This window comes from Polyangium sp. y55x31, assembly GCF_029946505.1.
In the GTDB taxonomy this organism is placed as follows: domain Bacteria; phylum Myxococcota_A; class Polyangia; order Polyangiales; family Polyangiaceae; genus Polyangium.
Map to the genome: position 1 here is coordinate 1 of NZ_JARZHG010000007.1, position 57,671 is coordinate 57,671.

General features: G+C 68.4%; 49 protein-coding genes (1 of these 49 running past the window's edge). 16 read left to right on the forward strand and 33 right to left on the reverse strand.

The window, feature by feature from the left end; translation table 11 throughout:
- The coding region (locus QHF84_RS15175; protein WP_281314007.1) for a M23 family metallopeptidase at positions 1 to 1,767 on the reverse strand (1,767 nt) is incomplete at its 3' end.
- A gap of 101 nt (positions 1,768 to 1,868) precedes the next feature.
- Here QHF84_RS15175 and QHF84_RS15180 point away from each other — a divergent pair.
- The 5 genes from QHF84_RS15180 (at position 1,869) to QHF84_RS15200 (ending at position 7,284) form a co-directional block, all read left to right on the forward strand.
- Positions 1,869 to 2,624: a tetratricopeptide repeat protein gene (locus tag QHF84_RS15180; protein ID WP_281314008.1), complete on the forward strand. Its 756-nt coding sequence runs from the start codon at positions 1,869 to 1,871 to the stop codon at positions 2,622 to 2,624.
- 3 nt (positions 2,625 to 2,627) lie between these two features.
- Positions 2,628 to 3,893, forward strand: coding sequence for a DUF2062 domain-containing protein (locus QHF84_RS15185; protein ID WP_281314009.1), 1,266 nt, complete (start codon positions 2,628 to 2,630; stop codon positions 3,891 to 3,893).
- Positions 3,894 to 3,959: 66 nt separating this feature from the next.
- Positions 3,960 to 5,588: an amidohydrolase gene (locus QHF84_RS15190; protein WP_281314010.1), complete on the forward strand. Its 1,629-nt coding sequence runs from the start codon at positions 3,960 to 3,962 to the stop codon at positions 5,586 to 5,588.
- A complete protein-coding gene (locus QHF84_RS15195; RefSeq protein ID WP_281314011.1) occupies positions 5,585 to 6,919 on the forward strand; it encodes an amidohydrolase family protein in 1,335 nt (444 codons plus the stop codon). The genes QHF84_RS15190 and QHF84_RS15195 overlap by 4 nt, the downstream gene beginning before the upstream one ends.
- A complete protein-coding gene (locus QHF84_RS15200) occupies positions 6,916 to 7,284 on the forward strand; it encodes a hypothetical protein (protein ID WP_281314012.1) in 369 nt (122 codons plus the stop codon). Before QHF84_RS15195 ends, QHF84_RS15200 begins: the two co-directional genes overlap by 4 nt.
- A gap of 4 nt (positions 7,285 to 7,288) precedes the next feature.
- Here the strand turns inward: QHF84_RS15200 and QHF84_RS15205 are convergent, their stop codons facing one another.
- Both QHF84_RS15205 and QHF84_RS15210 read right to left on the reverse strand, forming a co-directional pair.
- Positions 7,289 to 8,614 carry a hypothetical protein gene (locus QHF84_RS15205; protein ID WP_281314013.1) on the reverse strand — a complete coding sequence of 442 codons (1,326 nt, stop codon included), beginning with the start codon at positions 8,612 to 8,614 and terminating at the stop codon, positions 7,289 to 7,291.
- Between the two features lie 26 nt (positions 8,615 to 8,640).
- Positions 8,641 to 9,855, reverse strand: a complete 1,215-nt coding sequence (locus QHF84_RS15210; RefSeq protein ID WP_281314014.1) for a hypothetical protein — start codon at positions 9,853 to 9,855, stop codon at positions 8,641 to 8,643.
- A gap of 31 nt (positions 9,856 to 9,886) precedes the next feature.
- On the opposite strand from QHF84_RS15210, the gene QHF84_RS15215 reads away from it, so the two are divergent.
- Positions 9,887 to 10,483: a DUF938 domain-containing protein gene (locus QHF84_RS15215; protein WP_281314015.1), complete on the forward strand. Its 597-nt coding sequence runs from the start codon at positions 9,887 to 9,889 to the stop codon at positions 10,481 to 10,483.
- A 4-nt stretch (positions 10,484 to 10,487) separates the two neighbouring features.
- On the opposite strand, the gene QHF84_RS15220 is transcribed toward QHF84_RS15215, so the two are convergent.
- From QHF84_RS15220 to QHF84_RS15250, 7 genes are all read right to left on the reverse strand, one after another.
- Positions 10,488 to 12,176, reverse strand: coding sequence for an amidohydrolase family protein (locus tag QHF84_RS15220; RefSeq protein ID WP_281314016.1), 1,689 nt, complete (start codon positions 12,174 to 12,176; stop codon positions 10,488 to 10,490).
- 122 nt (positions 12,177 to 12,298) lie between these two features.
- Positions 12,299 to 13,357: a hypothetical protein gene (locus tag QHF84_RS15225; protein WP_281314017.1), complete on the reverse strand. Its 1,059-nt coding sequence runs from the start codon at positions 13,355 to 13,357 to the stop codon at positions 12,299 to 12,301.
- Positions 13,358 to 13,410: 53 nt separating this feature from the next.
- Positions 13,411 to 14,202: a hypothetical protein gene (locus QHF84_RS15230; protein WP_281314018.1), complete on the reverse strand. Its 792-nt coding sequence runs from the start codon at positions 14,200 to 14,202 to the stop codon at positions 13,411 to 13,413.
- A gap of 6 nt (positions 14,203 to 14,208) precedes the next feature.
- Positions 14,209 to 14,532 carry a type II toxin-antitoxin system RelE/ParE family toxin gene (locus QHF84_RS15235; protein ID WP_281314019.1) on the reverse strand — a complete coding sequence of 108 codons (324 nt, stop codon included), beginning with the start codon at positions 14,530 to 14,532 and terminating at the stop codon, positions 14,209 to 14,211.
- Positions 14,510 to 14,761 (reverse strand): addiction module protein, encoded by a 252-nt coding sequence (locus QHF84_RS15240; protein ID WP_281314020.1) that lies wholly within the window; start codon positions 14,759 to 14,761, stop codon positions 14,510 to 14,512. Before QHF84_RS15240 ends, QHF84_RS15235 begins: the two co-directional genes overlap by 23 nt.
- A gap of 39 nt (positions 14,762 to 14,800) precedes the next feature.
- Positions 14,801 to 16,606, reverse strand: a complete 1,806-nt coding sequence (locus tag QHF84_RS15245) for an ABC transporter transmembrane domain-containing protein (protein WP_281314021.1) — start codon at positions 16,604 to 16,606, stop codon at positions 14,801 to 14,803.
- Positions 16,607 to 16,661: 55 nt separating this feature from the next.
- Positions 16,662 to 17,579 (reverse strand): Ku protein, encoded by a 918-nt coding sequence (locus tag QHF84_RS15250; RefSeq protein ID WP_281314022.1) that lies wholly within the window; start codon positions 17,577 to 17,579, stop codon positions 16,662 to 16,664.
- Positions 17,580 to 17,624: 45 nt separating this feature from the next.
- On the opposite strand from QHF84_RS15250, the gene ligD reads away from it, so the two are divergent.
- Positions 17,625 to 20,189 (forward strand): DNA ligase D, encoded by a 2,565-nt coding sequence (ligD, locus tag QHF84_RS15255; protein WP_281314023.1) that lies wholly within the window; start codon positions 17,625 to 17,627, stop codon positions 20,187 to 20,189.
- 8 nt (positions 20,190 to 20,197) lie between these two features.
- Here the strand turns inward: ligD and QHF84_RS15260 are convergent, their stop codons facing one another.
- The 3 genes from QHF84_RS15260 to QHF84_RS15270 are packed head-to-tail and all read right to left on the reverse strand — an operon-like array spanning position 20,198 to position 21,716.
- A complete protein-coding gene (locus QHF84_RS15260) occupies positions 20,198 to 20,626 on the reverse strand; it encodes an STAS/SEC14 domain-containing protein (RefSeq protein WP_281314024.1) in 429 nt (142 codons plus the stop codon).
- 16 nt (positions 20,627 to 20,642) lie between these two features.
- Entirely contained in the window at positions 20,643 to 21,257 is a 615-nt protein-coding gene (locus tag QHF84_RS15265; protein WP_281314025.1) for a hypothetical protein, read from the reverse strand.
- A gap of 12 nt (positions 21,258 to 21,269) precedes the next feature.
- On the reverse strand, positions 21,270 to 21,716 hold the full coding sequence (locus QHF84_RS15270) for a hypothetical protein (protein WP_281314026.1): 447 nt from the start codon (positions 21,714 to 21,716) through the stop codon (positions 21,270 to 21,272).
- Positions 21,717 to 21,858: 142 nt separating this feature from the next.
- Between QHF84_RS15270 and QHF84_RS15275 the strand changes: the two genes are divergently transcribed.
- Entirely contained in the window at positions 21,859 to 22,092 is a 234-nt protein-coding gene (locus QHF84_RS15275; RefSeq protein WP_281314027.1) for a hypothetical protein, read from the forward strand.
- Between the two features lie 215 nt (positions 22,093 to 22,307).
- Positions 22,308 to 23,252 carry a hypothetical protein gene (locus QHF84_RS15280; protein WP_281314028.1) on the forward strand — a complete coding sequence of 315 codons (945 nt, stop codon included), beginning with the start codon at positions 22,308 to 22,310 and terminating at the stop codon, positions 23,250 to 23,252.
- Positions 23,253 to 23,304: 52 nt separating this feature from the next.
- On the opposite strand, the gene QHF84_RS15285 is transcribed toward QHF84_RS15280, so the two are convergent.
- The 5 genes from QHF84_RS15285 to QHF84_RS15305 all read right to left on the reverse strand — a co-directional run bounded on the left by QHF84_RS15285 (position 23,305) and on the right by QHF84_RS15305 (position 29,037).
- On the reverse strand, positions 23,305 to 23,904 hold the full coding sequence (locus QHF84_RS15285; RefSeq protein WP_281314029.1) for an SRPBCC family protein: 600 nt from the start codon (positions 23,902 to 23,904) through the stop codon (positions 23,305 to 23,307).
- A gap of 139 nt (positions 23,905 to 24,043) precedes the next feature.
- Positions 24,044 to 24,937: a ferrochelatase gene (gene hemH, locus QHF84_RS15290; RefSeq protein ID WP_281314030.1), complete on the reverse strand. Its 894-nt coding sequence runs from the start codon at positions 24,935 to 24,937 to the stop codon at positions 24,044 to 24,046.
- A 50-nt stretch (positions 24,938 to 24,987) separates the two neighbouring features.
- On the reverse strand, positions 24,988 to 26,907 hold the full coding sequence (cysN, locus tag QHF84_RS15295) for a sulfate adenylyltransferase subunit CysN (protein ID WP_281314031.1): 1,920 nt from the start codon (positions 26,905 to 26,907) through the stop codon (positions 24,988 to 24,990).
- Between the two features lies 1 nt (position 26,908).
- Complete coding sequence (gene cysD / locus QHF84_RS15300; protein ID WP_348652860.1) at positions 26,909 to 27,820, reverse strand: sulfate adenylyltransferase subunit CysD; 912 nt, start codon at positions 27,818 to 27,820, stop codon at positions 26,909 to 26,911.
- A 98-nt stretch (positions 27,821 to 27,918) separates the two neighbouring features.
- Positions 27,919 to 29,037 carry a hypothetical protein gene (locus tag QHF84_RS15305; protein WP_281314033.1) on the reverse strand — a complete coding sequence of 373 codons (1,119 nt, stop codon included), beginning with the start codon at positions 29,035 to 29,037 and terminating at the stop codon, positions 27,919 to 27,921.
- A 293-nt stretch (positions 29,038 to 29,330) separates the two neighbouring features.
- Between QHF84_RS15305 and QHF84_RS15310 the strand changes: the two genes are divergently transcribed.
- Positions 29,331 to 29,813, forward strand: a complete 483-nt coding sequence (locus QHF84_RS15310; protein ID WP_281314034.1) for a cytochrome c oxidase assembly factor Coa1 family protein — start codon at positions 29,331 to 29,333, stop codon at positions 29,811 to 29,813.
- A gap of 9 nt (positions 29,814 to 29,822) precedes the next feature.
- On the opposite strand, the gene QHF84_RS15315 is transcribed toward QHF84_RS15310, so the two are convergent.
- From QHF84_RS15315 to QHF84_RS15365, 11 genes are all read right to left on the reverse strand, one after another.
- Positions 29,823 to 30,215 carry a DUF4150 domain-containing protein gene (locus QHF84_RS15315; RefSeq protein ID WP_281314035.1) on the reverse strand — a complete coding sequence of 131 codons (393 nt, stop codon included), beginning with the start codon at positions 30,213 to 30,215 and terminating at the stop codon, positions 29,823 to 29,825.
- A gap of 5 nt (positions 30,216 to 30,220) precedes the next feature.
- On the reverse strand, positions 30,221 to 30,883 hold the full coding sequence (locus tag QHF84_RS15320) for a DUF3540 domain-containing protein (protein WP_281314036.1): 663 nt from the start codon (positions 30,881 to 30,883) through the stop codon (positions 30,221 to 30,223).
- Between the two features lie 14 nt (positions 30,884 to 30,897).
- Positions 30,898 to 31,944 carry a pentapeptide repeat-containing protein gene (locus QHF84_RS15325; protein WP_281314037.1) on the reverse strand — a complete coding sequence of 349 codons (1,047 nt, stop codon included), beginning with the start codon at positions 31,942 to 31,944 and terminating at the stop codon, positions 30,898 to 30,900.
- Complete coding sequence (locus QHF84_RS15330; RefSeq protein WP_281314038.1) at positions 31,941 to 34,580, reverse strand: DUF2169 domain-containing protein; 2,640 nt, start codon at positions 34,578 to 34,580, stop codon at positions 31,941 to 31,943. Before QHF84_RS15330 ends, QHF84_RS15325 begins: the two co-directional genes overlap by 4 nt.
- Positions 34,577 to 36,985 (reverse strand): type VI secretion system tip protein TssI/VgrG, encoded by a 2,409-nt coding sequence (tssI, locus tag QHF84_RS15335; protein ID WP_281314039.1) that lies wholly within the window; start codon positions 36,983 to 36,985, stop codon positions 34,577 to 34,579. Before tssI ends, QHF84_RS15330 begins: the two co-directional genes overlap by 4 nt.
- Positions 36,986 to 37,055: 70 nt before the next feature.
- The gene (locus QHF84_RS15340; protein WP_281314040.1) at positions 37,056 to 39,644 is read right to left on the reverse strand and encodes a hypothetical protein; all 2,589 of its coding nucleotides are present in this window, start codon (positions 39,642 to 39,644) and stop codon (positions 37,056 to 37,058) included.
- Positions 39,641 to 42,292 carry an AAA family ATPase gene (locus QHF84_RS15345; RefSeq protein ID WP_281314041.1) on the reverse strand — a complete coding sequence of 884 codons (2,652 nt, stop codon included), beginning with the start codon at positions 42,290 to 42,292 and terminating at the stop codon, positions 39,641 to 39,643. Before QHF84_RS15345 ends, QHF84_RS15340 begins: the two co-directional genes overlap by 4 nt.
- 42 nt (positions 42,293 to 42,334) lie before the next feature.
- A complete protein-coding gene (locus tag QHF84_RS15350) occupies positions 42,335 to 43,093 on the reverse strand; it encodes a hypothetical protein (protein WP_281314042.1) in 759 nt (252 codons plus the stop codon).
- Positions 43,090 to 45,831, reverse strand: a complete 2,742-nt coding sequence (locus QHF84_RS15355) for an OmpA family protein (RefSeq protein WP_281314043.1) — start codon at positions 45,829 to 45,831, stop codon at positions 43,090 to 43,092. Before QHF84_RS15355 ends, QHF84_RS15350 begins: the two co-directional genes overlap by 4 nt.
- Before the next feature lie 4 nt (positions 45,832 to 45,835).
- Positions 45,836 to 46,243 carry a hypothetical protein gene (locus tag QHF84_RS15360; RefSeq protein ID WP_281314044.1) on the reverse strand — a complete coding sequence of 136 codons (408 nt, stop codon included), beginning with the start codon at positions 46,241 to 46,243 and terminating at the stop codon, positions 45,836 to 45,838.
- Positions 46,244 to 46,263: 20 nt separating this feature from the next.
- Positions 46,264 to 47,886, reverse strand: coding sequence for a hypothetical protein (locus QHF84_RS15365; RefSeq protein WP_281314045.1), 1,623 nt, complete (start codon positions 47,884 to 47,886; stop codon positions 46,264 to 46,266).
- Between the two features lie 198 nt (positions 47,887 to 48,084).
- Between QHF84_RS15365 and QHF84_RS15370 the strand changes: the two genes are divergently transcribed.
- From QHF84_RS15370 to QHF84_RS15385, 4 genes are all read left to right on the forward strand, one after another.
- Complete coding sequence (locus QHF84_RS15370) at positions 48,085 to 49,284, forward strand: choice-of-anchor L domain-containing protein (protein ID WP_281314046.1); 1,200 nt, start codon at positions 48,085 to 48,087, stop codon at positions 49,282 to 49,284.
- 64 nt (positions 49,285 to 49,348) lie between these two features.
- Positions 49,349 to 50,407, forward strand: coding sequence for a 3-keto-5-aminohexanoate cleavage protein (locus QHF84_RS15375; protein WP_281314047.1), 1,059 nt, complete (start codon positions 49,349 to 49,351; stop codon positions 50,405 to 50,407).
- 23 nt (positions 50,408 to 50,430) lie between these two features.
- Positions 50,431 to 51,411, forward strand: a complete 981-nt coding sequence (locus QHF84_RS15380; protein ID WP_281314048.1) for a quinone oxidoreductase — start codon at positions 50,431 to 50,433, stop codon at positions 51,409 to 51,411.
- Between the two features lie 19 nt (positions 51,412 to 51,430).
- Entirely contained in the window at positions 51,431 to 52,336 is a 906-nt protein-coding gene (locus tag QHF84_RS15385) for a TauD/TfdA family dioxygenase (RefSeq protein WP_281314049.1), read from the forward strand.
- Positions 52,337 to 52,352: 16 nt separating this feature from the next.
- Here the strand turns inward: QHF84_RS15385 and QHF84_RS15390 are convergent, their stop codons facing one another.
- The 3 genes from QHF84_RS15390 to tesB form a co-directional block, all read right to left on the reverse strand.
- Positions 52,353 to 52,928: a Uma2 family endonuclease gene (locus QHF84_RS15390; RefSeq protein ID WP_281314050.1), complete on the reverse strand. Its 576-nt coding sequence runs from the start codon at positions 52,926 to 52,928 to the stop codon at positions 52,353 to 52,355.
- Positions 52,929 to 53,082: 154 nt separating this feature from the next.
- Positions 53,083 to 53,796, reverse strand: coding sequence for a hypothetical protein (locus QHF84_RS15395; protein WP_281314051.1), 714 nt, complete (start codon positions 53,794 to 53,796; stop codon positions 53,083 to 53,085).
- A 465-nt stretch (positions 53,797 to 54,261) separates the two neighbouring features.
- Positions 54,262 to 55,128 carry an acyl-CoA thioesterase II gene (gene tesB / locus QHF84_RS15400; protein ID WP_281314052.1) on the reverse strand — a complete coding sequence of 289 codons (867 nt, stop codon included), beginning with the start codon at positions 55,126 to 55,128 and terminating at the stop codon, positions 54,262 to 54,264.
- Between the two features lie 163 nt (positions 55,129 to 55,291).
- Between tesB and QHF84_RS15405 the strand changes: the two genes are divergently transcribed.
- Entirely contained in the window at positions 55,292 to 56,263 is a 972-nt protein-coding gene (locus tag QHF84_RS15405; protein WP_281314053.1) for an Rpn family recombination-promoting nuclease/putative transposase, read from the forward strand.
- Here QHF84_RS15405 and QHF84_RS15410 read toward each other — a convergent pair.
- Positions 56,260 to 57,126, reverse strand: a complete 867-nt coding sequence (locus QHF84_RS15410; protein ID WP_281314054.1) for a hypothetical protein — start codon at positions 57,124 to 57,126, stop codon at positions 56,260 to 56,262. The genes QHF84_RS15405 and QHF84_RS15410 overlap by 4 nt on opposite strands.
- Before the next feature lie 65 nt (positions 57,127 to 57,191).
- Between QHF84_RS15410 and QHF84_RS15415 the strand changes: the two genes are divergently transcribed.
- Positions 57,192 to 57,671 carry the beginning of an IPT/TIG domain-containing protein gene (locus QHF84_RS15415; protein WP_281314055.1) on the forward strand. The gene runs 1,788 nt beyond the window's last position, so the window shows 480 of its 2,268 coding nt (coding positions 1-480); it begins with the start codon at positions 57,192 to 57,194; its stop codon lies beyond the right edge, outside the window.

Consider the following 57,671-nt stretch of genomic DNA (forward strand, 5'->3'; position numbering starts at 1 on the left):
TGGCGTGGCAGGCGCGGCGGCGCTCCCCGCGGGCGACGGCGGCGCGCCCGGCGCGGCGGCCGCGGGCGCGGGCTTCTCGGGCGGGGGCTCGGGCAGCGGGATCGCGTCGAGGCGCCGATCGAGCTCTGCCTTCACCTCCAGGAACGCGGCGCGATCGCCCGGCGGCAGCACGCGCTCGCCGTCCATCTGCAGCGTCAAGGCGTCGAAGAACTTGCCGTCCTTCTTCGCGCTGAAGTGCAGGTGCGGGCCCGTCGATCGGCCCGTCGATCCGACATACCCCACGAGCTGGTGCACGCCGATCTTCATCCCGACCTTGATGCCAGGCGCGAAGCGCGAGAGGTGCGCGTAGCCCGTCTGCACGCCGTTCGGGTGCATGATCGTCACCAGGTTCCCGCTCGGACCCGCGGGCCCCACCCAGTCGACCGTGCCCTTGTACGCCGAGTACACCGGCGTCCCCGTCGGCGCGCCGAGATCCGTGCCGTTGTGCGGCATCAGCTTCTTCAGCACGGGATGCATGCGCTTCGGGTTGAAGTGCGACGTCACCGGCGCGCCCGGGACCGGCGATCGCCAGCCGCCCGAGTAGGGCTGTTTGCCGTGATCGTCCCAGTAGCCGCGCGCCTCCTGCCCGTTGAACGTGTACACGCGGATCGGCTTCTCCGCGGGATCGGCCGGCCTGTACTCGAGCGCGACGATCCTCTTGTATCGCGCGAACATCCCGAGCGCCGTCTCCTCCACCGCGATCACGCGCACCGTGGAGCCTTCCTCGAAGGCCTCCGACGAGATCTTTCCGCCGAGCGCCTCGTCGATCGTCGCGAGGATCCCGTCCTCCAGACCGCCGGCCTGATACGACGCCACGAGGTCCTTGCTCACGTAGAACGAGCCCACGACCTCGGACTCGGCGACCTTCATGTCGAGCCGCGTGCCGGCGAGGATGCCGTTCTGATCCTCGCGCGCTTGGTAGACCTCGAGCGACGAGACCTCGTACTCGAACGCGCGCACGCGCTTCGTCGCGCGATCGATCGCCGCGAAGAACTTGTCCTTGCGGCCGCACTTGTCGAACTTCCGCGTCCCCTCGAAGGCCTTCATGATCCGGTAGGTCTGGGCCTTCGGGACGTCCTTCTCCGCGAGAGCTTCGACGAAGCTCTTGCGATCGATCGTCCCCGACACGATCTGCACCGACGGATCCTTCGCGAGCTCCGACAGCCGCCACGGCCCCGGCACCGGCTCGCGCTTCTTCTTCGTCGCCTGCGCCTTCGCCCCGCCTTGTGTGTTCTCCGGCGTCGAGGCCTGGTGCGTGAGCCCGGCGCCCGCGATGAGCGCGCGCTCGTTGCGCGGCGGCACCACCTGGATCAAGAGCGCGATGATCGACGTCACCGTCGCGAGCCCGAAGAGCCCGCCGAAGATCGCCGTCATCCGCGGCGTGAGGTGCACGCCTCCGTGCGCGCGCGGCAACGGCCTCGCCGATGGGCCTTCGAGCCCCGACGAGGGCGTACCTGCGCCGCCGCCCGCGAGCCCCGAGAACGGGCCTCGTGGCGCGGCGGGCGGGCCCTCGGCTTCGCGCCTTCGCAGGGGCACGACGAGGCGCGGACGTTTGGATCTCGAAGCGTCCGCGACGCTCCCGCCCGGCTCGGGCGACGGATCGTTCATGTCGTCGAGCTCGGGCGCTTGGGGACCCGCGCGCTCTTCGACGGGGATGCTCGGCTCCGGGACGTCCGCCACGGGATGCACGTACCCCGAGCAGACGGAGGCGGCAAGGGCGGCGTGCATGCGGGCATCCGAGCGTACGCCTCGGTCGAAGTATTGGAAACCGTAGGCTTTTTTGCTGGCCCGCATCGCCGAGCCGGGTTGGCCGACGTAGACTTCGTGGCATGGATGAGCGCCTCAAGGACCTGCTCCGCGTCGCGCGAGAGCACTACCAACGACGGGATTACGAGCGCGCCGAGCCCGCCCTCCGAGAAGCGCTCGCGCTCCACGGCGAGCTCGCCGACGTGCACGACATGCTGGGCGTGATCCTCCATGATCGCGGGGATCTCGTGGGCGCCCGGTTCCACTTCGCGAACGCCGCGCGCATCAACCCCGCCTACACCGAGGCGCTCATGAACCTCGCGGTCACGCACGCCGACCTCGGCGACTACGAGGCCGCGCGCGAGGTCTACCGGCGCATCCAGTCCGAGCACACGGGCACCACCTCCGATCCCTTCGTCCGCGGCAAAATCGCCAACATGCACGCGGACCTCGCGCAGGCCTACCTCGACGCCGGCAGCCCGCGCGACGCCATCGGGGAGCTGCGCCGCGCGGTCGACCTCTGCCCACGTTTCCCCGATTTGCAGGCTCGCCTCGGCAACCTCTACCGCGACCAGGGCAACCACGCCCTCGCGCGCGAGCACTACACCGCGGCGATCGAGGCGAACCCACGATACGCCCCGGCGCACGTCCTGCTCGGCCTCACGATGCTCGCCCTCGGCAGCGCCGATCAGGCCGTCGCGTGCTTCCGCTCGGCGCTCGCGGTCGATCCGGACAACAAGAGCGCGAAGATGTACCTTCGCCTGGTCGAGGCCCAGCGCAACGCGCGCGCGGCCCGAAAGACCAGCCGCTCCCGCGAGGGCGCATCAACTCCGACGTAAAGCTTGGCCACCTTCTCCCTCTGGCGCGAAGAGCTCCGGCGCGCCTTCCGTGACCTCCAAGGCGAGGACCTCTCTCCCGCGCGGCTCGGCGCCGCCGTCGCCCTTGGCCTGTTCATCGGCTCGCTGCCCGTCTTCGGGTTCCACCTCCTCCTCGTCCTCGTCGTCTGCCTGAAGCTCCGCCTGCACGCCGTGCTCGCGTACGCCGCGGCGAACGTCTCGAACCCCTTCTTCGCGCCCTTCCTCATCACCGCCGAGATCCAGGTCGGCGCCCGCCTCCGCACCGGCGCCTGGCTCCGCCTCGATCATTCGGTCGACGCTTGGGGGCTACGCTCGGACGAGCCGAGCTACGCCCCCAAACCCCCGATCGAAGCCGGCTACCGCACCGTGGTCGACTTCGCCGCCTACCTGCTCGTCGGCGCGCCCCTCGTCGGACTCGCCCTCGCCGCGGCCGGCTTCGTCCTCACCGTCGCGTTCGTCCTCGCCAAACGCGCCATCCGCCCTGCCTCCGGCGCGCTCCCGCCCTACCGACTCCCGGACGACGCGCCTCCCTGGATCGTCGCCGCCGAGCGCGTCGCCTCGCGCTTCGCCTCGCCCGAGAGCCCTTCCGCCGCCGACAAGAGCCTCTTCCACTACGTCCGCATCAAGCTTTCGCTCGACCCGGTTGCGCGCCTCATCGCCGACATCGAGGGCAGCCGTGACGGCGCGCTCGGCGACGTGCTCGACATCGGCACGGGCCGCGGCCAGCTCCCGATCCTTCTCCTCGAACTCGGCCGCGCCACGCGCGCGCACGGCCTCGACTGGGACGAGACCAAGATCGAGGCCGCGCGTCGCGCCGCTGCCACGCGCCCGCAAGGCTCTCTGCCCGCGGCGGCCACGTTTGCCCGCGAGGACGCGCGTCGCTTCGAGGCCACGCCTGCCGACACCGTCCTGCTCATCGACCTCCTCCACTACTTCACGATCGAAGAGCAGGACGCGATCCTCCACTGCGCCGCCGACCACGTAAAACCCGGCGGCCGCTTGCTCGTGCGCGAGGCCGACACCGAGCGCGGCTTGCGCAGCTTCGCCACCCTGCTCGAAGAAAAAATCTTCACGGCCGTACGTTTCAACCGCGGCGAGCGTGTTCGTTTCCGGCCTGCGCGAAGCATCACCGCGCTCCTCGAAGCGCGTGGATTCCATTGCGAAATCCTGCCCGCGTGGGGCTCCACGCCCTTCTCCAACGTCCTCGTCGTCGCGCGCCTGCCTGCGCTGGAGAATGCCCCCGCAGCGTGATCTCCCAGCAAGCGGCGATACGCGTATGCCCCGCGCGTTCGTCCGGGTGTGATACCGTCCCGCCCGATGTTTTCCCGCCGCGCGTTCCGGCTCCTATCGCCGCTCCTCCTCAGCCTGCCCGCCTGCGCTTCTTCCTCGGCCTCCACGCCTCCGAACTCGCCTGCGCAGGCCGAGGCGCCTCCGCCCGACGTCCCCTTCCCCTGGGAAGCGCGCTCTTCCACGGCCGCGGGCATCGAAACGCCCGCCGCGGCGTCGCCCCCGGTCCTCATCCGCAATGCGACGCTCTGGCTCGCCACGGGCAAAACGATCCCGCGCGGAAGCATTCTCCTTCGCGACGGCAAGATCGCCCAGGTCGCCGAGGGCGACATCTCGCCGCCCGAAGGCGCGCGGATCGTCGACGCGGCCGGCAAATTCGTCACGCCCGGCATCATCGACACGCACTCGCACCTTGGCGTCTATCCGATGCCGGGCACGATTGCGCACCTCGACGGCAACGAGGCGAGCTCGCCCGTCACGCCCGACGTACAGACCGTCGACGGCTTCTGGCCCCAGGATCCGGCCGTCGAGCGTGCCGTCGCCGGCGGCGTCACCACGCTCCAGATCTTGCCCGGCTCGGCGAACCTGATCGGCGGCCGCGCCGTCACCTTGAAGCTCCGCCCGGCCCTCTCGCCGCGACAAATGCATTTCCCCGGCGCGCCGGACGGCCTCAAAATGGCTTGCGGCGAAAATCCCAAGCGCACCTACGGCAACGCCCGCCACGCGGCGCCCGGCACGCGCATGGGCAACCTCGCCATGCAACGCAAAGCCTTCCTCGACGCGAAAAAACACGAGGACGACTGGCAGCGCTATCGCACCACCGAGGCGAACCGCCTCCGCGAGGACCAGAAAAAACGCGCCGCCTACGAGGCCGAGGTCGAATCCCGCAAAAAGCAGCAGGCGCAATGCCACGACGACCCGTACCTCTCTTCCTGCGCCGAATGGCAAAAGAGCTGGGAAAAACCCCTCGAACCCCCGAAGCCGAGCGACCCGGGCGCCGCGCCCGCGCGTGACCCTGCCAAGGAGACGCTCATCGGCGCCATGCGCGGCAGCGTCCTCGTCCACGTCCATTGTTATCGCGCGGACGACATGCTCGCGATGCTCGCGCTCGCCGACGAGGTCGGCTTCCGGGTGCGGAGCTTCCACCACGCGCTCGAGGCGTACAAGATTCGCGACATCCTCGTGCAAAAGAACGTCTCCGTCTCCACCTGGGCCGATTGGTGGGGCTTCAAGATGGAGGCGTACGACGGCATCCCCGAGAACATCGCGCTCCTGCAGGAATCGGGGGCGCTGCCGATCGTGCACACCGACTCGCCGGAGGGCATCCAGCGCATGAACCAGGAGGCGAGCAAGGCGCTCGCCAGCGGCCGGCGCGCCGGAATGCCCCTCACGGACGAGGAGGCCATTCGCTGGCTCACGTACAACCCCGCCTGGGCCCTCGGCATCGAAAAACGCGTCGGCACGCTCGAATTCGGCAAGGACGCGGACGTCGTCCTCTGGGACCGCCATCCCTTTTCGGTCTACGCCTCGGCCGAGGAGGTCTGGATCGACGGCGCCACCGTGTATCAAAAAGGCAAAAAACGCCCACCGTGGAGCGATTTCGAGCTCGGCCAGGACACCGGCCGACCCACGACCCTTCTGCCCGGAGGTGCGCCGTGACGAACCCCCGATCCGTGCGAAATACGTTTGTCTCGTCCCTGTTCGTCCTGACCACCGTCCTCGCGGCGACCGAGGCCTTCGCGCAGCCGCGCCCCACGCCAGCGCCTGCGCCCGCGAAGGCCGCCGAGCCTGCCGCCGCCGCGCCGCTGGCGATCGTCGGCGGGCGTGTCCATACGGGCACGGGCGAGGTCCTCGAGGATGCCACGATCCTCCTGGAAAAAGGCCTCGTCCAGAAAATCGGAAAAGGCCTCGCCGTCCCGGCCGGTGTCACCACGATCGACGCCAAGGGCGCCATCGTCACGCCCGGCTTCGTCGACGCATTCACGTCCATCGGCCTCGTCGAGGTCTCGCTCGAAGACTCCACGCACGACGATGATCGCGGCGGCAAAGACCCCATTCGCGCCGCCTTCCGCGCCTCCGACGGCTACAACCCTGCCTCCACCGTCGTCGGCATCACGCGCGCCGAGGGCGTCACCTCCGCGGGCGTCGTCCCTCTAGGCGGCCTTTTTTCCGGACAATCCGCCTGGGCCGACCTCGACGGCGACACCCGCGAATCGGCGCTCGCCCAAGGCCCCCTCGCGCTCCACGTCCACCTCGACGGCAGCCTCGACGGCGATCGCGGCGGCCCCGCGGCGGCCCTGCTCCTCGCGCGTGAGGTCTTCGACGACGCCCGTACGTTCCAGAAAAACCGCGCCGCCTGGGAGCGCAATCAAAGCCGCCCGTTCGCGGCGAGCCGGCTCGACCTCGAAGCCATCGGCGACGCGCTCGCCGGCCGCGTCCCGGTCGTTTTCCACGTCGATCGCGCCTCCGACATCCTCGCCGCCGTCGCGCTCGCCAAGGAATTCGGCCTCCGCCCCGTCATCGCGGGCGGCGCCGAGGCCTGGAAAATCGCGCCGCGCCTCGCCGAATCGAAAATCCCGGTGATCGTCAATCCCCTCGAACCCGGCCCTACGACCTTCGACACCCTCGGCACCCGCGACGACAACGCCGCGCTCCTCCACGCGGCCGGCGTCCCCGTCGTCATCACCACGGCCGACACGCACAATGCCCGCAAGCTCCGCCAGGTCGCCGGCAATGCCGTCCGCGCGGGGTTGCCGCACGCGGCGGCCATTGCGGCGATCACGAGCGCCCCGGCCCAGGCGCTCGGGCTCGGCGCGAAATACGGCACGCTCGCCCCGGGCAAGGTGGCGAACCTCGTCGTCTGGTCCGGCGATCCCCTCGAAATCGCCTCGCGCCCGCTCGCGGTCGTCATTCGTGGCAAAAAGGTCGACCTCGCGAACCGCCAGTCCGCCCTCTTCACGCGGTACCGGAAACTGCCCATCACCCGTTGAACACGCCCGCCCCGCCTCGGTTTCGGATCCGCCTCTTCCTCGAGCGCCTCGCCGTCGGCCATTTCTTCGGCTACCCCCTCGCTTTCGTGTGGGCCGTCGCCTCGATGCCGCTCACGATCCACCTGCATTTCGAGCGCCTCTCCTTGATCGAGCACGACACCGAGGCGATGGGCCAGCTCGTCGTCCGCCTCGTCGCCTGGCCTGCGGGCGTGGTGTTCGTCCTCTCGCACCTCTTCGCGATCGCGTGGGGGCTCGCGCAGGAGAAAAAACGCGGACAATGGGTCTTTTTCGGCGGATTCGGCGTGATCCTCGGGGCGGGCGTCCTCTTCGGCGCGGGGAGCTGGCTCTGGCTCTACCTGCGCTGACGGATCAGTTTGGCGGGAAGAACCCGATGTACCGCAGATCGGCGCATTCGTCCGCGCCCTTGTCGCTTCCGAGGACGTACAGCGGCCCGACCGTGGGCACCGGGACGTTCTTCACGTCCTCGACCACGAAGTTCCCCGTGGTCGCGCCCGAAACCGAGAGAAGACGACCCATGGGCGTGACCTTCGCCTCGATGGTGAGCTCTTGCTCCCGGCTCCAGGTCAAAGCGCTCGGCCCCGCGAGGCTCTCGGCTCCGGTCGTCAGAACCACCTTGTTCGATTGTGTGTCGAGGTAGAGCCGATTCGACGTGTTGAGATAGAGCAAATTCGGACGAGGCTCCTCCGTCTCTCCCGGAGCGTAGTTCGGCGCGAATTTGATCACCACGTGGAAATACCCGCCGGGCAGGAGCGTCTCCGTCAGGTTCGAAAACAAAACGTCCGCCTCGCGCGTCCGGTCCTGGTCCCCCGTGGGGATGTAGCTCGACGGGTACTTCGCATTCGGCTCGTGCTGGGCTGCATACGCGATGACCGACGTCGAGCCCGCGATCGGCGGAGGATCGGAATCCGCGTCGCCGTCGGTCCGGAGCATGAAGTATCCGTTCCCATTGCCGATCTCGTATCGTCTCCAGCTCGTATCGTCGACCGCGACGTGCGCCCAGTTCAACGTGCTCCCGAGCGTGAAATAGGCGTAGGGCGCCGTCCCCGCGTCGCCCTTGAGCCACGCCGACGACGTTCCGCCCACGAGCCCGCCCAGGTAATTCGATTGCTGGCTCCCCGACGAGCTGAACTTCGTCGCGCCCGTGCCGCCGGCGGGATCCGGCTGCAACTGCATGGCGGACATGGCAACCGGCCCCGCCGGACTCGACCACGACTGGCCCATCCAGGACTCGCTCCCACGAATGCGGTTCGTCCGCCGCCGCTCCACGCTGAGCCCCCAGCCCTTGCCCACGTTGCGCGGGCGCGCCGCGTTCGGCCCATACAGACGCATCAGCGTGCTCGCGCTGAACTGCGACGTCCGATCCCCTGTCGGACAGGTGATCTGCAGCCATCCATCCGGAAACGAATACACGGGCGCGCTCCCGAAGGCCGGCTGGGTCGCGGTCCATTCTCGAATGGCCACGGCCCCCCCGCCGCCCGCTCCACCACCGCCCATTCCCCCGGCGCCGCCCATTCCCCCAGCGCCGCCGCTCCCACCGATACCGCCTGCGCCTCCGCTCCCGCTCGTGCTCGACGACGCCCCGCCGCCCGATCCCTGGGCCGTATCGAGCTCCAGACAGCCCACCGTGCCCATGCAGAATGCGCCCAGCGCCCCGAAAACCATCGCTCGGTACATGACCCGCTCCTCTCGCCCACGCTCGCCTATCGGACCTCGATGTACCGGAGATCCACGCTCTCCTGCGGGCCGTCGTTGTCCCCGAGCAGCCAGACGGTCTTGTCCTTCCCCACGGGCTCGACCGGCCCGAGCTTCGATACCGTCGCGTCCCCCTTCGTCGCGCCCTTGATCGAGATGAGCCGCCGATTCGGCAGATATTGCACCCGCACCTCGAGCTCCTGATCCCGCGACCAGTCGAGCCCCTCGATCCGCAGGTTATCCGGCGAGCCCACCTTGAGCAGCGTCAGCGTCCCTCCCGCCTTCATCCGGAAAAACGTGCTGTCGTCCTCCAGCGCGACGAGGTCGTGATCGACGGTCTGCTCGCTCTGCGCATAATGCGGCGCATACCGGATCGTCACGTCGAAATATCCCGACGGGGCCACGGTCTCCATTTCGGCGTTCAAGAGATCCGCCTCCCGGAGCACCGGCGCCCCCGTCGTCGGAATGAAGCTCGACGGATATGTCCCGACCTCCACCTGCGCCCCGTACGCGTTCACCGACGTCTCCTGCAGGATGGCCGGCGAAGCCCCGATCGCCCCCGTCGTCAATCGAAGGGTCGGCCCCTCCTCGGACGTCCCCACTTCGTACCGTTTCCACACGGTATCGCTCACGGGCACGAACGCATTGCCGTACGCGAAATATGCGAACGTCCCGTCCCCCTGCGCGCCCATGAACCACGCCGACGCGATCTTCCCCTGCACGAGAGCCCATGAGGAGGACTGATTGCCGAAGGAGATCAGGGCCACGCCTTCCTGCCCGCCCGCAGGATCGAGGGCACCCGGCACGGCCGCCATGGACTTGTCGTCCCCCATCCAGCCCGCGCCTCCCCACGTGCTGTTCGGGATCAAATTCGTCCGCTCCGTCTCCATCGCGAGCCCCCAGCCCGTCCCCACGTTGCGCGGCCGCGCCTCGTGCTTCTGGTATCCGATTCGCAGCGTATTCGGTCCGATCTGCGACGTGCGCGGCGTATCCGTCCGGTTGATGTAGTCGAGCCAATCGGGCATCGTGTAGACCATCTCCGGCCCGGGCTCGGTCGCCTCCCATACCAGCGGATCCCGCGGCGGCAGGCTGCCGGGGTCATCGTCGAGCGTGAGCTCGGAAGGGAGCCCGCCCACGATCTGGCAGCCAAAGGACGACGTCCCGACGGCCGCGACCCACAAAGCTCGTTTTGCCTTCCACGCGCGCATCTTGCTAAGCTCCACGCGCCCGAGGATACACCACCCGGAAGGACCCATGAAGCGACGCGCCCCCGCCGCCGAGAGAAATCGCGATCCCATCCTGGACGTCCTCCGTCGCGTCCTGCCGGACGGCGCCTTTACGCTCGAAATCGCGAGCGGCTCCGGTCAGCACGCGGCTCACTTCGCGGCCCACCTGCCTGGCCTCACGTTCCAGCCTTCCGACCCCGATCCCGACGCGCTCGCCAGCATCGAAGCATACCGCGCGGAGCTCGATCTGCCGAACTTCCTCCGCCCGCTCCGGCTCGACGCCTCCGAGGACGCCTGGCCCGTCTCCCGCGCCGACGCCGTCGTCTGCATCAACATGATCCACATCGCCCCCTTCCGCGCGTGCGAGGGCCTCTTCCGTGGCGCCGCGCGAATCCTCCCCGCGGGCGGCGTGCTCGTCACGTACGGCCCTTATCGATTCTCGGGCGCGTTCACGGCCCCGAGCAACGAGGCCTTCGACGCCTCGTTACGGGAAAGGGACCCCTCCTGGGGCGTGCGCGACCTCGACGACCTGAAGCACCTCGCGCGACAAACCGGCTTCGTGCACGAGGAGACCGTCCCCATGCCTGCCAACAATCACTCGCTCGTCTTCCGCAAGACGGCCTGAGCGCTCACTCGCATTTCACGAGCGGCGCGAGCGGCGCGAAATCCCACGCGGACAGGTTCATCTCGTCGTACGTCTTGAGCTCCGACGAAAGAATCTGCGTGATGTCGGCCCAGGTCTGCCCGAACTTGTTCGTCGTCGTCCCGCCCGTCTCGGCCACGCACGCGAACTTCGCATTCCCGCAGATATCGAGCGCCTCGCAGCCCGGCGTCGTGGGCCCGAGCGCCGCGAGCACCGCGTCTCCATAAAGCGGCACGCCATTCACCACGACGAGCGATACATCCTTCGGCGCCGCCGCCAGCACCGCGTGGAACGGCTTGCTCGCGTCCCCCGCGATCACCGTCACGTCCGCCTTTTTCCCGACCTCCAGCGACCCGAGCACGTCCGAGAGCCCCAGCGCCTTCGCCGCATTCACCGTCACCATGCGGACCAGCATGGCTGGCGAGATCACGTCCCCGTACGCCTCGTTGTCCACCTTGTTCGCGAAACGTAGCTCGTCGAGCAGGTTCTGGCTGCCCCCGAGCGACCAATCCGGCGCCAGCGCCACGTTGATGCCCAGCGACAATGCCAGCGGCACGTTCGTCGTCTTCGTCAGATCCGTCCCGCCGCCGTACAAGAACACGTTCGAGCGCGGCGACCACACGAGGCTCATGCCGCTGTCCGCCATCACCGCGAACTGTTCGGGCCCGAAGGCCGTCCCGTGGACGATCGTCGTCTCCGACGCATACAGACAGCCCTCCGGGTTCGTCGCCGTCCCGAGCGTCGTGAACTCCTTTTTCGCCGTCTCGTCCACGCCCTCGCCGCAATGAATGACGTAGGCGTCGGTCTTGTCGACGACGAAGTTGTTGCAGACCGCGTCCCCGCTCGACGGCGGGAACAACGTCGAGACCTGCACCTTGTCCGCGCCGAGGTCGTTCGCCTTTTGATCGATCGTCCGCGCGAGCGACCCATAACACGTCTTGTCGATCGGGTTCGCCGCGCCGGCGATGCTCGTCGTCCCGGCGACGAGACCTTTCATCTCGCCGTACTTGTTCATCTCGCAGCCGAAGCCCGGGTCGAGGTTCGGCGTCCCCTCGCCGTTCATGTATTGCTTCGCGTCGACCATCGCCTGGTAACGCGGCTCGTTCGGCCACTGGTTGTGGTTGCCGTACGGCTTCGAGGGGCTCCAGTCCGACTCGTCGAAGATGTCGAACAGGATGTGATTGTGCGTATCGATCATCCCGGGCAGGATGACCCCGTGCGTCTTGACGACCGTCGCGTCCGCGGCGCCCGGCGCGTCCTCGCATGACGGGCCCACGCACGTCAGCGTATCGCTCTCGATGAGCACCTCGCCCGCGAATGCCTTGTCCGGCGTGACCACACACCCGATGAGGCGCAGCTTTCCGGGCATCCCCACCGCGGACACCTCGGGCGGACCCATCTCGGTCACGCAATCGGTGTCGACCGGGATGGCGTCGCTGCCGCCGCCTCCACCGGCGCCACCGGCGCCACCCGCGCCGCCCGCGCCGCCTGCGCCCCCGGTTCCGCCCGCGCCGCCCATTCCACCGGCGCCGCCCATTCCGCCGGCGCCGCCCGCGCCTCCGACGCCCCCGACGCCGCCCGACCCGGCGTCGCCGCCGCTCCCCCCATTCCCCTCGTCGACGTCCACCGGCAGTGGGTCGCTCGGCGTGAGCACCCGCTCTTCCGAGCAACCCACGACCGAGACCAACCCAAGAGCCCAAAGGACGAAGGTTCGGGGAGAGGCCACAGCTCGAATGTACAGGTTTTCCTTCCGAACCGCACTCCGTTTTTCGTGACATCTCCGTGGCACGCAGCGCGTCAATTCACGGCGCGCACCACCAAAAGCGGACCTCGGAGATGGCTGCCATCGAACGAATCCTCGACGAAGACAGACCCGTCATCCTTTTCCACCACGATGGCGCGGACGCCCTGGTCGGTCGCGACGAGCGCCCGGTCGCCGGCCGTGACCAGGTCGCGCGAGAAAAACGTACCGGCGCGACGAACCTCCCCCCCGAGCGCGACCGAGGTCACACCGAGGCCCCCGTTTTTCGCCCCGAGCTCCACGACCCACAACGTATTCGTCGAGAGCACGAGCGCCGCCCCGCCGATCACCTCCGCCGCCTCGATCCGCTCGATCCCCGGCCCGACCCCGAGCATCACGGCCGCCCCCACGCCCTCCGCATCTACCTTTCGTAGGGCGACATCGCCCCCCACCACGTCCCAGAGCAGCCCGGATTCGGAAGGCAGCGGAACGAATCGCGCCGTCGGCGGCAGGAGCGCCGGCGCACCGAGGTCGAGGCCCGTCGTCACGAAGAGCCCGTTTTCCGTCATCGTCCCCGACAGCCGCGTCAATCGGTCATCGCTCACGCCGTACGAAAGCACCTCGACCCGGTCCCCTTCCCTCCACACCGAAGCGGGCCGCGGCGCGTGCACACCTTTTGCGATCGTACCTTCCCGCAGCACCTTCCACCGCGGCCCGTACGTCGCCTGCTCGAACACCCAGAGCCCCTCGTCCGTCGCGAAGAGCGCCGCGCCGCCATCGACCCACGCCGCGTGCGCGCACGGCCCCACCACGCCCGCGTCGAGCGGACACACCCGGCTCTCTCCGCCCGACGCATCCTCATTTTCTTCGAGCACCCACAATCGCGCGCCGTCCGGATCCACCGTCACGTCGCGCGGCGTCCCTCCGCCGCCTTCCGCCGAGCTCGTCACGGCCCCGGTTTTCCCATCGAAGACCACGACCTCCCCGCTCAGGCCAAATCCCACACCATACCACACTTCATCGGCGGAAGAAATCTGTTTTACCTCCAACGGATCCGGCTCCCGACATGCCGACACCCCGAACACCCCGAGCATGAACACCGACCATCGCGTCATGCCCCTTCATCGACGCGACCCCCTCGGCAGTTGCGCGAAATTTTCTTGGAAGGCTACGGACAGCGGATCCGCGTGGGCAATGGTTCGCACCGCGCCACGCCCTTGTGCAGCACGCAACAGGACTCGTGCGCGCCGTGGCATGGACAATCTTTCGGCTTCGTACCGTCGCCGCAGAGCACGCCGCGTGTCTTCTCGAACTCGGCCTGCTCGGCCCGCAAAACCGGCAGCTCCTTCGACGAGAGCTGCGCGAGGGCGCGCGCCACCTCGGGTTTTCGTTTCTCCGCCGCGGGCAGCGTCTCGAGCAGCGCCCGCGCCTTGCAAACCGCCGCGCGCCCGTCCATCCGCGCATCCGCGAGCGCTGCGCTCGCCAATCGTGTCCGCTCGCTCGTGGAGAGCTGTGCGGCGTTCGCCGCCTCGATCGCCTCGCCGACCGCGCCCGACTCCACGGACGCCGCGGGATGCGCCGCCGCCGCGGACGGGCTCTCGGCGCTGCTCTCACGCAAACGATCCTCGATCTCGCGCACCAGCCCGTCTTTGTTCTCCGCGACGTGCCCATACGCCACCACGGCCACGACGACCGACGCGAGCGCCACGGCCACGCGCACGAGCTCCATCCGCGTATACGCGAGCCAGCGTATACGCCGCGGCGCCCGGCCCTCGCGCGTGCTCCGTGCCACGAGCTCATCCGCGAACACCGGATGATCATCCAGCGTGATCCACGCCTCCTGCCCCTCGGGCCGCACCCGCGTGGACGAAGGCAAACCGCGCTTGATGGCCCAGAGCACGGCCTCCTCGCTCATCGGACCGATCTTCCTGTCGCCGTCGTGGAGCTCCCATCCGGGCATGATGATTCAGAGTGAGAGTACCACGAATTCAGCGGCCGCGACGCCAATATCCGGGCTTCGTCGGGTGTGCGCGACCGCCACTACGATGACGCGTGAGGGTTCTTCGCGATACACGACGCAGAAAGGAAATCGACGAAGAAGCACGCGCCGTGTCCCGTGCAGGTACGACGGCCATCGCCCCGGGGCATCCTCGATACGGCGCAGCGCGCGCTCCAGCTCCTCGGAAAACGCGACGGCCACGCGCGGATCCTTCTCGGCATACCAACCGGCGGCTTCCTCGGCTTCCGTTACGGCTGCAGGCAGGAACTCAACCGGCTTCGCCACGACCACGCGCCGCTGCGAGAATGCGCCCTCGTGCCTCCGACCAAGGGATAGGCTTCACGGCCCCGGCGTCGACCTCGTCGAGGCGGCGTCGGATTTCGTCGGACCAGGCGGCCTCGACGTCCTCCTCGGGCTCCTCGTCCTCCAGGCTCCCGATCAACGCAGCGGCCAGCGCAGCTCGCCCCTCGGGCGGCAAACGCAGCGCCGCCGCCACGACGTCATCGTTGTCCCTCGCCATGAGCGCATCCTACCACACCACCAGACCTCCGAAAAAACCTCACGCCTGGGAAAGCGCCTGAGCCATCACAGCCCGCGCCCCCTCCCGCCCCCCTTCGAGCTGCCGCTCCACGAGCTTCCGATAAAGCCCGCCTTGCTGCATCAGCGTCGCGTGGTCGCCGCTCTGGACGATCTTTCCATCCTCGATCACCACCACCCGGTTCGCGCCCATCACCGTCGACAATCGGTGCGCGATGATCAGCGTCGTTCGTCCCTTCATCAATCGGTCGAGCGCTTCTTTCACGAGGTGCTCGCTCTCCGCGTCGAGCGCGCTCGTCGCCTCGTCGAGCACCAGGATCCGCGGATCCTTCAGCACCGCGCGCGCGATCGCGACGCGCTGCTTCTGCCCGCCGGACAGCTTCACGCCCCGCTCGCCCACGAGCGTCGCATACCCCTCCGGGAACCTCGACACGAACTCGTGCGCGTTCGCCGCCCGCGCCGCCGCCTCCACCTCCGCCTCCGTCGCGGTTGTCCGGCCATACCGGATGTTGTCCGCCACGCTGCACGAAAATAGCATCGGCTCCTGCGAAACGACCCCGACGTTGCGCCGCAGCCATTCCGGCGAAAGCTCCCGCAGATCCTTTCCGTCGAGCGCGATGCGCCCCTCGGTCGGATCGTACAGACGCAAAAGCAGCGCCGCGATCGTCGATTTCCCCGACCCCGACGGGCCCACGAGCGCCACCACCTCGCCCGGCGCGATCGCGAGGTCGAGGTCCTGCAGCACCGGCACGTCCTTGCGCGAGGGATACGCGAAGCTCACGCGCGAAAGCTCGATACGACCTTCCACCGCGCCGGGCCGCGCGCCCTCCGCGAGCGGGATCGTCGGGGGGCGATCGATCAATTCGAATACCCGCTCGGCCGCGCCCGACGCGCGCATCAGGTCCGCCCAGAGCTCGCTGATCCCGCCGAGCGAAAACGCCACCATGAGCGTGTAAATCAAGAACGACGTCAATCCGCCGGGCGTCATCGCGCCCTGCGACACGAGCCGCCCGCCATACCACAGCACGAGCGCGAGCGCCGCGAATGCCGCGAACGACGAGACGCTCATGAACACGGAGCTCGTCACGATGCGCCGCCATACCACGGCGAATGCGTCCCATACCGCCTTCGAGTATCGCCCCGCCTCCGTCTTCTCCGCGGCGAACGCCCGTACCGTCCGGATGCCTGCGATCGTCTCCTCGGCGACCTCGTTCGCCCGGGCGAGCGCGTCCTGCGCCTCGCGCGACAGCTTGCGCACGCGGCGCCCATACGCCACGGCGCCCAGCGCCACCGGCGGTACCACCCCGAGCATCACCGCCGTGAGAATGGGTGACGTGTAGACGAGGAACCCGACGCCGCCGAGCACCTGCGCCGCGAAGCGCAGCCCCATCGAGATGTTCACGCTCACCGCGTTTTGCACGAGCGTCGTGTCCGCCGCGAGCCGGCTCGTCAGCTCGCCCGTCTTCCGCTCGTCGAAGAACGCGATCTCCTGCGCGAGCAGGTGCTCGAACAGATCCCGCCGAAGGCGCGTCACGACCCGCTCGCCTGCGCTCGTGAAGCACACGAAACGCAGCGCCGTCGCGCCCGCCTGCACGGCTGCCACCACGATGAGCGCCAGCGCCGCGCGGTCGATCGTCCAGAAGCCGTCCGCCTGGCCCACGGCGCGATCCAGGATCACCCGGAATGCCTGGGGGACGAGCAGCCCCATCAATGTCCCGATGACGAGGAACACGGTCCCGGCCGCGAGCCGCCCGATCTCCGGGCGGGCGAGCCCGAGCAGGCGGCCGAGAGACGCATTCTTGGAGGCAGGTTTGTCCGGATCTCCCATGATCCGGCTTTATGTACCACGGAGCGCGCCCGCGGACGACGCTGCTCGCTCTACATCATCCTGCTTTCCTCACGCGCTCGCGCGGCGGGCGCCGCGGCGCAGCCTTCTTCACCGACGGGCGCGGGGGCGCCTCCTCGGCGGGCGCCTCCTCGGCTGCGGGCGCCTCTGCTTCCTTCGGCGCGGACGGCGCGGCCGCGGCGGGGGCCCTTTGCTTCAAGCTCTGCTTCAGCGCCTCGAACAGATCGATGATCTGCGCCTGCGGCTCGGCCGGCGGCAGCGAGATCTCCTGCCCCGCGACCTTCTTCTCGATGAGCCCCGTCAGCCGCTCCTGATATTGGTCGTGGAAGTTCTCCGGGTGGAATGCGTCCGCCGAGAGCTCGCCGATGAGCCGGTCGGCGAGGTCCTCTTCTTGCGGCCGGAAGTCCACCTTGGCCGGCGGCGCGATCTCCTCGAACGGCCGCACCTCGTCCGCGTAATAGACCTGGTGCATGATGAGCCCGCCCTTGTACGGCCGTAAAAGGACGAGCTGATCCTTGCCGCGGACGCCATACCGGCCGACCGCGATCTTCTTCGTCCGCTCCATCGCGTCCGCGAGCAGCTTGTATGCCCGCGCGCCGCCCTTGTCCGGGCCGAGGTAATTCGTCTTGTCCACGTAGAGCAGGTCCACGGTCTCGGCCGGGACGAACTCGACGATGTCGATCCGGTCCGTTCGCTCGGCGCGCACCGCGTCGAGGTCCTGGTCCGTCACCTCGACGTATTGCTCCCGCGCGTACTCGAACCCCCGCATCGTGTCCGATCGCTCGACGACCTCCCGGTCGTACGGGCAGAACAATTGCTGTTTGACGCGGGTCCCGCATTTCTTGTGAAGCATGTGAAAGCCGACGCCGTGGGAAGACGTGGCCGTGTACAACTTGACCGGAATGGAAACCAGGCCAAACGAGATGGTCCCCGTGCCCGTGGATCGCGCAGCCATGCGCATCGATCCTTGCAAAGGTCGTGGACGATCCCGGAGGACCCTGTGGACGGATCGGCGAAGCTCGACGCATATCGGAAAAAGCGTGATCCCGGTCAAACCCCCGAGCCCTTTGGAGGCCCGGCCGGCTCGCCCGGCGCGACGACGGAAGGCGCGTATGTCGTGCATCTGCACGACGCTCGCCGCCGCCATTACGACCTGCGCCTCGAGGTGGGCGGCGCGCTCGAGAGCTTCTCCGTGCCCAAGGGGCCCACGCTGAATCCGGGCGAGCGCCGCCTTGCCGTCCGCACCGAGCCGCACCCCCTCGAATATCTCCATTTCGAGGACGTCATCCCCGAGGGCAATTACGGTGCCGGACCCATGATCGCCTGGGACACCGGCCGGGTTCGGTACCTGGACGAACCCGCAGAAGACCAGTTACGCAAGGGCAAACTCGAGTTCGAGCTTTCGGGCCACAAGCTCCACGGCCGCTTCCTCCTGGTCCGGCTGAAGGACTCCGAGAAGGACTGGCTCCTCTTCAAGAAGCACGACGCCTTCGCGGCGCCCGGACACGACATCGTCCAGGAAAAACCTCGCTCCGTCCTCTCCGGCCTCGACATCGGCGAGCTCGGCCACGCCTCGGACATCGCAACCGAACTCGAAGCCCGCGCCGCGGCCCTCGGCGCGCCCAAGGGTTCCATCGAGCCAAACATGGTCCCCATGCGCGCCTGCCCCGCGCCGAAGGGCTCGCTCGGCTCGAACTACATCTTCGAGCTCAAGATGGACGGCGTCCGCTGCATTGCCCGGAAAAACGGCTCGGACGTCCTCCTCCAGTCGAGAAGCCTGCGCGACGTCTCGCGTGTTTATCCCGAGGTCGCGCGCGCCGTCGACAAGCTCGCCGCCGCCCGCCTCGTGCTCGACGGCGAGATCATCGCCCTCGACCAGGCCGGACAGCCGAGCTTCCAGCGCCTCGCCCAGCGCATCCACCTCGCCAGCAGCGCCGATATTCGCCGCGCCGAGACCCGGATCCCCGTCCTCTACGTGGTCTTCGACCTGCTCGCGATCGGCGACCGCGACCTGCGCCGCCTCCCGCTCCACGCGCGCAAGGAGCTCCTGCAAAGCCTCGTCCGTGCGCCCGGCGAGATTCGCACCCTCGACACGATCGAGGGCGACCCCACCATGCTCTTCGATTTCTGCCGCGAGCGCCGGATGGAGGGCCTCGTCGCCAAGCGCCGCGACGCCCCCTATCGCCCCGGCCCCGCGCGTTCGTACGATTGGATCAAGCTCAAGTGCGAGCGCGACGACGATTTCGTGGTCGTCGGCTATACCCTCGGCGAGGGCGGCCGCGCCCGGCTCGGCGCGCTCGACGTCGCGGCCTACGAGGCCGGCGAGCTGCGCTACCGCGGCAAGGTCGGCAGCGGCCTCGACGCGGCGTCCATCGAAGCGCTGCTCGCGCGCCTCACCCCCTTGCGTACGGACAAACCCACCGCGCGTGGCCCGTACAACGCCGCGCCGCGCGGCCGCGTCCACGTTCGCCCCGAGCTCGTCGTGTCCGTGCGTTTTTCCGGGTATACCGACGACGGCAACCTACGCTTCCCGGTTTTTCGCGGGATCCGCGACGACGTCGCGCCCGAGGAATGCGTCGCCTCGCCGCACGGCGATAAAGAGGAGACCGAGATCGAGCGCCTCGCGGCCGAGTCTGTCCGCACGGGGGGCGCCGCGAAGGGGCAGGCAGAGGTCCCCATCAACAACGCCGACAAGGTCCTCTTCCCCGCGGACGGCATCACGAAGCGGGACATCGCCGCGTATTACGCCGCCGTCGCGCCCGTCCTCCTGCCGCACCTCCGCGACCGACCGGTGATGCTCGTGCGGTATCCCGACGGCATCACCGGCAAGTTTTTCTATCAATGGAACGTCCCTGCGGGCCTGCCCGATTGGGTGCCCACGCTCCGCGTCCGCCTGCCGGGGCGCGAGGACGAAATGGAGGTCTTTCACATCCGCGACGAGGCCACGCTCCTCTACGTCGCGAACCTCGGCGCGATTCCGATTCACGTGATCGCCTCGCGCGTCCCGCACCTCGAAGAGGCCGATTTCTTCAACATCGACCTCGACGTCAGCGGCGGGACGTTCGCCGACGTCATCACCCTCGCGCGCTCGCTCGAGGGTCTGCTCGATCAAATCGGCCTCACGGGGTTTCCGAAGACGTCCGGCCAGTCGGGCCTGCACGTCTTCGTCCCGCTCGGCCCCGCGATCTCCTATGAAACGGCGCGCGCCCTCGCCGACCTCGTCGGCCACATGCTCGTCCGGAAACACCCCGACATCGCCACCATGGAGCGCTCGAAGCAGCGCCGCGGCCCGCGTGTTTATGTCGATACCGGACAAACCGGCGCGTCCCGCACCATCGTCGCGCCTTACGCCGTACGCGCCGTGCCGGGCGCGCGTGTCTCCACGCCGCTCACCTGGGACGAGGTCGACGATTCGCTCGATCCTCGTGCCTTCGACATCCACACGGTTCCCCGCCGCGTCGCGCGTATCTTCGATCCCATGGCGCCGCTGCTCACGGAGACCCCCTCCGTGCTCGCGGCCATCGAGCGGCTCGAAAAGCTCGCCCTCGGCCGCCACGTCGCCTGACCCGCCCTTTACGACGCGCTCGCCTCGCGGCCTCGCAGCTCCGCGACGAACGCCCGCGCGTCCGCCTCCGTGGCGCAAAACAGCATCGGCTTCTGGGGGCGGTTCGGGCGCAGGAGCGGAATGGCCTTGATCAAGAGATTCGCGTAAAGCCGCTGATGATAGCTGCCCCCGTAGACGGCCAGGCCCCGCAGCGAGGTCGTGAGGTCCCGCCCGAGGGCCGACGTGCGCGCGTCCGGGCGCACCTGCCCGAGCTTCGAGACATCCACGAGGAGGAGGAGCTGCCGCCCCACCTGCGCGGCCAGCGCCTCGATTCGATCGAACAGCGCCGTCGTATCGGAAAGCAAGACGTCGCCCTGGATTCGAAGCACGAAAAGATCCGGCGCCTCGAATCGCGCTTCGTGCGACGATCCGAGCCGCGACCACCCCTCTCCGTTCACCCTGCCTCCATGCGCTTCATGCGCGCTTCCAGACGAACGCCTCCGTCGGCACGAGCGTCACGTTCGTGAGGCCGTATTTGTCGCGCATCGCGAGCACCCGCTCGGTCGCCACGAGGCAGCCGCCGAAGCCCCAGGGGACGAACACGTCCTCGCCGCTCCACGTCGGCTCGTCGATCGTGTATCCCTCGACGAGCGTCACCTCGGCGCCGCCCATGCATTGCAGGCAATCCGATTCGCCCTCGCGCGCCACGCGGCTCCGCTTCGGGTCGATCTGCGTCATTCCGTATCCGGCGAGCGCGAGGTGATACCGCGCATGCGGCGCGGCCGATTCCGGGTGCACCTTCCGGATCTCGACCTCTTTCAGCCCATGCAGCCCCGAGAGCTTCTCGGCGCGCCATGCTTCGAGGAATCGCTCGGACACCAGCAAATCGAGGCCCGGCCCGAACGCCACGTCTCCGAGGCCCTCGCCGCGCGCAAACAGCTCGGCCCGGAGCGGCGGGATCCATTCTTTCTCGGTGAGCGCGCGCCCGCACGCCGGGCACGTGAGCCCCTCTTTGAACTGCGGTTCGAGCGGGACGAACGTGGTCTCGTGGCTCGACCCGACGCTGCTCTGCAAGACGAAGAACTTCATGCGGCCTCGAGTCTACGACGAGCCCCCCTCCTTGCGCCGCATCTCCTCGACGAGCGCCCGCGCTTCGGCCTCCGTGGCGCAAAAATAGAGGGGGCGCTTCGACCGGTTCGGCTTCAGGAGAAGCAACGCCTTGGCCACCATGTTGGCCAGGAGACGCTGGCGAAAGCTCCCCCCGTAAAGGATCGTCGCGTGCAGCAGCGACTTGACGTCCCGCTCGACGGACAGCTTGCCCGCCTCCTCGGTCACCCGCCCGAGCCGGGAGATGTCCGAGATCCAGAAGAGCCGCCGCCCCGTGCGCGCCGCGAGCTCCTCCACCATGTCGAACATGCACGCCATGTCGGCGCCGGTGACGTCGCCCACGTCGCCGACGAAGAAGATATCCGGCTCCTCGAAGCGATAACGGTGCGGACTTCCCTCCCGGAGCGGCAACCACTCCTCACGAACCTCCGGCTTGACCATGCCCCGACGTACCCTCCGACCTGCCGTGAAACCTTCCCCGGATGGGGAAAGATACCGACTTGCGCGAAGCCCGTGCGAGCAAAGTCGTGGCCCCTCGGATGCCGTGGTAGGAGGAGGTGAACACACCAACGAGGAGTTCATCATGCGACACGCCCTCCAGACCTTCATGCTCACGTCCTTCTTTGGCCTCGCCCTCGCCGCCTGCGGCGGTTACTCGCCGGAGGAGGCCCAGACGAAGTGCGACCTCGAACGCACGGCCAAGGCCTCCTGCGTGAACGACGCCGCCTACCAGCAGTGTCTGAGCTGCTTCGAGCAGTGCGGCGATACCTGCGCCATCGCCGAGTCCTGCCCCATCCAGTACATCTGCTCCGAGTAATCCTCCCCACGCGGTTGCACCTCGCACCACCACCGTGTGGTTTGGAGCACGAAACCCGCGCAACCTTTCCAAATTCGCCCTGGTCACGATCCACGCGGCGCTGTGCACCTGGCCAAACCAAAAAGTGCATAGGCCGGAAAGAGTCTCGTTGCCTCGGCCTTTGGGACAGTGAAACCTTCTTGAGGTTTGCCCCGTCCAACTCGCGGTAAAACGCCATGACCTTCGACCCCTTCCTCCACGACGAGCCGCCCGACACCCGCCACGACGCGCCGACGAAGCGCGCGATGGAAGGGCTCTTCGCCGACGAAGTCGCGTCGAGCGACGGGCCCGCGACACGCGCCATGAGCCCGGACGAACGGGAGATGGCGCTGCTCGGGCACGAGGAAGGTCGATACGAAGGCAACGCGGAAGCCTGGGACGACGACGAACCCGCCGAGCCCGTCTTCCCCCCGGCATTCGCCGACTCCGATGACGAAGATACGGCCCTCGCCGAGCTCGCCGGGTTGTCAATACGGTCTGATCGGAAGACGTTACCCTCGGCCCGCTTCACACACCTCGGCGAACCCCTCCCCCCGCCCCGCTACGCCGACCTTGGCTGGGAAAACTCGGTCTGCACGGACGAACCCGTGACGTCCTGGGACGAAACCCCCATCCCAGGCTCCGACGAGCCGCCGAGCTCCTCGCCTTCGATCTGGGGACGCGTGCAGCAATTCGTCGCGCGCCTCGCCCTGAAACGCCCGGCGCCGAATCCGGCGGCCTCGCACGCGCGGAGCACGGCGCGCGCGGTCGCGGACCTCGTCTGGACGATGGAGGACGCGGACCTCGAGGTGCTCGCGGCGCACATCGAGCGCGTGGTCTCGCTCCGCCAGCTCGGCCCCGAGGCGTATGCGGAGGCGAGGATCCTCGACGCGCTCGGCACGCTGGAGTCGGAGGACCGCGCCGCGGGCGGCATCTCGCTCTCGGCGCTGCGAGCGCACATGCCCGAGGTGTCACGCTGCGCGCTCGACGGGGCGCTCCTGCGCCTCGAAGAACGCCGCTTCCTCGCGCTCGCGCCCGCGGAGGACGTGCCGGAGCGGGACGCGCTGTGCGACCCGAAGCGAGGTTGGCTGGGTCGCTGCGCGCTGCTCGCTCCTTCGACGATGGGGGGCTCGCGCAGCTAACGCTGCGCTCTGCCCCCCAAACCCCCCGGTTTGCCCGCCGTACCCTCGCTCGTCACTTCATCTTCGCCGCTTCCTCGCCGACGCGTTCGAAGAGCTCCGGGATCGCCTTCTTCTGGGCGGCTTCGCGGATCCAGCCGGGCAGCGAGGTGTTCGGCTCGGCGTGCACCGTGTACACGACGAGGCTCTTCTTGCCGCCGTCGTGCGGCTTCACCTCCCAGCTCCCCTGGTTGAACTTGTAGTCGCCGCGCACGAGCTTCCAGCGCCGCGACATGCCCTGGTCGCTCACCTCGTGCACGGCCTCGGTCACGGCCGTCAGGTTCGACAGCGGGAAGGGCATCGCGATCGTCACCTCGCAGGTGTGCTTGTTTCCTTCCTGCTTGACGAGCCGCGAGGCCTCGATGCGCGGCATGCGCTTCTTGTAACTCGCGCACTCGGAGACGACCTGCCAGACCTTCTCGGGCGGCTGATCGATCACGCCCTTCGCCACGACCTTCGGCGTGTCGCTGCCCTTCACGTCGATCATGCGGATGTCGGGCGGCGCCGAGCCTCCGGCAAGGGCGTCGGGTCCGAGCAAGGTCGTGCCGACGAGGGCTGCGCCTGCCAGAACGGCGAGTGCGCCGCGCGGGAAGAGAATCGATCGTTCGCGTTCCATCTGTGCGGGCCTCCGGTCGTGACAGATCGAGAACTATCAGCGGAGCCGCACGCGGTACAAGTCCCCGCAGCATGGCGGCATGCAAAGATCCCGGTCGTTCGTCATGTACGTTTTCCGGTGTGGCTGTCGCCGCCAAACCCTACCGGTCGAGCTCCCGCCGGACGACGGCCTCGAGCGCATCGATGAAGCGGGGCCGGTCACACACCGCCCTCGCCCGGTAGAACCGCCCGAGCCCCGCCTTCGCGGCGATCTTCGGCGCCTCGATGTCGAGGTCGTAGAGCGTCTCGACGTGCTCGGCGAGAAACCCGATCGGGGCGACGAGCACGGCCCCTGCGCCCGTCTGTGCGAGATCGGCGAACGTCTCGGCGAGATCCGGCCCGAGCCACGGCTCGGCGCTCGCGCCCTGGCTCTGGAAGGCGATTCGCGTGGAAAAACCTCGCGCTTCGAACCGCGCGGCCACGGCGCCGGCCATTTCGCGGAATTGCGCCTCGTATTTGTCGCCCATGGCGATCACGCGGCGCGGCAAGCTGTGCGCCGAGAGGACGATCGGCACCGCCATTTGCTCCTCCGCGGGCACGGCGGCGAGCGCCTCGTCGATCGTCTCGACGAACGCGTCGATCAACGCGGGCTCCATGCCCCAGGCCGGCACGGCGCGGATCGAGAGCTCCGGGTGGCTCGCGGCGGCCTCGCGGACGGGCCCGTGATACGCGTCGACCGATTGCGGCGCGAGCGGCAGCGAGACGATCGTCCGCACGCCCTTCGCGACGAGCCCGGGCAGGACCTCGCTCGGATACGGATGCCAGAGCCGGCCCGAGACGGCCACCGGAATGCCGAGCCGGGCTTCGAGCGCGCGCGCCTGCGCCTCGGTGATGGCCATGAGCGGCGAGCCGCCGATCACCTCGAACCGGTGCGTGACCTCCGCGACGAGCTCGGGCGGCGACGGGCGGCCCCGGCGGATGTTGTTCAGGAACGCGGGGATGTCGGCGGTGCGGGAGACGGTCCCGTGGCAGGAGACGAGGACGGCGATCGACATGGGCAGCTTTTATAGGACAGCGAGGCTACCTCGACCAGCCAGGCCCGCGCCTACACGATCCGCCCCCGCCGCTCGAGCTCCCGCACGATTCGCTCCGCGCATTCGGCCACGCTCAGCTCGTGGCTCGGCAAAACGAGGTCCGCGTCCTCGGGCGGCTCGTACCGGAAATCGAGCCCCGGCACGTTCGACACCTTGCCCGCCTCGGCGTCGCGGTAAATCCCGCTCCGATCGACCTCCCGGCACCATTCGAGCGGCGCGGCGAGGTGTACCAGGAAAAACCGCTCCGGGCCCACGAGCTCCCGCGCGCGCTTTCGAACCGCATCCTCGGGCGCGACCAGCGAGGCCACGCAGATGAGGCCCGCGTCGTTCAAAAGCTTCGCGACCTCCATCGAGCGGCGCAGGTTCTCCGAGCGGTCCGAGGCGGAGAAGCCGAGGTCGCGGTTCATCCCGTGCCGCATCGACTGCCCGTCGATCGCCACGACCGCGCGGCCCAAATCGAACAGTCTGCGCTCGACCTCCCGCGCCACGCTGGTTTTTCCCGACCCCGCGAGCCCCGTGATCAGGATCGTCGTGGGCCGCTGCCCATAACGTTTCTCCCGCTCCTCGCCCGTGACCGCGCTCTCCGCGCGCGTGAGCCGTCCTTGCGCCGGCTCGTCCCAGCGCCCCTCCCCGCTCTCGACGATCATCCCGGCGCCGACGGTTCCATTCGTCACGCGGTCGACCACGATGAACGCGCCCGTCGCGCGGTTCTTCGTGTACGCGTCGAACAAAAGCGGCCGGCTCGTGCGCAGCTCCACGCGGCCGATCTCGTTCAGCGCGAGCGCCGGCGCGTCGCTCTTTTCGAGCGTGTTCACGTCCACGCGGTGCACGATCCGCGTCACGCTGCCCGGCGTGCGCAAGGGCCCGTGCTTGATCCAGTATTCGCGCCCCGGCACCATCGGCCGCTCGTCCATCCACACGAGCATCGCGAGCACGCGGCTCGAAATCTCGGGCCGGTTGTCCGAGTGACACAATACATCCCCGCGGCTCGCGTCGATCTCGTCCTCGAGCGTCAACGTCACCGACATCGGCGCCGCAGCCTCGGCAAGATCGCCCTCCCACGTCACGATCCGCGAGACCCGGCTCGTGCGCCCGGACGGCAGGGACACCACCTCGTCGCCGACCCGCACCGCGCCCGAGGCGATCGTCCCGGCAAACCCGCGGAAATCCTGGCTCGGCCGGTTCACGTATTGCACGGGGAAACGCAGGTCCACCGTGTTCGACGCCTCGTCGAGCGGCACCGTGTCGAGGAGCTCGAGCAGCGGCTCGCCCTCGAACCAGGGCATGGCCGCGCTCTTCTCGACCACGTTGTCGCCCGCGAGCGCGCTCAGCGGGATGAACCAGTGGTGCCGATCCGGCAAACGCCCTGCGAAATCGAGGAATGCGCGCCGGATCTCCTCGAAGACCTCCCGCGAATACGCGACGAGGTCCATCTTGTTCACGGCCACCACGACCTTGCGGATCCCGAGCAGGCTCGTGATGAACGCGTGCCGCTTCGTCTGCGTCGTCACGCCCTTGCGCGCGTCGATCAGGATCACCGCGAGCTCGGCCGTGCTCGCGCCCGTGGCCATGTTGCGCGTGTATTGCTCGTGCCCCGGCGTGTCCGCGATGATGTACTTGCGCCGCGCCGTCGAAAAATACCGATACGCGACGTCGATCGTGATCCCCTGCTCGCGCTCGCTCTTCAGGCCGTCGACGAGCAGGGCGAGGTCGATCGCGCCGCCCTGCGTGCCGAAGACCTTGCTGTCCTTGGCGACCGCGGCGAGCTGGTCCTCGTAAATGCCCTTCGTGTCGTGCAGGAGCCTGCCGATCAGCGTGCTCTTGCCGTCGTCGACGTTCCCGCACGTGAGGAAGCGCAAGAGCTCCTTCCGCTCGTTCCGCGCGAGGTAGGCCTCGATGTCGGTCCTGGCGAGGTCTTCTTCGTGGCTCATCTCAGAAGTACCCTTCGCGCTTCTTCTCTTCCATGCTCCCCGACTGATCGAAATCGATGAGCCGGCCCTGACGCTCGCTCTGCCGCGCGAGGAGCATCTCCTGGATGATCTCGGGCAGCGTCGTCGCATGGCTCTCGATCGCGCCCGAGAGCGGATAACAACCGAGCGTCCGGAACCGGACGTTCTTGATCATCGGCACCTCGCCCGGTCGGAGCGGCAGCCGCTCGTCGTCCACCATGAGGAGCACGCCGTCGCGCTCCACCACCGGCCGCGGCGCCGCGAAATACAGCGGCACGATCGGCAGTTTTTCCTGGTGAATGTATTGCCAGACGTCGAGCTCGGTCCAGTTCGAGAGCGGAAACACCCGGATGCTCTCGCCCTTGTGAACCTCGGTATTGTAGAGGTTCCAGAGCTCCGGGCGCTGGTTCTTCGGGTCCCAGCGGTGACTCTTGTCGCGGAACGAAAAGACGCGCTCCTTCGCGCGCGATTTCTCCTCGTCGCGCCGCGCGCCGCCGAACGCCGCGTCGAAGCCGTATTTGTCGAGCGCTTGCTTCAGCGCCTGCGTCTTCATCACGTCGGTGTGCACCTTGCTCCCGTGCGTGATCGGACCGACGCCGGCGCGCAGGCCCTCCTCGTTCGTGTAGACGATGAGGTCCACCCCGAGCTCGCTCTTCACGTAGCCGTCACGATAGGCGTACATGTCCCGAAACTTCCACGTCGTGTCCACGTGGAGCAGCGGGAACGGGAGCTTCGCGGGGTGGAACGCCTTCCGCGCGAGGTGCAAAAGGACCGTGCTGTCCTTGCCGATCGAGTAGAGCATCACGGGTCGCTCGAAGCACGCGACGACCTCGCGAAGAATGTGGATGCTCTCGGCCTCGAGCATCTTGAGGTGCGTGAGCTTTCCCTGGGACATGCAGGCCTCGACGCGCCGGGTCATGCCCGAGCGTCGGAGCAGAACATCCCCCGAACGCGGCGTCTGTCAAGGGCGTCCGGGCCGCGCCGGAAGCTCGCTCACGCCGCGATCGAGACCAATCGATCGCGGAGCGCGGCAAACGAAGGCGCATGGTGCCCGGCGAGGGAGACGGCCACGTTCGCCGCGCGCTCCCGCTTGGCGCGAGGCGCGTCGCTCGCGACGACCCGGAGCGCGAGCTCCGCTTCGAGCGGCACGTCGCCGACGAGGCCCGCGAGCTCGAACGCGCGCACGGAAAACGCGGCGGGGACCTGGCCGAGCATCGCGAGCAGGCGCAAGGCGCGGGCCGCGAGCGCGAGATCGTCGAGCGACGGGGGCGAGGCCAGGAAGCGCTCTTCGAGGGCCTCCACGACGAACGAGGAGCGCGCCCGCGCCGCGTCGAGTTGCCCCGAGGCCGCGAGCGTCTCGGCCCGCTTCTGCTCGAAGATCGGGCGCGTGGGCAGTGGCTCACGCGCGATGGCGGACGCAAGAAACACGAGCGCCTCGCCGAAGAGGCCCATGCGACACAGCGCGGTCGCCGTGGCCTCGCGACGGAAGGCGTCGAGCGCGGGGGGATCGTTCGGATCGCGGACGCGGGCGACGGCGAGGGCGACGTCATAACGCGCCCCCGCGATCAACGTCTCGAGCGCACCGGTGATCGCCTCGGCCGCGAGCTTCGGCCCGAGCAGCGGCGCGAATGCCGATATTTCGGCCCATCGCGCCGGCGTCACCACGAGCGGCCCCGCCTCGAGCGAGCCGCCGAGCGGCAAGGCCGCGAGCTTCTCGAAAAGGTAAAGCGCCTCGTCGTCGTGGCCGAGCGCGCATTCGATACGACCGAGCCCGAGCGCGGCGCGGAGCGCGAGGGCGAGCGCCGCGAGGTCCCCATTTCGATCGAATGACGAAGCGAGCGCCGCGATCGACGCGAGGTAGAGGCCCCGCGCGTCGATCGGGCGGCCGAGGAGCGACGCGATCCGGGCAGCCTCGTCGAAGCAGAGGGCGAGATCCGGGAGGCGGCTCTCACCGTCTTCGAGGGCCCGATCGAGGCGCGCCGTGATCTCCACGCACGCGGGCTCGATCGGCCCGCGCGGCGACCTATCGCGCGGGGCCAGAAATTCGTCGCAAAGAAAAGCGCTCGGCCCGCCGCCCGGGGCGGCTGGCCATGCAAGGGCAATGGCGCTCATGAGGGCCGCCTTTCAAGGTGCGTCCGAAAACCGGGCAATGCCCGGCGAGGGCCTCCGAAGAGGCGTGCGCCCCCGGAGAGGCGCTATCGGGGCAAGGTCTCCCAGCCCCGCGGGTGCTGCATTCGATTGTGGCCGGGCGCTGCGGACGTCAACGCTCGGTGCAATCGATCATTACGGGATCCACCCTGGAATGGCAACGAAATTGACCCCCTGGATGGGACAGGAAATGTCCGATACCGGGGCGCACGTCGAGGGCGCTTGACGCCGCGTCGGCTGCGGGCCTTCATGGAGCCATGCAGCCTGTCATCCAGCCTGCGAAGAAGCCTGCCGGAAAAGCCATGTCCCTCCTCGGCGTGCTCGTCCTCTTCGCGCTCGTCGCATCGTCGTGCGTGGGCAAATACATGTACACGATTTCGGCCCCACCGATCGCACGCACGGTCGAGCTCGTGGAGAAGGACGCCGCCGTGGCCGCGGCGCTCGGCAGCCCGGTCTCGGTTTCGCTGGCCGTGGGGACGTCGCTCCGCCGCGACCTGCTCCGCAAGCTCCGGGGCACGGACAACGTGGACGTCGACACGAAGGTCAAGGGCCCGAAGGGCGAGGCTCGGCTCGAGCTTCGCGCGCTCAACATGGAGAACCAGGGCTGGGACGGAAGGTTCTCCGTCAAGATGGAGGGGCGCCCCGTGCTGCGTGAACAGGGGTACGTGCACGAAGGCGCGAGCACGCTGCTCGAAGGCAACTTCGCCCCCGACGGCGCCCCGCGCGTGAAGAAGCCCTGATCGGGCGCCTCACGGCGCGAGCAAGAGCACCTTCGGCTGGCTCGGCACGATCCGCATGCCGGGGCAATTTGTCGAATTCTGCAGGGCCATGCTGGTCATGCGTGTCGCCGGGATTCCGCCGACGAGGACACGGAACGCGGCCGTCAGGTGCCGCGATGGCCCCATCACCGTCCCCGACGCCACGCCCATCGCGACGCCCGCGTTATCGCCGTTCGTCATGGGGACGGTCGTCGTCATGTTGTGCGAGGGTGTGCACGTGAAGAGGACCTTGTAACAGGCCGAGACGGCCATCACCCCGACCGCGATGTTCGGATAAGGAACCGGCGTGGGCGCGGGCATGGGCGTGAGGCACACGTCCGGAAACCCGAGATCCATTCCCATCATCTGCGTATTCGCGAACATGGCCGTCACCCCAGGTGGATCTGCTCGCCGTCGACCTTCACGAGCTCCTTCGCCATCACGATCGCGTGCTCGGCGCGCATGCTCAGCGTGCGCTTGGCCGCGTGATCGATGCTCTCGGCGCGGAGATTGTCCTGCTCGGTCACGACGCGATAGACGCGCTTCGCCTTCTGGAAGATGCGATCCGCGATCGAATCGAGCGCCTCGGCCACGACCTTCACGACGCCGACCTCGGCATTCACCGCATTCGTGAAAATGCCGAGGCGCTCGGCGGACACGGCGGCGTCGGCCGCTTGAATGGTGGCGCGCCCGGCGATCATGCTGATCTCCTGCTCGGTCACGACCTCCACGCCCTCGCGCGAGAGCACGCGGACCTTGCCGGAAGGCGCTTCGATCGAGGCGTCCCCTTCGAGGACGATCCGCGAGCTCGCCTCGGCGTCCCGCTCCAGCACCGCGAGCACGTACGCCGCGCCGCTCTCGAGGAGCACGACGAGCACGGCGTCGCCTGCGGTCGGCGCGAGCAGGCAGCTCGCCGCGCGCCGCGCGACGAGCATGTCGCCTTCGACCTCGACCCGGATGAGCTCTCCCTCGATGCCGTGCACCGTCCCGACCTCCTGGACGGCGCGGCCTCGGGGGGATGTCGTTCGCTTTCGTTGCGGCTCGAAATTCATGACAAACCACTCCTTCAGCTTGGAACGAAGCTCTCCGCCTTTGCGAGCTCGCGATCGTCGCCCAGCGCGAGCGCACGATCCGTGAAAATGGCCTGGGCCTCCACGGTGCGGTGGAACTTGGCCCGGAACAAGGTCGCGCCAGAGAAATCGGCCTTCGACACGTCGGCGTTCGAAAAATCGGCGTACGTGAGGTCCGCGGCGGGCAGGAGCGCCCCCACGCAGTGGGCGCGGTGGAAGATGCACTGGACGAGCTTGGCTTTCGCGAAATTCGCCCCCGAGAGGTCCGCGTCGACGAAGATCGCCTGATGAAAATCGCCGCGGCGCGCCCGCGCGGAGACGAGCTTCGCCTCCACGAAGAGCGAATTCTTCGCGTTCACGTCGTCGAGGTTCGCACCCGAGAGATCGGCGCCCTTGAAATTGGCCTGCACGAGGTGCGCGCCCGAAAGATCGGCCCCGCGGAGATCACAGTCCATGAGCTGCGTCAGACCAAAATCCACACCCGGCAGCGACATCCCCGCGAGGTTCGATCCCACGAGCACGGCCGTCTCGAAGCGCGCCTTTTCGAGGACGACCTTGCGCAGATCCGTCTTCAGCACGGCCGTTTGTCGGAGCACGCTGCGCGTGAGCCTGAGGCCCGCGAGATCACACGCGACCAGGCTCGACCGATCGAGCACGACGTCCACGAAGCTCGCGCCTTCGAGCTTTCCGTCGAGGATGTTCGTATTGTGCACCTTCGTGCGCTCGAACGTCGCGCCCGCCAGGTTGCATTTGTTGAAATTGGCGAACGAGAGGTTCGTGTCCTCGAACGAAACGCCTTCGAGATTGCACTCCACGAACGACGCGTGGCGCGCATCCACGCCCGCGAGGTTCACGCCTCGGAGATCGGTCCGATGCACGATCACCTCGCGCAGGTTCGCCCCCGCGAGGTTCGCCCCGGCAAACTTGCTCTCCTCGGCGATGAGCCCCCCGATGGACGCGCCCCGGAGGTCGAGCCCCGAGAAATCCAGCCGATTCAGCACCTCTCCGCGCCCGACGAGGCGCTCGAGCTCTTCCTTGTTCACGCGCCGCCCTCCCGCACGAAGCGCACCTGCGTCACGTTCGCCGCGTCGAAGCTCGTCTTGTCGTCGCCCTTCATCCGCGCAAGATCGGCCCGGAACAGGCTCGCGCCGCGGAAATCGGCCCCGGCGACCTTCGCCTTTTGCATGACCGCGAGCATGAGGTCCGCCCCGCGTAGCGTCGCCTTGTCGAGGTTCGTCCGCACCCAGCGCGACTCGCGTGCGCGAATGCGATCGAGCTTCGCGCCCCGTAGATCACATTCGCTGAGGTCGCCGCGGTCGATCTTCGCCTCCGTCAGATCCGCCTCGACGAGCGCCGTCCCGCGCAGGTTTGCCTCGACGAACGTGGCGCCCCGGAACGAGGCGCCCGAAAAATCGCTCTCCTCGACGAACCGTGCATTGTCGAGCGTCGCCTTGTCGAGGTTCGCGCCCTTCGCCTTGCACCGCAAGAACACGGCCGAGACGAGCTTCGCCCCCGTCATTCGCGCGCCCGAGAGGTCACATTCGAGGAACGTCACGCCCGAGAGCTCCGCCTCGGAGAAGTCCACGTCGGCGAGGCGCGCTTCGAGCAGCCGCGCCCCCGCGAGCGTGACTCGACGGAGCACGACGTCGCCGAACGTCGCCTCGAGGAGCGACGCGCCCGCGAGATCGGCGCCCGAAAAATCGGCGCCCGCGAGGTTTGCCTTGTCCAGCGTGGCCTGCGCGAGCGCGGCCTTCGCGAGCTTCGCGCCCGTGAGCGTGGCCGCGCCGAGGTTCGTCTCGACAAGCTGCGCTTCTTCGAGATCGGCCCCGGTGAGGTCCGCCCGCGCGAGCACCGCGCCCCCGAGCCGCGCTTTCCGAAGCACGGTCCCCCGCAGATTCGCGTTTTCGAGCATGGCGCCTTCGAGGTCCATGCCCGAGAGATCCATTCCTTCGAGCGAAGCGCCCGTCAAATCCCGCCCGGCGAGCGATTGCCCCGTCGCCCGTGCTTCGACCACCATCGCCCGCGCCCGCTCCATCGGCTCGCCGGAGAGCGACCCCGCCCGCGGATAATGATGGGCGAACCGCTGGTACATCTCCCGCAACTTCTTCTCGGTGAATCGGAGCTTCTGCTCGAACTCGGGGTCCGCGAGGTGGGCTTCGAGCGTCTCGCTGGGCGTCCCCTCGTCGCGGTATCGCTTCGCGAGGGCCCGGAACTCGGCGAGCTGGGCGTCGGCGGAGAACTTCGGCGGCCCGGCCGCCTCCGCCTGGGCCTTTCGCATCTGCTCGTCGTAATCGAGCCCGGCCGCCTCGCACCGCGCGCGGGCGTTCGCGATCGCCTCGTCCCGCTGCTTCTTCACCTGCTCGCGGGCCTTGTCCATTTCCTTTTCCATCTGCTCGACGTGCTCGGCCATGTCGTCGACGTCGGGCAGCGGGGCCTCGGGCGGCAATGCCTGCGGCACCTTCGCGTTTTTCTTGCTGTCGGGGAAATCGTCGAGGTTCTTGTCCACCTCGGCGAGCCGCGCCTCCATCCCCGCGCGCAGGTTCTTCGATACGAGCCGCTCGGTCGTGGTCCCTGGCAGCCCCACCTCGTCCGCGCGGAATGCCGCATACGACGCGCCGATGGGCAAAAGCTCGCGATCGCGCAGGGCGTGCAGATGCCCCTTCTCCTTGTCCATGCGACGCGCGAAGACCTCCTGGTAATACGCGGAGCTTCGCTTCTGATCCTTCGCGTCGAGCGCGCCGAGGAAATGGAGCACGTCCTTCGCGTCATCCTCGGCGATCTTCACGACGCCGCGGAAGATCAGGATCCCGAGCAGCGCGCCGGGCAAGAGGTGCACCGTCTCCATGCGCAAGGCCACCTCCACCCATTCCTCGCCGCGGGGCGTCTTCTGGGTGATGAACGCGCGGCCCACGACCTCGGGGACGCGCGAGACGATCCGCGCCCGCTCGGGGTGCACATTTTCGAGCTCGATCGGCTCGCCCCCCGAGAAAAACCCTTCGATGCGCTGATCGGGCGGGGCGACGTTGAAGAAGCTCCAGTCGAAATCGCTGGGCATCCCGGGCGCCTCGTTGTCGAGCCATTTCTTGTCGTACGTGCCCGCGTTCGCCCACCGCTCCGGCAGGGTGAGGTCCGCGGGACCAAACGTCGCCGGCTCGGGTCGATCCCCCGGCGCTTTCACGAGCCGCTTCGGATTCTCCACGTTCGGCAGGAAATGCACCTCGCCGCCGCTCTCGGTCTTCTCCGGCGCATATCCCCGGCCGATGGGGTTTTTCGAAAACCCCTTGCCGCCGAACGCCCGCGACCACGTGAGAGGCATCTCGGTGAACGGCGCGGGCTCCGAGGGTACGCCGAGCTTCCAGGCGCGATCGCCGAAGACGGCCAGCCGTTTGTCGATGGCGCCGACCTTCAAACGCACCGGACAAACCGGCGCGGGGCCTCCGGGCGGATACGCTTTGCCGCTCAAGAGCACCTCGCCGTTCGGCTTCGGGCGGCACACGTCGAGCGGCACGTTCGGCCCGAGCTCCTTCGTGATGGAGAGCCAGAGCGCGGCCTCGGGGATGAGCGAGGGCTCCTCGTCGAGCGTGAAGCCCGCGAGAAGCGAAACGACGAAATGGGGCTCGCGGCGCGCCTCGAAGACGCCGGTCATGACGCCGAGGCGGAGGGGCTTGATGGTCTTCATGCGAGCATGAAAATGCCGACCTGGGTGATGGTCACGCTCTGCTGGATGAGCGTGATGCTCACCGAACCGAGCTCGGCCTCTTTCTTTACGATCTTGCCCTTCTTGAGCTCGAACTCGGCGACCTTGTCGATGAGCGACAAGGTCGCGGCGAACCCGACCTCCAGGGCGAGGACCGCCTCGACCTTCCCGCCCAGGAGCCCCTCCATTTTGAGCCCGATGATGTTCTCGTTCTTGATGCCGAGGAACGTCTCGAACTGGGAGCCCTTCACCGTCATTTCCTGACCGAGGATCTCGTGGATCTCGGACGTACTCTTCGTCTCGACCTTCGGGGCCTTGATCAGGATCTCCGACTTCGCCGTGACGTCCATGCGCCCGGCCGTCGCGTCGATCGTGACGTTGCCGCCGGACGATTTCATCGTCATGTTCCCCTTGCTCAGGAGGTCCATCGTCTCGCCGCTCGACTCGACCTTGACCAATCCCTTGCTCAGGACCTCGGTCTTGCCATTCGTGTCGAACTTCGTGTTGTTCGACGTGACCGTGACCGTGTAATCGCCCTTCGTCGTCGTGGACATCGAACCCGCGGGCACACGCGTGGTCCAGTTGCCCGCGGTCACCGTGAGCGTGTAATTCCCGGTGTTCGACGTCATGCTTATGTGCTGGTTCGCCACGATCGTCATGCACCCGTCGGCCGGGTCGCCGCCGAGCGCCACGCCCACGCCGAGGAACATGCCGCCGCCGATCGTCGACTTCCAATGGTCGCAGACCTCGACGGTCCAGTTGCCGCCGCCGTTCATGCCCACGGTCTGGTCGTAATCCTTGCCGGCGTGGAGCAACGTATTGTCGTCCGTCTTCACGATGAGCTCGTGCTCCTCGTTCGGCGAGCCCATCCGGAGGTACGTATTCGAATACGGCGTCGACAAGGTCACGCGCTGCTGCCCGGCGAGATCCTCGAGTTCGAACCGGTTTCTGCCGCCCGTCTGAATGACGTTTTTCGTGTGGTTGCCGCTCGTGACCGGGCTCGGCGTGAGCGCGTTCGGCACGACGCCGCTGATCACCGGGCGATCCGGATCGCCGCCGAGGAACGTGAACACCACCTCGGTCCCCTTGCGCAGCGGGAAGTGAAAACCCTCGATGCCGCCGCCGTGCGGCTGCATCATGCGCACGAACGTCGAGGCATTGCCCTGCTTCAGGTTGCTCTCGTCGTACTTGAACTTGACGAGGTAACGGCCCTGATCGTCGATCTGCGCGTACTCGCTGTCGGCCGCGCCGTCGACGATGCCGTTCTCCACGCCGAAGATGCGCGGCCACGGCGTGCGGCATTCGGGCCGGAACTGGACGTTGGCGGGGATCGCGTCGACCTCGACGAAATACACCTCCTCGTGCTCGAGCTCCATCAGCTCTTTCCACTGGGTGTGCCCGGCGGCCTGGTTGCCGTAATGGTGCACTTCGACGGCCAGGTACTTCTTGTTGAACGAGGGCTTCGGGTGCTCGTCGAGCTCGAAGGTATGGCCGCTCCGCAGGTGGGAGCGCGTGCCCGTCGCCCGGAAGACGACCTGGCGGGCGAGCATCTCCTCGGCGCGGATCTGCGCGAGCCGCTTTCCGTCGCTCGGCGAGAAGAACCGCGCGCCGTGCACCGTCACCTCCGCCGTGCCGTGCTGCGAGACCGAAGCCTGCCCCGACACGTCGAGGTTCGGCTTCGCGTAATCGTAATCCTTCAGCTTGACCACGGCCGGCAGCGAGGCGTGGCGCGCCCGGAACGTGCGGAACGACGGGCCCGCGCTGCGATCCATGCCCGTCTGCGGGAAATACCGCACCGGCGCGCCGAGCGGCTCCTCGGGGTAACCCTCGGCGTCGCAGATGATGAGCTTCTCGCCGTTCTCCGAGTGCTCGAAATAATAATAAATGCCCTCGCGCTCCATCCACCGCGAGATGAACGCGAGGTCGCTCTCCTGATACTGGCAGACGTGCTCTTCCTTGCCGTACCCCGTCAGTCGAATCTCGAAGTCGTCCGACGTGAAGCCATTGTCCTCGAGGATCGCCTGGATGATCTCGGGCACGCTCTTCTTCGTGAAGTTGCGCGAGTGACGCGAGAGCCCGAGGGTCCAGAGGCGCGGCACGATCACGGCGCGGACGAGCGATCGACCGCCGTAGCTGTGCAGGTGTTCGAGGCCGCCGAGGATCCCCGCGAGGATGAAGGGCGGGAGCTTGTCGTCGGCGCGATCGAGCACGAGCCGTGCCTTGCCGCCGATGCCGTCCGCGAGGTCGATTTCCTCGCCGTCGGCCTCCTCGACCACGACCATGACCTCGAACTCGTAGGGCCGCGAGATGCCCTCCACGCCTCGAAACGTGGCGACGCGGCTGTTCTCGGGGAGTGCGCTCGATTCCAGGGTGATGAGGTCCGCCATAAGCTCGCACGGGAGGATAGATCACGGCCGTGCCGCATGAGAAGGGAAAACCCTCGGCCCACCCGCCCCGCTAGACGACGCTGCGCGGCCCCGTCACGGCCGCATGCACCGTCCGCATCGCATTTGCGACCGCGCTCGCTTCGTCGCGCATCACCGCGAACCACCGCGCCGGCGTGAGCATGGCGTCCGGCAGGAGCCGCTCCAAGAGATCGATCGCCTCGGCCCGCCGCGAGAGATCCGAACCGCCGAAATCGGCCACCACCTCGGCGATCGTCGAGAGGACGACGATCACGGCCTCGCAATCGGACGAGCGGGCTGTTGCATTCTCGTCGCCTTCCGCGGCCGGCGCCGGAAACCACCGCAAAAATCGTCCTTCGAGCGCCCGCCGATCCTTCTCGATCGCCTCGCGCAGCGCCTTCGATCCCTCCCCCTTCGCCGCCGTATCCGCCGGGACCCCGAGCGCCGCCTCCGCGCGGGACGCCTCCGCGCTCGCATCCGCCTCGGCCGCGAGCGCTTCGATCGCCGCGACGCTTCGTTTCTCGGCGAGCGCGCCGAGCTCGTCCACGAGCCCGCCGAGCTCGGCGCGCAGCCGCGCGGCCCGCGCCTCGACCGAAAGGTTCTTTTCGTCCGGCGGGCCTTCCACGTGGATCTTCGGCCCCGTGAAGAGCTTGCCCTCGCAGATCTCGACGAGCGCGTCGTCGTCGAGGAAATGATAAAATGCCCGCTCCCCGCGCGCCCGCTGCCGCGCCACGAGCGCCCGCAGCGCCACGTTTTCCTCCCCTAGCGCGACCACGCTCACGGCGATCGGCACGTCCCCGACCTTCTCCCGCGCGGCCTGGATCACGTCTTCGCGCACCACGGCGTCGCCGTCGGTCACGAGCACGATCTGCGCCCGCGCGAGATCCGGATCCTCGTCCTTCGCCGCGCGGATCTGCTCGAAGCTCGACAAGAGCGCATTCTCGATGTCCGTGCCGCCCTTGCGCACCCTCCCGACGACGTCGGCCATCGCCGCAATCGCTTCCTTGCCATTGCCGACCCGCGCGATCGGACCGATCTTCTTGGTGAAATATCGATAATGCAGGGTGAGGCGCGTCGATCGATCCCCCTCGGCGAACCGCTTCACCAGCATGCCGAGCTCCGCGAGCAAAATCGCGTCCCGCACCCGCGCCCGCGCGCCCTTCTTTCCGTCTTCGAGCATCGAGCTCGACCCATCGAGCACGTAGATGCGCGCCTCGCCCACGAGGCGCGTCCGCGTCCGCTTCTTGACCTCCTGCTCGACGTAACGCCGCGCGAGCAGCCGCCCCTCGGCGAGCGCGAGCAGGACCGTGCGCGGATCTTCGATGACCGCGTGCGGGATGTCCAGCACGTCGCGCGCAGGCATGAGCAAGAGATCCGGCGTTGGATGGCGGACGAGGCGCACGCGCGTCTCGACCTCGGTCACGCGCACGGGCGCGAGCGGGACGCCGACGTCGACCGTGCCGTCGATCGCGCAGAGCGCCGCGTGCGTCTCGGCCTCGTTCTCGGGCGCGAGCCATTGGAGCGCGAGCATGCGGTACTTCTTGTCCTCGTCGCTCTCGCCTTTTGGCGACTTCGCCTGCGATTTACGCGCCGTGACGTACCCTTCCGCGATCGCGGCCATCGCCGCGCTGCCGAACATCTCCTCACTCGATTGGCGCAAGCTGCGGAGTTTGTCGACCTCGGGATCCTCGCCTTCGCCTTCGCCGAGCTTTTGACGCGCGCGTGACGTCGCGACGGAAAGCGCCTCGTCCCCGGCCGCGAGCGAGACGCCGTCGAGCGCGACGAGCGCGGCGTGGAGCCTTTGCCGTTCGCCCCGCGCGAGGGCGTCCTTCGCCTGATGCAAGAGCCCGCGGTGCGGCGAGAGCCCCGCGGCTTCGAGCCGATCGATCCGCGCGATTTCCATGGCGAGGTGGCGCCTGCGCACCTCCACGCCCTCCTTGCCGAGCGGCAGCGCCGCGGACGCGTCGAGCAGGAGCTTGCGCGCGGCTTCGAGCAGGCGGCGCTTGCGCGAGAGAAACTCCTTCTCGCCCCGCGCCGCGTCGAGCAGGTGATCGATCGCGAGCAGCTCCACCTCGACGAGGCGCTCCTCCTCGGCCGAGAGGGGTTTGTCCAAAAAGGTGTCCGCCTCCTCGGAGGCCTCCGGCGCGGCCGGCTCGTCTTTGCCGGCCTTCTTCTTGGGTTTGTCCTTCTCGCTCGTTTCACCGGGCGTGCGAGGCGTGATGGCGAGCGGCGGCGCGATCCGCACCGGATCGAGCGCGGCCGCGATCCGGCGCGCAGCTTCGTTTTTCTGATCCCGCGCGGCGCGCGAGGCCCGCACCGTGACCTCGTAGAGCCGACGCACCCACGCGGCGTGCGCGAGCGGCACGCGCCCGTGCACCACGAGCGTTCGTTCGAGCGCGATCACATTGTCTTCGAGCTCGCGCACGGCGCCCGTGAGCAGCTCCTCGGGCACGGGTTTGCCCCCGGGCGCGCGCAGCGCATCGAGCAGCGCCGTCACGCGCGCCGTGCGCAGCGCCGGGCGATACCCGAGCGCCCGCAGGAGCGGCCGCGCGATACGCACGAGCGGCGCGCGCACGTCGTGCGGCCGCGCCGTGAGCTGCTCGATACGCTCGCCGAGCGGGGAGAGCGCTTCGTCCCTCATGCGTTCCCGACACGAAGCGCTTGTGCCCACGCGGCGTCCGAGCGCCGCCGGAAGAGCTCGGTCACCGTGGTGCGTGTCCTTGCGTCGAGGGCGTCGATGCGGCTGCGCACGGCGTCGATCTCGGCCGCATGCGCCGGGAACACCTCGGCCACGTTCCGCGCTTCGAGGGCAAACCGCGTGAGCGCGCCTTCGTCCCACAGAAGATCGAAGAACCTCGATTGCACGATTTCACGCAGGCGCGCCTCCGCGTCGCCCGCGCGTTCTTCGAGGTCCCGCCAGAATCGTTCGAGGTAATCGAGCGCCCGCCCGATCCGCGCGAGATCCCCGGCGACGACCCGCCCGCGCACCTCCTCCGGCAGCTTGCCGCACGCGGACGCGATCGCCGCGGCCGCCTCCGCGGGCGAGGGCGCGTCCCGCACGCCTTCCGGCGCAACGACGAGCGCGATCTCGGCGAGCGTGTACGCCGAGGACACGCGTTGCTCGGCCGCGCGGAGGCGGCGATATCCGTCGTGATCGTGGGTTTGTCCCTGGCCGACATTCGGCGCCACGTCCCCGCGCAGGAGCGCCTCGGCTGCCCAGCCGAGGAACGCCTCGGCGGCGATCGCCCGCGCGAGCCCGGCTTTTCCGAGCACGGAGACGAGCGCCTCGACCTCACGCACGAGCGCGGGCCGGTCGTGCGCATCGAAGCCCTTGAACACCGCCTCGATCAGCGCGCCGAGGCGCGGGCCCGTGACCTTCGCTTTGAGCATCGAGGGCGCGCCACGCACGCGTTCGAGGCGCGTCGCCATCACGTCGAGCCGATCGAGCTCGGGCGCGATCGCCGCGAGCACCTCGGCGAGCCGGCGCGAGGGCGCGCTCTCGAGCGCGCTCGTGACCACGCGACGCAGCGAGATGTCGAGCAGGATCGTGATATCGTCCTCGGCCGCGACCACGGCGCGTTGCCAGGCTTTTTCCTCGCCCGTCTCGTGCACCGCGCCCTGGCCGAGCAAATCGCGCCGGAGCTCGTAGAGCGATTCGAGCGCCTCGATTCGCGCGCGCGCCCTTCCTTGCGCCTCGGTCCCATCATCGATGATCGACGCGACGAGATCCGTCGAGGAAGCGCCCGCCGCGTGTCCCGCGGCCTCGTCGACCATCACGAGCGCCCGTCCGCGCAGCCAGCGCGCCATCGCCCGCGTCCCGGCCGTGCCGTCCTCGATTTCGATCGCGAGGCGCGACAGATCCCTCACGACCTCGCTGATCGGCCTGGTCCCTCCGCCCGCGGCCGCGTCGATCCCACGACGCAGCACGAGCGCCGTGAGCGCCGCCGTCGCCTCCTTCACAAGCACAGCCGCGCGCGCCGCGTCGATCGACCCCGCGCGCGCCTGCGCCCCGAGCTCGCGCATCACGGCGAGCAAACGCGTCGCGTCCCCCGAGGCAATGGCCTGATCGACCATCACGCGAGGTTTGTCCTCGGGCGCCGGGGGCGGCTCCGATTTGCGCTTCTTCTTTTTGCCCCCGTCCGCCGGAACGGTCACGGCGTCGGGCTTCGGAGGCGCCTCGCTCGCGGTGGGCCGGGGTTTTACGTGAATGGGCGGCATCTGCGCGAGGCACGATTCGAAGATCGATCGCTCGGTGCGCACGATCCCGAGCTGCCGCCGCTCGTTCGGATCACTCTCGCGGCCGATCAGCGCCTCGGTCTGGTCGGGCGTGGGGCCCGAGAGCAAGAGGTGCAACCGCAGCCATTTGAAATCGGACGGCAGGACCTCCAGCGCGCGCTTCGGGTTGTGGAGGATGCGATCGGCGACCACGGCCGCCCGGAGCACGCGGCCCGAACGAACGGCCGTGCGCGTGGAGATGTAACGTGTCGGGACGAAGGCCGGATCGGCGCGCACGGCGGCGTTGAGTTCGCGATCGAAGCGCTCGAGCAGCGTCGCGAGGCCGTCGCAGACCGGATCGGAGACGTGGACCTCGTCGACGAGGTGCTGCAAAGCATCGAGGTCCTGGACGCTCAACGTGGATTCGAGCAGCGGCCGGGACGAACCGCCGACATGACGGCGCAGCACGAGCCCGAGCCGATTCGGATCGGCGAACCCACGCGGGACGAACGAGACGAACGCGATACGATCGACGAACGCGAGCAGCGTCTCCCGCGAGCCCTCCAGCACATCGGCGATGTACCGGTTCGTCGTCATCAATGCGCACTCGATGCGGCCGCGCCTCACCCGCCCGCCTTGCTTCACCTCGCGCTCGTGCAGCACGTTCAGCGCCGAGCGGAGCAGCATGTCGCGGCCGTCGAAGATCTCGTCGAGAAAGGCGTGGACGGCGCCGAGCATCCCCTCGTCGGTGAAATGCTCGGTGCGCCCCGTCTCCATGAGCGTCTTGAAATCGATGGGGCCGATGAGATCGGTCTGGACCGTGCTCTCGCCGATCTGCCGCGCGTACAGGCTCGGCTCGCCCGTCTCCTCGTCGAGGATCCGCCCGAAGACCGCGGAGGCGAGCTGGCTCTTCGCTGTCCCCGGCGGGCCGGTGACGAGCAGGTGCTCGCGCGAGAGGAGCGCGAGCGCGAGCTGGAGGAGCAAATCGTCGCGCTCGAGGAAGATGTGATGCAGCTCGTCGAAGAAGGCGCGGAAGCGATGGGAGGCGGCTTCGAGGCGGATCGGATCGACCATCGCGGCCGAGCCTAGCGGCCCCGGGGGGCCGAGGTAAAGGCCTTAGAGGACGTGGAAATGAATCTCGATCGGCAGCCCCACGTGCACGGCCGAGGCCCCGAGGCGCTTGTCCGCGCTCTCGACGCGCTCGGTCTGGAACAGGCTGTAGAGCGCGATGCCGGTCCGCACCGAGAGGGTCTGCGAGAGCTGATACCCGAACATTGCATAGACCGACATCGCGACGCCGAACGTGCTCGACGCCTCGTCGACCTTGCGACCGTCAGGGAGCCTGAGCGTGCGGTCGTTCGAGCCGAAATACGGCCCCACGCCGAGGCCCGGCATGAATGCGAGCCGCCGCGTGACGGGCAGGATGTAATGGCCGGTGAACTCGAGCAGCGCCGCGACCGCGGTCGCATTGCTGCCGTCCTCGCGCGTGAGGTTGTTTCCGAGCAGGCCGAAGGAGGCGGAGACGAGCACCCGCTCGTGCACCGTGAGTCCCACCGTGGGCGTCAGCCGGAAGAACAGCGTGGTATTGCTCTGGTCCTGGTCGAGCAGCGTGTCGTTCGAGATGCCCGTGTAGCTGAACGCGCTCCTCCCGCCGAAAGACCATTTCCACGGCGCGGTGGAGACCTCGGGCTCGGGCGAGGGAATCGGCGCCACGGCGGGCAGCGGGGCCGCGGGCGGGGGTGGCGGGGCTTGTCCGCGCTTCATCGCCTCGTAATCGGCGAAGGGATCGGGCTGCGCCGCGGCCGCGAGCGGGACGGCCATGCAGGCCGCGACAGCGAGCGCGGAGGCAGCGAGGCGCTTGGTCCTTCTGCTCATTTGATGCCCTCGACCAGCTCCATGTGGATCTCGATCCGTCGATTCTCCTCGCGGCCTTGCGGGGTGTTGTTGTTCGCGATCGGGTTTTCCCCGCCGCGCCCGTCCGAGGTCAACAGATCCGCGGAGACGCCGCGCTGAATGAGCGCGTCGCGCACCGCCGCGGCCCGGTCGGCCGAGAGCTTCTTGTTCGTCGCGCCGGCCCCCCAGCTATCCGTGAAGCCGATCAGCGATATGCGCTTGAACACGGCCTTGTTCTCGATCAGCACCTTGGCGAGCTCGTCGAGGGAGACCTCGCTCGCGGGCGTGAGCGTCGTCCCCTTCGAGAACTTCACCGGCGGATTCAAGCGGAGCTGCGTGCCGAACCGCGCCACCCGCGTCACGCCGGCCGGCATGAGGAACTCCGGCTGCTTGGCAATCGTATCCTTGAAGATCTTGTCGGCCTTGTCCGCGAGATCCTTGACGACCTCGTACCGTTTGTCGACGTAGGCGGCCTGGGCCGAGGCCATGTATTCGGTCGCCCGGATCCACGCCTCACCGTCGATCGCGCGGCAATTCCGGGTATCGCAGATCTTCTTCGTGATGTTCGCCTCGCGCAGCGAGCTGTCCGCCGCTTCGCGCAGCGCTTCGAGCTTCTCGGCTTCGATCTTCGGATCCGACGCGTCCTTCTTGGGCTTCTGCAGCGCGGCCGAGAATTGCTCCTTGGCCTTGCCGGCGAGCTCGATCGCATACCCGAAGCGCCGGTCGACGTAGGCCTGGCGCGCCGACGCGAGCAGCTCCTTCGCCGTCGCGTACCCCGCGAGGTCACGCTCGCCGCACGCCTCCTTCTCGCAGACCTGCTGCCCCACGCTCGCCTCGCGAATGAGCCCGTCGGCCTTCCTCGTGCGCTCCTCGATTTCCTCGGGGCTTCCCCGCTCCGCCGTCACCTCCGCCAGTGGTTCGAGAATGGCGGATGCTTCATCGGCGAGGCGCATCGCGTCGGCAAAACGTTTCGCTTGCCAGGCTGCGCGCGACTGCGCGAGGAGCGCGTCCGCCTCCTCCAGCCGCTTTTTCGCGTCGGGGGATCGGAGCTTCGCGCGGTCGCGTAGCGAGAGCGCCCGGAACACCCGCTCGTAGGCAGGACGCCACGAGGCGTCGACGGGCCCCTGCTTTTGCTGGGCGAGTTGCGCGAGCGCTTGCTCCATTTGCTGCATGCGTGCCGCGAGGAATTGCTCCTCGCGCGCCGCCGACCTTTCGTCGACGATACGCACCGTGGTCCCCGGCGGGGCCGGCGGCACGGGCGGCGGCGCCTGGACGACATAAACGGGGGCCTGGCCCTGCGGCTGCGTGGGCCGCGGTTGCGCCGGCTGCGGCTGCGTCGGCTGTGGCGCACTCGCAGGTCGCGCAGCAGGCGCTGTCGCGGGCGCGGCGGGCTTCGTCGCGACCTTCGGGGGTTCCGGCGCCTTCACCTTGGAAAGCACGACGAGCGCGCGATTGGCGAAATCCTCCGCCTCCTCGTACGATCGTCTCCCGAGCCAGGTATCCGCATTCGAGAGCAGCAGGTTGCCCTGCAGAACCCCCGGATCGTTGGGATTCACGGCCTGGGCCCGCGCGCTCTCGACTTGCGCCTTCTGAATCGCCACGACGGCCTTCTTGCGCGCCGTCTCCTCCGCGTCCTCCGCGCGCCGCTGGCTCGCCTGCGCCGCCGCGGGGGCCGCCGGAATCAGGGTTGCCACCGTTCCGAGCTTGTCGCAGGCGCGGAATCGCTCGTCCGCGCGCAGCGCATACTCGTAGGCGTGCTCGTAATCGGCGACCTGGAATCGCTTCTGCGCGAGCGCGAGCATCGCCTCCATCTCTCGGAAGGGCCCCGGGCATCGCTGATCTTTCAGCTCGCCGAGCGCCTCCGCGCGCCGGAGCTCCAGCGACACGAGCGTCCGGTCCGCGAGCTCTTCGATCGACGGCGCGGCCCCGCGCGTCACACCCGCACGCGTGCGCGGCGGGGCGGCTCGTGGCGCCTCGGCGTTCGGCGGCGCGACGGACGGCGCAACCGTCTCCTCTGCGCGCTTCGGCTCCGGCCCCGCAGCCGTCGCCGCGCCTTTTTCCTTGTCCGAAACGCTGCCGATCGCCGACACGAACGAAGCCGCGGCGGACTGCCCCGCATTTGCCGCCTCCGCGTACGACTTCACCTCGAAGGCATCGATGGCGACCTCCAGCAATGCCTGCCCCTGCTGGAAGTAGACCCCGGCGGAACCCCCGGTCGCGCCTTTTTCGAGCGCCGCCGCTTGCTGCTCGCGCGCTCTGTCGATGGCCCGCATGGCCCGGGCCGCCTCGGGCGAGCTCTTGCTTTGCTCTTCGAGATTCCGGAGCCGCGCCTCCAGCTCGATTGTGCGGCGCTCCTCCTCGCTCGCGCCCGCGGCCTTGTCGACGACCCGCAAAAGCCGCTCCGCCTCGTCACGCTCGGCCAGGTTTTTCGCGGACGTGAAGATCTGGATGGCCTGGTACGCGTAGAGCGCCGCTCGCTCGGAGTCGCCGATGCCATGCGCCGACTTCGCGCGACGCAGCAAATCACGCGCCTCCGCCACGAGCTCGGGCCGGGCGATCTTGATATCGCCGGCATCCTTGCGCGCGAGGAGCCGATCCGCCTCGGCGAGCGGGGCCGGAGGCGGCGCCGACGCGCACGCCGCGAGAAGCAAAGCAGGAGCGACACGCGCCGCGCGGAGGAAGGCGCCCGAGAGCCGCGAAAGAAAGCGTGATCGTGTCATGCCATCACTCCGAGGTTTCATCGGCCGAAGGCGCGAGCGCCTGCTCCCGGCGCTTCGCGAGTTTGTCCTCCGCCCGCCGGCGCGCGTAATGCGTCTGGATCATCGAGAGCTGGCCCTCGGCGGTGGTGAGATAGAGGTCGGCCCGCTCGTCGACCTTGCCTTCCTTGGCCTCGGCCTCGGCCGTGACGATCCACGTCTCGGCACGCTGCAAATCGAGCCGGACCTCGTTCGCGAGCGGATCGGCCTTCACCTTCTCGAAGGCGCCGCGGACGCGCAGAATCCGCTCGTTCACTTCGAGCGCCGTGGCCGGATAGGGCCCGTAATTGCGACCGCAGCCGCCGAGCGCGGCCAGGGAAGCGCCGAAAAGCGCGGCAAGGACGATTCCTCGGGAGCGACGAACGAGCGAATGCATGGGCGTCCCAAGGCCTCCGGTCAGAAGATGGCCGCCTGCAATCGCAGGCGGAACGTGTGGGCGAACTGGTTCGGCTCGACCGCGGCGGCGTCGCGCCGGAGGACGGCCGTGTAAACGACGGAGGCGAACCGCGAGAGGCGCAAGCTCGCGATGTTGTCCCACCGATAGATGGGCCGGTACGTCTCGCCGAGGAATTCGCCGAATTGATCCGTGTCGACGAACAGATCCAGGCGGCTCTTCACGGAGAGCACCTTGAACAACGTGAACCCGACGAGCCCCGACGCCTCCGCGCCGTAATCGAAGGAGTCCGTGAGCGCGATCAGATCGAGGTTCGAGCCCGAGCGCGCCTGCACGTACCGCCCGCCGCCGTAAAACGATTGCCGCATCGCGGCCCCAGCGCGGATGCCCAGCGTGATGCCCAGGAAATCGACACGTGTCCCGAACCCCGCGCCCTCCTGCAAGAACAGGGGAAACCCCCCGGCGAACGTCTCGAGCTCGTCGCCGGCGAGATACTCGCCCTCCTTCACCACATTGCCCTTCTCGTCGCGCGTCGTCGCCCGATACGGCTGCTCGTCGCGGTACGTGGTGTTGAAGAGGGTCGCGTATCCCATCGCGTGGGCATACGGGCCGAGGATGCCCACGACGCGATAATTGTAGAGCAGCTCCGCGCTCACCTCGTCGACGACCTTGCGGAGCGGGAACGCCTGCTCGACGGGCGAGGTCAACGAAAGGACCATCTCGTCGACCCCGACATTGAGCTGGGCGAGGTGACGGCCCGAGTCGTAGGCGCCCTCGAAGCTCGTGAATCCGCCGGCCATGAAGACATCGCCGTTGTACGTGGAGAACTGGTTCATCCGCTGGGCAAACGAGACGTCGGCGCCGATGACCCATTGCACGCGCCACGGGCTCGGCTCGTAGTCGGCCTCGGGGCGCCCGAACTCGGTCCGCACGATCTTCCCGTCCTCGACGACGACGCGATATTCGATGAGCTCGCCGCCGCCGACCTGGATCGCGATCGAATTCTCGCTCGCGTTCGGGTTCGTGCCGAGCGCGAAAATGTACCGGCCCGGCGGCAGGATGAGCGCCTCCGGCTTCGCCGCCTTGTCGACCGAGGTCGCGACCGGTCCATACACGCGGGCCCCGTCCGCGGATGCGACCACGAACTTGTCCTCGATCGGCGCCTTTCGATCGTCGACGAGGCTCACGCGGAGCACACCGAAATTTTGCGCCGCGGTGACGGTCATTCCCTTGACCACCGTCACCTCGCTCGAAGCCCGGAGCGCCTCGGGCCCCGATCCCACGAGCACGCGATATTGGCCCGGCGGTACGGGGATCCGCTCGCCGATGTATCCCCGCGCGACCGTCTCCCCCTCGTACTGCACGAGCACGCTCGCGCCGGGCAACCTCCCCGCCGGGCTCGGCACGAATACAGCGCCATACCCGGTGGGCAAGGGCGTGATATCCATGTCGAGCTGATCCTGAACGGACATTCCGGAGGTGCGCTTCGGCGCCGCGGCCGGGGCCGTCTGGGCGAGCGCGGGCGCGGCGGGCGTCAGCCCGGCGAGGAGGAGGGACACGCAAAGCGCGCCCGTGAGGCGATGGAAGACGCGGCCGTTTCGCGGAAATGGAATGTGCTGGTTCACGGCGCTCTTTCGGCATCGTACGATCGAAACTCGAACGATGTCCAGGAACGGATCGGGGCGCGCGGCGCGTGAGGCTTCCCCCCCTCCGCCGTGGACACCTCGCGCAGCGGGAGCGAAAAATTCCTGCCGAGATTCCAGCACGTGGGTGGTAATCGCGGCATCGGATGGCGGCGTTCGATGATGCGCCGGAGTACATGCATGAGACCTCTCGTCGTTCTATCCGCGGCGGCAGCCGCCATGGTCCATGGTTCGAGCGCCTCCGCGCTCACCGTCTGGACGACCAGCGACCCCGCCGTCCTCGCGAGCACGATGCAAAGCAGCGGCAGCGCGATCACCGTCACGTCCGCGACCTACAGCGGCGAATACCATGCGGTCGCGACCTACGAAGAAGGCCCGCTCGGCATTGCAAACGGCATCCTGCTCACGACGGGCCAGGCCCAGCTCGCGCTGCCCCCGAACGACGGCGGAAACACGGGCGCGAGCAACGGCCTCGCCGGCGACCCGCTCTGCGACGCGCTGATCCCGGGCTTCAAGAGCTTCGACGCGACCAAGCTGACGATCATGTTCGACCTCGCGCCGGGCTTCGACGGCATTTCGTTCCAATCGATCTTCGGCTCCGAGGAGTACCCGGAGTACGTCGGGTCGATGTACAACGACGTCTATGCCGTCTACCTCGACGGCAATCAGGTCGTTTTCGACGACGAGGGAAACCCCATCACCATCAATGGCCCGTTCTTCTCGTCGGGAGCCGTCGTCGTCGCGCCCGCGACCGAGACCGAATACGACGGCTCGACGGGCCTCCTGACGACGCGCGCCCCGCTCGCCGGCGGAACGACGGGCCACGTGCTGGAGATCGTCATCTGCGACGCGGGGGATCAGGTCCTCGACAGCGGCGTCTTCATCGCCGGCCTGAATGGCTGCGTCGGCAGCGACTGCAGCGGCACGGTGCCGTGCCACCTGATCGACGACGACGGCGACGGCGCGAGCTCGTGCGACGATTGCGACGACACGAACGCCGACGTGCATCCGGGCGCCGCCGAGGCGTGCAACGAGGTGGACGACGACTGCGACGGCGACGTCGACGAGGGCGCCGTTTGCTGCGGGGACGACGACGGCGACGGGGTCTGCTGGGGAGACGACGCCTGCCCCGGCACCGTATTGCCAGAGTCGGTCCCGACGGTGAAGCTCGGGGTGAACCGCTGGGCCGATACGGACGGCGATCGCGTGTTCGAGACGACGTCACCGAGCGGCGCCGGCCCCGGAAAGTCGTACACGATTGCGGAGACCGGCGGCTGTAGCTGCGCGCAGATCATCGAGGCGCTCGACCTCGGGGACGGTCACAAGAAATTCGGCTGTAGCATCAGCGCGATGGATACGTGGGTGAGCCTCGTGCACTGACGGGCAACGTGAGGGGTTTCTCGCGCGCTTGCGGTCGGAGCGGCCAGGAACCACGAGGATCCGCATGGACTTTCTCGATGACTCTCTGTTCCCCGAGAACCAGGAAAAGCTCGTCATCACCGTGGCGCCGTACGGGCCGGAGTGGGAGCCCTCCGATTATCCGGAGGACATCGCGGTGACGATGGAACAGCAGGTCCAGAAAGCCGTGGATTGCTACAACGCAGGCGCCACGGTGCTGCACGTGCACGCGCGCGAGCCGGACGGCAAGGGGTCCAAGCGCCTGTCGAGGTTCAACGAGCTCCTCGCGGGGCTGCGCGAAGCGGTGCCCGACATGATCCTGCAGGTCGGCGGCTCGATCTCCTTCTCTCCGGAGACCGAGGGGGAAAAGGCGAAATGGCTGAGCGACGATACACGCCACATGCTGGCCGAGCTCTCGCCGAAGCCCGATCAGGTCACGATCGCGATCAACACGTGCCAGATGAACATCGTCGAGCTGATGACCGAGGACGACTATGCCGGCTGCTCGTTCGCGCGGCCCGAGGTGTACAAGGCCTATCGAGAGATGACCGTGCCGGCCGGCCCGGCCTGGGTCGAGGAGCACCTCCGGCGGCTCTCGGCCGCCGGCATCCAGGCGCATTTCCAGCTCGCCAACGTCCCGCAGCTCGAGACGGTGGAGCGCCTCGTCCGCCGCGGCGCCTACACAGGGCCGCTCAACCTCACCTGGGTCGCCATCGGCGGCGGATTCGACGGGCCGAATCCCTACAACATGATGGAGTTCATCCACCGCGTGCCGAACGGCGCCTGCCTGACGCTCGAGACCGTCATGCGGAACGTGCTCCCCATCAATACGATGGCCATCGCGATGGGGCTGCACACCCGCTGCGGCATCGAGGACACGTTGTGGGGCCGCAAGGGGCAGCGCATGACCTCCGTGCAGCAAATCGAAAAGCTCGTCCGCATCGCGCGCGAGCTCGGCCGCGACGTGGCCACCGGCAAGGAGGCCCGCCGCATTTACAAGATCGGCGAGTTTTACAAGGACGCCGACGAGACCCTCGCGAAGCTCGGGTTTACGCCCAACCGCAAGGCGGGCGAGCGCGGGGTCCCGCGGCGCATGGCGGCCTAGCGAAGGCGAAGGGGGGCATTCCCATGGCCCACGCGGTTCGATTTCACGAGACCGGCGGCCCTTCGGTCCTGCGTTGGGAAGAGGTCGCCGTCGGCGACCCGGGTCCCGGCGAGGCGCGGGTCCGGCACGTCGCCGTCGGGCTCAACTTTGCCGATACCTACTTCCGCACGGGGCTTTATCCCGTGCCGCTCCCGAGCGGCATTGGCGTGGAGGCCGCCGGCGTGGTGGAGGCGGTCGGGGAAGGCGTCACGAACGTCGCGCCGGGCGACCGCGTGACGTATACCGGGTTTCTGGACACGCTCGGCGCGTACAGCACCGAGCGAACCCTGCCGGCGGCGCCATTGATTCGATTGCCCGAGGGCATCCGTCCCGAGACGGCCGCGGCCATGACCATGCGGGGCCTCACGGCGGCCTATCTCTTGCGTCGCATCTGGCCCCTCAGGGCGGGCGACGCCGTCCTCTTGCACGCGGCGGCGGGCGGCGTGGGCCTGATCGTATCGCAATGGGCGAAGCTCCTCGGCCTCACGGTGATCGGCACGGTGTCGACCGAAGCAAAAGCAGACATCGCCCACGCGCACGGCTGCGATCACGTCATCCAGTACGGCCGCGAGGACGTCGCCCGGCGCGTGCGCGAGCTGACGGGCGGGGCCGGCGTATCGGTCGTGTACGACAGCGTCGGAAAGGACACGTTCGCGAGCTCGCTCGATTCGCTGAAGCGGCGCGGGCTGCTCGTATGCATGGGCACGACCTCGGGCCCGGTGCCGCCGCTCGACGTCGCGAAGCTCGCGGTCAAGGGCTCCGTCTTCGTCACGCGCCCGGCGCTCGCCGATTACATTGCCGATCCCGCGGAGAAGGCCGAGCTCGCCGGAGAGCTGTTCGGCCACGTCGCCGCGGGGCGGATCCGGATCGAAATCAACCAGCGCTACCGATTGGAGGACGCGGCGCAGGCGCACCGCGATCTCGAATCACGCAAGACGACGGGCTCGTCGATCTTCGTCGTCTGAAAACGCCAAAGAATTCGACATGGAAACCTCAGCATCCTCCACGCCCTCCCCTGCCCGCGCGGCGACCGGCGGCTCCATCGAGGTCGCGCCCTCGACCTGCACCATCGGCGCCGAACTCAGCGGCGTGAGCCTCGCCGACGCCGCGCGTGACGACGCGCTTTTCGCGGAACTCCGGGCGCTTCTCCTGAAACACCGGGTCCTGTTCCTGCGCGACCAGGACATCACGCGCGCCGACCACGTCGCCTTCGCGAGGCGCTTCGGCGCGCTCGAAGACCATCCCGTCGCCGGCAGCGACCCCGACCATCCGGGGCTCGTCCGCATTTATAAGGATACGAACAGCCCGCCGGAGCATTACGAGAACGCCTATCACTGCGACTCGACCTGGCGAGAAACGCCGCCGATGGGCTGCGTCCTGCGCTGCGTCGAGACGCCGGCCGTCGGCGGTGACACCATCTGGGTGAACATGGTCGAGGCCTATCGCCGGCTGCCCGAGCCCATCAAGCAGCAGATCGCCGGGCTGCACGCCAGGCACAGCATCGAGGCGACCTTCGGCGCGGTCATGCCCATGGAGAAGCGCCACGCGCTCCGGGACCGCTTTCCGGATGCGGAGCACCCCGTGGTACGCACCCATCCGGAGACCGGCGAGAAGATCCTGTTCGTCAATGCGTTCACCACGCACTTCGTCAACTTCCACACGCCGGACAACGTGCGCTGCGGGCAGGACTTCGCACCCGGTGCGAGCCAGCTCCTCGGCTATCTGATCAGCCAGGCGCAGATCCCCGAATATCAGGTGCGGTTTCGGTGGAGGAAGAACAGCGTCGCGATCTGGGACAATCGCTGCACGCAGCATTACGCGGTCCAGGATTACTGGCCGGCGGTGCGGAAGATGGAGAGGGCGACGGTCGTCGGGGATCGGCCGGGGTGAGGAGGGCTCTGGGGGATCAGCTTGGCTCCGGCGACTCGCCCTCGGCCCGCACCTCGGCGACCTCCGCCCACAGGGCATCGATGTCGATCACGAGCCCGGCGCATCCCGGAACCGATTCAATCCGCCCGTCGGTCGACGTGACCTTGTGGATGTATTCGTTTTCCGGCCCGAGCTCGAGGATCTCGAACGATTGGAGCGCCGGATCGACGATCCAGTACCACTTCACGCCGAACGCCGCGTACTCCTTCAGCTTCTCCACGCGGTCGCGCCGCGCGTCCCGGGGCGTCGCCGAGACGACCTCGACCGCGATGCTCGGGGGCACGCGGATCGGCCCCTCCGCGGGCGGGCGACGCGCGCCGGCGAGGTACACCGTGAGGTCCGGCATGCGCCCCCGCGTGGCCGACACCGCGAACTTCCCTGCGGACCCGGCGACCCGCGCTCCATGCACGAGCGCCCCGGATCGAAGCAGGTGCGCAAGCCAAACGACGACGACCTCGTGGACGTACCCGGCGCTCTCCTCTTCGACGAGCTCGCCGTCGACGAGCTCCCCCGGCTCGTCCTCGGGCAGCGCAGCCCACTCGTCGAGCGTCATGCGCCAAGGGACGCGCGGTCGGCGTCGTGAGCGACGAAGCTCATGGGCGAAGTTTACCGAACGTGGATGGGTGTGTCGAGGCGAGCAGGAGATCGGTGAGGGGGGCGCGCGGGCTCTGCAAGATGGGGCGAGCGAGCCCCCCTCACGGTAGGCGTCAGGCGTCCACAGGCGGCAGGGGCTGCGTGGGGAGCGGATCCTGCGCGCCTTCGTCCTCGCTCTCGGTCGTGGCGGCGTCGACCTCGTCGACGGGCGGGAAGATGACGTCCTGAAGGGCACGATCCCGCGGGAACGCCGCGCGGACCTGGCCCATGATCCGGTCGACGGCGTCGTGGTGCGCGTCGCGCAGCGCGAGCTCGGCCTTGAATGCGTCGTCGTGCGCCGAGAGGGCAGCGAGGTGCTTGGCGACGGCGGCCTCGAAGCTCGCGAGCGCGTCCTTCAACTTCGGCAGCCACGCGGCGCGGTAGGCATCGATGCCGGCGACCTTCGACTTTTCGAGGCGCTCGACGAGGTCCTTCAGCGGCTTGACCTGTCGCTTTCCGACGGGCTTGAGGATCGGGGTCGAGCCTTTCGGAAAGACGCCCGCGCAAATGCGCCCACGCCTGCCGCCGTCCTCGATCTCGGCCGCGCGGAGCGCGGAGCGAATGACGCGCTCGACGCCGTATTCGGCGAAACGGAGGGCGGCGCGGGTCCGGAGGACGGGGACGCGCAGGGCGCGGCGGTTTTCGTGCTGGGCCGCGAGCGTGTCATTGAGGGTGCCGAGGTCGGAGGCCGCCGAGGTGGTCTCGGGAAACAAGGCGAGGCCCTCGACGAGCTCGATGCCATACTCGACACGAACGGGCGACGAGGCATTGCTGCGATACGCGCGCATGATCTCTTCCCTGGGCCCATGGCCCGGTATGGTGGGTTCTGCCAATCCCGCCGAGCACGTCGCGTCGGCGGGTGCCCGTTGAACGCCGGCGGGAACTTTCCATTCGAGGCAGAGCAGGAGTTCAACGTGGGAGGGCCGCGAGGGGGTCGCAACGCGGCGAGGGGCCCGGGAGAACGTTGCGCGAGGGGGTCGCAACGTGGCGAGGGGCCCGGGAGAACGTTGCGCGAGGGGGTCGCAACGTGGCGACGGGGGCGCGAGAACGTTGCACGAGGAGGTCGCAACGTGGAGTGGGGCGCGCGTCGACGTGGCGCGAGGGGGTCGCCGCTTGGCGAGGGATTCGGGAAAACGTTGCGCGAGGGGGTCGCAACGTGGCGACGGGGCCGCGAGAACGTTGCACGAGGGAGTCGACGCGTGGCGAGGGGGAAGGAACCCGAGCGAACGGGTGGCCCCGGGCGAACAGCCCCTCTACGCCTTCTTCCGCCGCCGCAGGAGCCCTTCCTGGGCCGTGGACGCGACGAGCCGCCCATCCCGCGAAAAGACGCTGCCCCGCACGAGCCCACGCGCCCCCGACGCCGACGGGCTGTGGATCACGTGCAAGAGCCAATCATCCATGCGGAAGGGCCGGTGAAACCACATCACGTGATCGATGCTGGCGACCTGCATCGAGTAATCGAACCACGTGACGCCGTGGGGGCGCAGCGCGGTGGTGACGAAGGAGTGGTCCGACGCATAGGCGAGCAAGTACCGGTGCAGCGCCGGATCGTCGGGGAGGGGCCCGGCGGCGCGCATCCAGACGGCCTCGTGGGGCTCCTTCTTTTCGGGATGAAAGGGATCGATCGGGCTCACGTGGCGAATCTCGATCGGCTGCTCGGCGACGGCGCGGGTGCGGAAGGGCTCGGGGATCTTGTGCGCCAGGCGGCTCCAGAATTCGCGCTGGCTCGAGAGCCCGTCCGGGCCGGGGACGTTCTCCATACCATCCGCGTGATCCAATCCCTCCTCCTCGACCTGGAAAGAGGCGGACATGTTGAAGATGGGCTGGCCATTCTGGATGGCCACCACGCGGCGGGTCGTGAAGCTCTGCCCGTCGCGGATGCGGTCGACGTCATAAACGATGGGCTTACGCGCGTCGCCGGGGCGGAGGAAATACGCGTGGAGCGAATGGACCTGGCGCTCGGCAGGCACGGTCTGCGCGGCGGCGGAGAGCGCCTGGCCGAGGACCTGTCCGCCAAAGACCTGACCCCAGCCGAGATCCTGGCTCTGGCCCCGGAACAGGTTGGTCTCGATCCTCTCCAGCGAAAGCAGCTCGATCAGCTCGGTCAGGACGCGCGTCATGGTGCTGTGCGTCATAGTGGACGCCCTGCCCGGCCGGCAAGAGAGCGGGCCTCCAGGATGCGGAAAAGTTCGGGCGCGTTTGCGTGGCAGTCCTTACACGCCCCCGCGGCAGCCGGTGGTGCCATTGACCGCCGTGCGGTGCGTCCTGTAAAACGACGAAGCGATGAGCGACAACCCGCACGACGCGCTCTTCCAGTTCACGTTTTCCAGCGTGGAGCATGCGGCGGCCGTGCTGCGAAGTGCGCTGCCGGCCGAGGTCGCCGAGAGGATCGACTGGTCGACCCTCGCGCCCATGCCGGGCTCGTTCGTGGACGCGAAGCTCGACGGCAGGCGCTCGGATCTCCTGTTCGCCGCGACGCTCGCGGGGCACCCTTCCCTGCTCTACCTGCTCTTCGAGCACCAGAGCTACGGGGACGAACTCTTGCTGCTGCGGCTCCTCGAGTACATGACGAGGATCTGGCGGGCATACCTCCAGGACCATCCGAAGGCGAAGCGGCTACCGATCATCCTCCCGGTGGTGCTGCACCACAGCGAGCGTGGATGGCGCGCGGCGACGAAGCTCGACCAGCTCCTCGCCGGGGACGACACGTTGCTCGCCGTCGTGGGGCGTTTCGTGCCGCGGTACGAGATTGTCCTGGACGACATCAGCGAGCTCGACGGCGAGGCCCTGCGGAAGCGCGCGATCACGGCGCTCGGGAAGTTCGTCCTGTACCTCTTCCGCTACGCCCGCACGCCGAAAGAGCTTTTCGAGGGCATGTCGCGGTGGAGGGAAGTGATCATCGAGGTGACCGAGGCGCCCCGCGGGGGAGATGCGATCTCGGCTGTCTTGATGTATCTTCAAACCATCAGCCGGAAGAGCGAAGAAGAGGTCATCATGGCGATCCAGGATTCTACGGATGAGAGTTTTGCCGACCAGACCGCACGGATGAAGAAGTTTCTCGATGCGATGGGCCTCCTACAGGGACTCGCCGCCCTCGTACGCCAGTTCGAGCGTCGCCTCGGTCGCGCCCTCTCGGCCGAAGAGCGGGGCAAGCTCGCGAATCGGCTGCGGGACGAGGGGCCCGAGAAGGTCGGGGATGTGATCCTCGACCTGGAAAAAGCAGAGCTCGCGGCCTGGCTGAACGGCTCCGGCTAATCGATCCCCAGCGGGACGCCGCTCGTGCCGAACACCTTCGTACTGCCGATCCGGTCCACGTAAATCGCGAGGTCTTCCCCCATCGCCCACCGGAGCCGCAGGAACGGCCATGCATAGGCCCGGATCACGTGGCGCACCACGCTCGCGCCGGCGCCGATCGCCGAAAGGCCCGCGAGCGCCTTGTCGATCGTATCGCCGAAATCGTGGCCGTGAAAATCGGGACGAATCGTGCGCTCGCCGCCGCGATATGCCGAGCCGGCCACGCGCCCCGTGAGGTCGTGGCAGCGCAGCTCCTCCGGTAACGGCTGCTGGAACTGGATGTCCTGCTCCATGCGGCTCTCCAGCCCGAACAACGTCGGCACCGCCGTGACGTGCGTCGGCATGTAGGCCTCGGTCAAGAAGGCCGGCGCGTCCGTGTAATAACGGAGCCGCACCCGGTTCGACTTCGTCGTGCCGCCGCACGTCGGGCACGGGATGTATCCATTGGCGCACGAGCAGGGTGACAGGAAGAGCATGCCCTTGCCGCCGCAGACGCGGCAGGGCCGTTTGCCCGGCATCGCCGCGCACGCCGTGCACGGGCCGCCGCCGAGGTCCGCGTCGAGCCGCACATGGTGGTGCACCTCGAGGTCATCTGGCAGCGCAGGCTCGCCGCGCTCGAGCGTCGCAGGCGCGATCTCCACGTCCTCCGCCCAGCTCGTGCGCCGGATCAACGCCGCGTGAACCACCAGCATCGCGAGCCGCTCCACCGAGACCGGCTCCCCGGCCGGCAACGACAACTGCGCGCGCGCTGTTTCGAGTGTCGGGAAATACGAGGCCAGCGAGGACATGTCCCGGAGGAAGCCAGCCTTGTCGCGCGCCGTCAAGGGAAGAGCCTTCCACGACCCCGCGCCTCTGTTACCATGCGCCCCGAAAGGGCGTTTCGGGTGTGATGATGGCAACGTTCGGGCTCGGCAGGATCGTCCTCTACGCGGGGAATCCCGAAGCCGTGAGCGCCTTTTATGCGCGCGCCGCGGGTCTGTCGTTCGATCGGGTGGAGGGGACGCGGCGCTACGAGTCGATGAGCACGGGCGGGACGTCGCTCGTCATCGACCTCGCGCTCGAACCGCTCTCGCGAGGACGCAGGGAGTGCGCGCTGTCCTTGCGCGTGCCGAACCTCGAAGCCGTCGCGACGGGCCTGCGCGAGGACGGCATCGACGTGGGGCCGATCCTCGAAAGGCCCTCCGGCCTCTTCGCGTCGCTCAAGGACCCGGACGGGCGTGACGTCGAGCTCTGGGAGCCACGCGCCAAACCCGTGAGCGTGGCGCCGCCGCCGCTCGTGGACAAACCCGCCCGCATCGCGACGCCGCCGCTCCCGCCCCCGCCGGTGCCGCTGCCCCCGGATCTGCCGGCGCTCATCGACAAACCCGCG

Bases quoted from the DNA above. Each gene is read 5' to 3' on its own strand.
- QHF84_RS15180 (WP_281314008.1), top strand. From the start codon at position 1,869: ATGGATGAGCGCCTCAAGGACCTGCTCCGCGTCGCGCGAGAGCACTAC.
- QHF84_RS15190 (WP_281314010.1), top strand. From the start codon at position 3,960: ATGTTTTCCCGCCGCGCGTTCCGGCTCCTATCGCCGCTCCTCCTCAGC.
- QHF84_RS15205 (WP_281314013.1), bottom strand. From the start codon at position 8,614: ATGTACCGAGCGATGGTTTTCGGGGCGCTGGGCGCATTCTGCATGGGC.
- QHF84_RS15215 (WP_281314015.1), top strand. From the start codon at position 9,887: ATGAAGCGACGCGCCCCCGCCGCCGAGAGAAATCGCGATCCCATCCTG.
- QHF84_RS15225 (WP_281314017.1), bottom strand. From the start codon at position 13,357: ATGACGCGATGGTCGGTGTTCATGCTCGGGGTGTTCGGGGTGTCGGCA.
- QHF84_RS15230 (WP_281314018.1), bottom strand. From the start codon at position 14,202: ATGCCCGGATGGGAGCTCCACGACGGCGACAGGAAGATCGGTCCGATG.
- QHF84_RS15240 (WP_281314020.1), bottom strand. From the start codon at position 14,761: ATGGCGAGGGACAACGATGACGTCGTGGCGGCGGCGCTGCGTTTGCCG.
- QHF84_RS15245 (WP_281314021.1), bottom strand. From the start codon at position 16,606: ATGGGAGATCCGGACAAACCTGCCTCCAAGAATGCGTCTCTCGGCCGC.
- QHF84_RS15250 (WP_281314022.1), bottom strand. From the start codon at position 17,579: ATGGCTGCGCGATCCACGGGCACGGGGACCATCTCGTTTGGCCTGGTT.
- QHF84_RS15265 (WP_281314025.1), bottom strand. From the start codon at position 21,257: ATGAAGTTCTTCGTCTTGCAGAGCAGCGTCGGGTCGAGCCACGAGACC.
- QHF84_RS15270 (WP_281314026.1), bottom strand. From the start codon at position 21,716: ATGGTCAAGCCGGAGGTTCGTGAGGAGTGGTTGCCGCTCCGGGAGGGA.
- QHF84_RS15275 (WP_281314027.1), top strand. From the start codon at position 21,859: ATGCGACACGCCCTCCAGACCTTCATGCTCACGTCCTTCTTTGGCCTC.
- QHF84_RS15280 (WP_281314028.1), top strand. From the start codon at position 22,308: ATGACCTTCGACCCCTTCCTCCACGACGAGCCGCCCGACACCCGCCAC.
- QHF84_RS15285 (WP_281314029.1), bottom strand. From the start codon at position 23,904: ATGGAACGCGAACGATCGATTCTCTTCCCGCGCGGCGCACTCGCCGTT.
- hemH (WP_281314030.1), bottom strand. From the start codon at position 24,937: ATGTCGATCGCCGTCCTCGTCTCCTGCCACGGGACCGTCTCCCGCACC.
- cysN (WP_281314031.1), bottom strand. From the start codon at position 26,907: ATGAGCCACGAAGAAGACCTCGCCAGGACCGACATCGAGGCCTACCTC.
- cysD (WP_348652860.1), bottom strand. From the start codon at position 27,820: ATGTCCCAGGGAAAGCTCACGCACCTCAAGATGCTCGAGGCCGAGAGC.
- QHF84_RS15305 (WP_281314033.1), bottom strand. From the start codon at position 29,037: ATGAGCGCCATTGCCCTTGCATGGCCAGCCGCCCCGGGCGGCGGGCCG.
- QHF84_RS15310 (WP_281314034.1), top strand. From the start codon at position 29,331: ATGCAGCCTGTCATCCAGCCTGCGAAGAAGCCTGCCGGAAAAGCCATG.
- QHF84_RS15315 (WP_281314035.1), bottom strand. From the start codon at position 30,215: ATGTTCGCGAATACGCAGATGATGGGAATGGATCTCGGGTTTCCGGAC.
- QHF84_RS15320 (WP_281314036.1), bottom strand. From the start codon at position 30,883: ATGAATTTCGAGCCGCAACGAAAGCGAACGACATCCCCCCGAGGCCGC.
- QHF84_RS15330 (WP_281314038.1), bottom strand. From the start codon at position 34,580: ATGAAGACCATCAAGCCCCTCCGCCTCGGCGTCATGACCGGCGTCTTC.
- tssI (WP_281314039.1), bottom strand. From the start codon at position 36,985: ATGGCGGACCTCATCACCCTGGAATCGAGCGCACTCCCCGAGAACAGC.
- QHF84_RS15340 (WP_281314040.1), bottom strand. From the start codon at position 39,644: ATGAGGGACGAAGCGCTCTCCCCGCTCGGCGAGCGTATCGAGCAGCTC.
- QHF84_RS15345 (WP_281314041.1), bottom strand. From the start codon at position 42,292: ATGGTCGATCCGATCCGCCTCGAAGCCGCCTCCCATCGCTTCCGCGCC.
- QHF84_RS15350 (WP_281314042.1), bottom strand. From the start codon at position 43,093: ATGAGCAGAAGGACCAAGCGCCTCGCTGCCTCCGCGCTCGCTGTCGCG.
- QHF84_RS15355 (WP_281314043.1), bottom strand. From the start codon at position 45,831: ATGACACGATCACGCTTTCTTTCGCGGCTCTCGGGCGCCTTCCTCCGC.
- QHF84_RS15360 (WP_281314044.1), bottom strand. From the start codon at position 46,243: ATGCATTCGCTCGTTCGTCGCTCCCGAGGAATCGTCCTTGCCGCGCTT.
- QHF84_RS15370 (WP_281314046.1), top strand. From the start codon at position 48,085: ATGAGACCTCTCGTCGTTCTATCCGCGGCGGCAGCCGCCATGGTCCAT.
- QHF84_RS15375 (WP_281314047.1), top strand. From the start codon at position 49,349: ATGGACTTTCTCGATGACTCTCTGTTCCCCGAGAACCAGGAAAAGCTC.
- QHF84_RS15380 (WP_281314048.1), top strand. From the start codon at position 50,431: ATGGCCCACGCGGTTCGATTTCACGAGACCGGCGGCCCTTCGGTCCTG.
- QHF84_RS15385 (WP_281314049.1), top strand. From the start codon at position 51,431: ATGGAAACCTCAGCATCCTCCACGCCCTCCCCTGCCCGCGCGGCGACC.
- QHF84_RS15390 (WP_281314050.1), bottom strand. From the start codon at position 52,928: ATGACGCTCGACGAGTGGGCTGCGCTGCCCGAGGACGAGCCGGGGGAG.
- QHF84_RS15395 (WP_281314051.1), bottom strand. From the start codon at position 53,796: ATGCGCGCGTATCGCAGCAATGCCTCGTCGCCCGTTCGTGTCGAGTAT.
- tesB (WP_281314052.1), bottom strand. From the start codon at position 55,128: ATGACGCGCGTCCTGACCGAGCTGATCGAGCTGCTTTCGCTGGAGAGG.
- QHF84_RS15405 (WP_281314053.1), top strand. From the start codon at position 55,292: ATGAGCGACAACCCGCACGACGCGCTCTTCCAGTTCACGTTTTCCAGC.